Genomic DNA, 57671 nt, shown 5'->3' with positions numbered 1-57671 from the left:
GTCGCGACAGCGGAGACGCTGAAGGTCCAATAGAGCACGGTGCGGGCGCCGATGCGGTCGGACAGCACGCCGCCATAGGCGCGGAAGATGCTTGCCGGAATTGAATAGGCGGCGCCGATCATGCCGGCCGTGGCGATGCCGAATCCGTAGACGCCGATCAGGTAGCGCGGCAGCCAGAGCGACAGCGCCACGAACGCGCCGAAGGCGAAGAAATAGTAGAAGGCGAAGCGCCAGACCTGCAGCTTCTTCAGCGGCGCGAACTCCTGCCAGAAGCTCCTCGCCGGCGCCGCCTTGCCGGCGCGGCGCGCGCGGATGACCGGATCGTCGTTGGTGGTGAACCAGAAGACGATCGCCATGACGACCAGCGCCGCGGCCCAGATCAGCGCCACCGACTGCCAGCCCCAGGCAAGCAGCACGAGCGGCGCCAGGAACTTGGTGACCGCGGCGCCGACATTGCCGACACCGAAAATGCCGAGCGCCGTGCCTTGTCTGCCAGCGGGGAAGAAGCGCGAGACATAGGCGACACCGACCGCGAAGGAGCCGCCGGCGAGCCCGACGCCGAGCGCTGCGACCAGCATCTGCTGATAGGTGTGCGCGAAGGCGAGCAGGAAGGTCGCGACCGCCGCCGCGAGCATTGTCATCGTGTAGACCAGCCGGCCGCCATAGCGGTCGGTCCATATGCCGAGCACCATGCGCACGAGCGATCCGGTTAGGATCGGAGTCCCGACCAGCAAGCCGAACTCGGTCTCGTTCAGGGCGAGCTCCTGCTTGATGCGCACGCCGATGATGGAAAAGATCGTCCACACCGCGAAGCAGACGGTGAAGGCGATGGTGGACATGACGAGCGCCTGCCGGGAACTGTTGTCCTGGCTTTGCGCGGCTGGGAGGTTTGCGGTCATGGTCGGCTCCGGTTTGCGGCGTGGAAGACACCGCGTGTTGTGTTGGTCAGAGGCGTGGCATCGGTCAGCGCGCCGGGGCTTGCGCGGTCACTTGCGGACCCTTGCCTTCTGCTTCGTGGCTGGCGGGAAACAAGAGCAGCGCGGCGATGAACAGCACCGCCGTCAGCGCGCTGCTCGCCAGGAAATCGCGGCGGGTGAAATCCCTGAGCGAAGGTCCGATCCGTCTCGTCATCGTCATCTCCGGTCCAAAACGAAAAAAGCTGCCGTCCAGGCCCCCTCGCGTCCGTACATCGGGATCGCGCGGTGACCTGAGCGGCAGCTTTGCCTGTGGCGCCCGCCATTGGACGCCCATTCTGTTGCCCCGCGAAGGGCTCGGTTACTTCAAAGCACGAAGCGTGCCAGTTTTGCGAAAACTCAGAATTTCACTTAAAATCAATTGGATAGCAGAATCGGCCGGGGGTCGACCGGTGCGGCGGCGCGGTCAAAGAATGATCAGCAGCGCAAACATGCCGCATAAATTTTGTGCAATGCACAAGAATGGCGCGCAAATGATCAGGCGCGTTTCTGGCCGGCGATGTAGGCGTCGATCCGGTCCGGATCGAAGATCTGGCCGTCGAAAAATCCATCCGGGCCGAGCACGAGGCTTGCCCCTGCCGAACCGACCGGCGTCGCAACCTTCAGCGCGCCCTCGACCTTGGCATTGGCGCCCGGCAGCGCCACGCCTAGCGGCTTCAAGGCTGAGCGGTAAAGGTCGGGCCGGTAGCAGTCGCGGGCGATGGCGAGGTTTTGCGACGTGTGCGGCAATTGCCCCCAGCGCACCATCTGCGTGTAGAACCACAGCGCATGGCTCTTCCAGGGGAAGTTCGCCGCCTTGTCGAAAGGCAGGAAGAAATCCCCGACGCTTCGCTCGACGCCACCGCCCAGTTGAAGCCGTCCGGTGAGCGCCGGCATCTGGATCGCCTCCGGCTGGCCGAGGAAGGCGGGCCTCGCCATCAGCGCGGCCAACTCGCTGCGGTTCGCCGGATCCTGGCACCAGCGGGCGGAGTTATGTAGCGCTCTCAGCAGCGCCGCCAGCGCATCCGGGTTCTCCTCCGCCCAGGCTTTGCGCACGCCGAGCACCTTTTCCGGGCTGTTGCGCCAGAGCAGCGCCTTGACGGTGACGATGCGGCCGGTGCCGGCGGCGACCGAGGCGCTGTTCCACGGCTCGCCGACGCAATAGCCGTCGATGCGGCCGGCGGAGAGCGCATCGGCCATGAAGGGCGGCGGCACGATGACGATCTCGATGTCGCGATCGGGGTCGATGCCACAGGCGGCGAGCCAGTAGCGCAGTTCGTAATTGTGCCCGGAATGCGGATGCACGACCGCAAAACGCAGCGGCTCGCGGCCGGCAGCCGAGCGCTCGCGCACAAGCGCGCCGAGGGCCGCCCCGGCACGCACCGGATCGAGGTCGGGCACGGCGCCACGGGCCGTCATGCCGCCCCAAACGGCGTTTGAGACGGTGATGCAGTTGCCGCCGAGCCCGAGCGAGAACGGCACGATGGTGTCGGAGGCAAGCGGCGTCAGCCCGAGGCTGCAGGCGAGCGGCATCGGGCCCAGCATGTGCGCGACATCGAAATGGCCGATGGCGATGCGGTCGCGGATGTTGGCCCAGGAGGTCTCGCGCTGCAGCTTGAGCTCGATGCCTTCTCGGGCGGCAAAGCCCATCTCACCGGCCACGACGAGAACGGCGCTGTCGAAGAGCGGCATGAAGCCGGCGGTGATCTGATGCGCGGCAGTCATGCTCATTCGCCCTCCAGCGGATCCAGCAACCCCGCTGCGGTCACCAGGCTCTGGGCGATATCGGCGATCTTGCGGTTCTGGTTCATGGCGGTCTTGCGCAGAAGCGTGTAGGCAGCCTCCTCGCTCAACCGCCGCGACTTCATCAATATGCCCTTGGCCCGGTCGATGACTTTGCGGTTCTCCAGCTCGCTGCGCGCCTCCTCCAATTCGCGCGCCATGCGCGAGAAGGCGTTGAAGCGGCTGATGGCCATGTCGAGGATCGGTTTGATGCGTTCCTTCTTCAGCCCGTCGACCACATAAGCGGACACGCCGGCATCGACCGCCGCCTCGATCGAGGCTTGGTCGGAGCGGTCGACGAACATCGCGATCGGCCGCTTAACGGCGCGCGACAGCTGGAACATGTTCTCCAGCATGTCGCGATTGGGATTTTCCAGGTCGATGACGATCACATCCGGCTCGATCTCGCCGATGCGCCGGGCAATGCCGGCCACGTCATGGATCACCGTGACATGGCGATGGCCTGCGTCCCGCAATCCGGCCTCGATGATCGAGGCCCGGATGCGGTTTTCATCAATAACAAGGATGGTCAACGAACCGGCAGCCATGCGCCCTATTGTGCAGCCAGACCGGAATTGTGCAATGCGGGGTGGAGTAGTGAATAGAGTAGTCTCGGCGACGCGTTGACGTAAGCCAAGTGGCGCGACCTCCCTGATCGTCCGGCGCGGTGCTTGGCTTAGGCCCCCTTCAAAGGTACGTCCTTGTTTTATTCGCAACCGTTAAGTGGCTGAGGCGAAGGGCGGTTGACTTGTGATTTTTACGAGGTGCGTGAAGCCTTTTATGCCGGGCTAGTCTAGGGTTCTTGCTGGCGTGAGAGCAGACGCCGCAGCATCGGCTCGATGCGCGAAAGCTCATCGAGATGCACGGCCGACAATTTGGCCAGGCGATCATCGGCCAGAGGGGTGAGCTGCAGCAAAACGCGCCGGTGATCGCTCTTGTCCTGATCGCGTATAATCAGGCCTGCCTCGGCAAGGCGGTTCACCAGTTCCACCGCGCTGTGGTGGCGGATGCGCAGCCGCTCGGCGAGATCGCCCACCGCCACCGGTCCACCGCCCGGAAACCCCCTGATCGCCAGCAGCGCCTGGTGCTGGCGCGGCGTGAGGCCCGCCTCATTCGCCTGGACCTGGCTGAATTCGAGAAAGCGGCGGATCAGATAACGAAACTGCGACAGCCGCTGGTAGTCGGCCTGGCTGATGGCGGGGGGTGGTTTCGCCGGAGACGTCATTTTTCGACTTATGGCTCTTTCCACTCAAAGCTCAAACTCTTTTCAAAGTTCGGAGCCTGACGCAATCGTTGTTCAAAATGACGCGGATCGATGATCGAAAACGACCTTGAAGAATTATATCGTGTTACGATATGAAGCTGGCCGAAACCGGTCGGTCTTCGCGCCGCCAGAAAGCTCGGGCTCCCCAAAATGAAATCCGCTCACGCCGGCAACGGCCATCTTCGCGACTTCACCACCGATCCGCGCGTGCTGATCATCGCGGCCATTGCCGTCGTGGTGGCGATTGCCGGGCTGTTCGCCGGCATTGTGCTCCTGCAGCTCATCAGGCTTGCCACCAACATCGCCTATTTCGGCCAGTTCTCGCTGGCCGACCTTAAGCCCGAGAATTCACCGCTTGGGCTCGCCGCGGTGCTCGTGCCGGTGATCGGCGCGCTGATCATCGGCCTGATGGCACGCTTCGGCAGCGAGAAGATCCGCGGCCACGGCATTCCCGAGGCCATCGAGGCGATCCTTCTCGGGCGCTCGCGTCTAGACGCCAAGGTGGCAGTGCTGAAGCCATTGTCGTCGGCGATCTCGATCGGCTCTGGCGGACCGTTCGGCGCCGAAGGCCCGATCATCATGACCGGCGGCGCCATCGGCTCGCTGATCGCGCAGATGCTGCCGGTCAGCGACAATGAGCGCAAGACGCTGCTGGTGGCGGGCGCGGCGGCCGGCATGACGACGGTTTTCGGCACGCCGATCGCGGCAATCATGCTTGCCGTCGAGCTGCTCCTGTTCGAGTGGACGCCGCGCAGCTTCATCCCGGTCGCGGTCGCCGCGATCGTCGCGGAAGTCGAGCGCAGCCTGCTGCACATGCCGAGCCCGATCTTTCCGTTCTCAGGCACCATGGAGGCATCGATCGCGGGGCTCGGCGGCTGGGTGGTGGTCGGCATCGCCGCCGGGCTGCTTTCAGGACTGCTGACGCAATTGGTCTATGCCTGCGAGGACGCTTTCTTGAAGCTGCCGATCCACTGGATGTGGTGGCCGATGATCGGCGGCCTGGTGGTCGGCATCGGTGGGCTGATGGAGCCGCACGCGCTTGGTGTCGGCTACGACAACATCGCCAACATGCTTGACGGCCGCACGGTCGCCGCCGCCGCGCTGCTGCTTCTGGTGGTGAAGGCCGTCATCTGGGCGGTGGCGCTGGGATCCGGAACCTCGGGCGGCGTGCTGGCGCCGCTGCTCATCATGGGCGGTGCGATGGGCACAGTGCTTTCGGGCATCCTGCCCGAGGCAAGCCCCGGCTTTTGGCCGCTGCTGGCGATGGCGGCGACCATGGGCGGCACCATGCGGGCGCCGCTGACAGCGACCTTCTTCGCCACCGAACTCACCGGCGACACGCGTGTGCTGGTGCCACTGATCGCGGCCTGCGCGACCGCGCACGCGGTCACCGTGCTGTTGATGAAGCGCTCGATCCTGACCGAGAAGGTGGCGCGGCGCGGGCACCATCTCGTGCGCGAATATCGCGTCGATCCGTTCGCCTTGACCAGGGTACGCGATGTGATGACGACCAAGGTCGAGAGCGTGCCGGCGACGATGACGCTGCATAGCGCGGCGACCTTTCTGACCGCGCCGGACACGCGGCATCCGAGCTTCCCGGTGATCGACGATAATGAGCATGTGCTCGGCGTCATCGATCCACCGGCAATCCTGCGGTGGCGGCGCGCGGGCAAGCACCGTAAGGCGACGCTCGGCGAACTGCTCGGCGGCGGCAAGATCACGCTCGCTTATCCGGATGAATATCTGGAAGCGCTTTCCGACAAGCTGCTCACCGCCAATGTCTCGCATCTGCCGGTGGTCTCGCGCGAGGATGAACGGCTCATCGGCTATATCGGCTGGAAAGACATGATGCGGGTAAGGTCGAAAAAGCAGGCGGAGGAGCGCGATCGCACCGCCTTGCTGAGCTTCGGCGCCAAGCGCAAGGCGCAACAAAGCGTCAGCGACAGCGCGGTCTAGATGAAGACTTCGCTCGTCATCTGTGCGTTGGGGCATCGCTCTACCCTTCGCCTTGGTAGGATCGGCTTGGGTTCGGCTGCGCTGCCACTGCTCTATCGGCTGTTGGTCACTGAGGATAAGCTCCAGCCTGGCTGATAGCCCGGCCTGCAAATCCTGTGTCACCTAGATAAGCAGGCCGGGCTATTCAGGCATGTTGACGATCTTCCCAGAGCCAGCGCGTCTTCTAGCGCGCGGCTTCTTGCTTCCGCCGTTGGAAGGCATGCCTCGCTCAGAGTTTCTGGGATAAACAAGCACTGCCGAACGGCCGATCGCGATAGCGCAGGACACCGTCATTACCCTGAAGCGGCATTCGGAACCACTCTCGGTAAGCGCACGTTTACCTTCTAGGATAATTATCTCATGGAGGTAGTTCCGATGAATATCAAGATGTTCACAATGGGCGCCCTTGCGCTCGCAATGACCAGCGGTGCAGCAATGGCTGGGTCTACGTCTGCGCTCGATGACCCGGCCAAGATGTCGCCGTTCTTCACCGATGCCGGGATGAAGACCCTGAGATCGGAAGCCGATTTCAAAACGGCTTGGATGGCGATGAAACCTGACGAACGAACTGCGGTGCTGAAAGACTGCGGCGACGCCACGCTCAACAAGGCGCATGCCGATTTCTGCGCTATGGCCAAGAAGATGGGTGGCTAACTGGTTCTGACAGAAAGGCGGACCATGGTCCGCCTTTCTGTTACCATCCCAGAGCCAAGGAGCCGCAGCGGCAACCTGTCAATTCAGCGTTGGTTCACCCATCATCTCGATGAGAAAGGATGCGGCGATTAGATCGTCCCTTCAGGGTGTAGCCAGTTAACGAAGGCCCGTCGCTTACGCTCATTAGCTGCGACGGGCTTTTTCCATTTCACGGGATGTGCGGTATAATTCCTCCCACGCGGGGAATGGTCTTCGCCCCCGTCTGGGAGGGGAACATGGCGAATTCAAAATCCTTGTGACGGGGGCTTCCGTCAAACATCGCGAGCCAATGGAACATTCGGGATGGCAAACCGTTGGCGGCCCATGGCTAAGCAACCGACCAAGGATAGCGGCTCGTACTTCGAATTCGATGTTATGCGCGCGGCGTTCCAGCGCGGGTGGACGAGGACCACGCACCCGAAGACCAGTGGCGACCGCGTGCGACTAAGCTAGTCCGCATCATGACCGGCGACGATTACGTTGACCCGAACATGGTCGAATGGATCGTACGTAAAAAGCCCCAGCGCTGAGGGGGATCGGCGCTAGGGCTTTTAGGCATGTACGCTGTACTAGCATGACCTTGTGTGAGCCTGCGCTAATATTGTGAAAGAACGGTGAATAGCGCGCATCTCGCCTCCGCCTTTGGCCCGGCAGTTCGGCGATCTGTTGGGGTAGCGTTGGGTTGAACCGCCGGGCCTAGCAGACTCCCAGGCGTGGGAGAGTCGGCCGATGAAGAGGTTACATTAGCAAGTCTGCATGAATATCACGGTTGGTTACATTCCACCGATTCTCGATCCCAATGCTGTGCAGCCAGGCGGCCCGGCGCGAAGCGGGGTAGGCTCCATGGGCCGGGCCTGACCGGCGGGGACCAGGTCCCTGCACTGGTCGACCATGAGGCGATTTCCGCTCTGGGTCACAGAACCGGGCGTGTTGGCTTCCTCGGTTCCGGCAAGCTGTTACACGGATTTGCGGCCAACGCTGCTAAGCGCCAGTCCCTCTGGCACATCTCCCTTGCCAGTAACTCATTGCGATCATCATCAGCGGTCGCTCGACCTTTCTTCGCGGCAAGCAGATAGTCCGCTCTATTCGTGCGGTAGTCTTCTTCTTTGGCAATCATGGTTTCCTCCCGGATTCCGCAGGCATTGCCCTCCTTCTGGCCTGACGGGGGAACACACTAGCTGCCGATAAATCGCGCGAGTCCACCAATTGAGGATTGTGTAGAACGATATATCCGGGCAGCGGGCTGCCGAACTCTAGGCGGTGTAGACAGCGGGGCGACCGCAGCATGCGAGCTCTTAACATTTGTAGGCGCGCCCGGCCGGCTGTGAGCCCATGATTACTTTCTTGGCCCACGTGCCGGGCCGAGACCCCACTTCACCCGCTGGCTTCGGCCGGCGGGGTTTTTTGCGCGACTCCTCTTGGTCGAGACGGTTCGGCCAGAGAGACAAGCGGCCCGGTCGGAGATCGCGGAACGTTCAAAGATCACCTCTTGAAACGGAATTTAGACGCCCCTAACTCATTTTTTGCCTGATGCCGCTATCGGGTCCTGGCACGGGAACAACGGTCCTGTCATGGATCGAGTTCGGTTCATGTCGCTCGCTCGGAGGATGTGTTCCGGCGTTTGCCGAACCTCTCTCCTCGCGTTTGCGAGTCAACTCTTGGCCGGCTCGGTCTCTGCCTAACCGCCTCCCGATTGCCTTCGATCCAGTTCGCTTCCGGTGCACTCTTGCTTCGCGCGTTGCGCCGCCTGGTCGTAAAGCGAAGGAGGATAGCCATGCTCTTATCGGATTTGGGCCGCGTCAGATTCGATCCGTTTCTGGAAATGCGGCGCATGCAACAGGAAGTGTATCAGCGTTTGGCCGGCCTGACGGCCAGTGCGTCCGAGGAGTTTCCCCCGGTCAATCTTTGGGTCGGCAGGATAGCGTAGCGCTGACGGCCGAACTGCCTGGGATTGCGCCCGACTGAACGGACCCGCTCGCGACCCGTATTCGTGCCGCGCGCCGATATCTATGAGACGCAGGACAATGTCGTCCTTCTCATCGATATACCCGGCGTCGGCTCGGATGGAGTGGATATCACCCTCGAGAAACGGACACTGGCGATCCGTGGCTACGCGGCAGATCAACAGCATCAGAATTATCGTCGCCGAATATAGCGCCGGCGATTATGAGCGCGTCTTCACTCTATCCGAGGACATCGACCGCGATGGCAGCGAGGCGTCGCACAAGAACGGCGTCCTGCGTCTAGTGCTGCCGAAGGCGGCGCCGGCCAAAGCCCGCAAAATTCAACTCAAGACGGCTTAGCAGTGGGGGCTAGAGGAGGTTAACGATGGGGATCAAAGACCTGATCCCAACGTGCTCGACCTGCCGAAACCGGCAACCGAGTGAGCTCGGGCTGCTGGGCGCGATCGCAGCCCTGCGTAAGCGGGCCTGGGTGCCGGGTCGCGATATTTTTGTCAGGGACAACACTGGTCTGAACAAGTATTTGGCCGTGGCCTTGCTCGCGCATCTTCCGAAACCGGGCGGCTGGCGGGGGACGCGCTCCTTCGCCAGATCGATGATCAAGGATCGCCTCCGACACGGATTGTCATGCCACGGCATTCGAGCGATACAGCGAATGAGCATGCCTCGGGGCAGGATGTGTTTCAGCTCTTTGATCATGGAATGTCGGCCTTTGTGCTTCGCATAAAAGGCAGTTCGGAATGTCTCGAATTTCGACTTCCAAGAAATGAGCTTCAAAGGAGCGTTATCTTAGAGCAGCGAACAACAATTCTATCCTGCCGGAAGAGGCGCTCCAGGTCGGCCCGCCGGCGCTGCCAATCTGAAACGTCCACCTTTGGCGTCATCACCTCGAAGACGACAATTTGGTCGCTGTTTGTTTCTCCGCCCTCCTTCCAAAGACCCTGCGCAGGTGCCTGGAGAACTTGAAGCGAGCCGCTAGCTCTTCTTTCAAAGGTCGAATTCTCTCCCGGGAAGGGTTGACCCTGGTTGTCTGAAAAGCGGCAAGAGGATTTGGACGCGATACATAGCAATGGCCGCCGTGCTGCGGGTCTCAGGTGAATCTACTTGCGACGGGTGTGATCTGCGGATCGGCTCGATAAAGGAAACGGGCGACGCTCGCCCGTTGTTGTCACACTTAGCGATGTCGGGGTCCAAAATACGTCGTTCCGCCGTTGGACCGAGCCGCTACCTATTCAACTCCCTAGGCGCGTTTCACTCCCTCGCGTGAGTCAAAATGCGGAATAGCACCCACTGAGAGATCGCTTCGCGCAACCTGGTGAAAAGGTTGCCTTCTTTGTCGATGGCGGACCGAACTTGAACAGCAGCCCATCCGGCTTTCATCGTCCCGCCGACATGGCAATGGCAGACGATAGCGTGCAGCTGCCAGTCCGAGAGCTCGAAGAAGCGCTTGGCTTCGCCATAGGTGTCGTTTTTCAGTCCTTCAGCGCGCAACGTCGGATCGGCGAAAGCGATGCTGAGCGCGGAGCCCCTTGACTGGGCCTTGTTGCGCACATCCAAGGTCATGTATTCCGTGCCGGGGAAAGCGGCGAGGCACTGTTCGGGATTTTGCTCAAGCAGCCTTGCCCAATGTTCCAGGCGCTGATTGCGTGTCATAGCCTGAAGCGATATCGCGACCTGCGCGACCTCATGCAGTTCTTCGATTGTTTGATGTTTCATGGCCGTCTCCTCTTGGCGAGGCGCTCTGCCTGCACAATGCACAGGTCGGAATGGCCTCAGTCGTCCCTATGCATGCGAACCTGCAATGGGTCGGGAAGTTCCGTGGCCGGAAAAATTTGACGCCACCCTGCATTGCCCCCGATGTCTCGGCGGCTGAGACCATCATGCAACGAGCTAGTGGGATGCTTGGACTAGTCGTTGGAGCAAGGGGTAGTCCTTCAAATCTTTGTAAGGGGTGATATCCAGATCCCCTGGTACGCGGCGCAGCTGTTCCTCATCGATCGCTTTCTAGTGCCCCTTGATGACGCTTTGATAGTGCCGCCAGGTCAGGCCAGCCCCTCTGACGGCGTCTCTTTCGACGCGCGAGGCGATTTGGTGGGCATGCAGATAATGCAGCCGCAACTCGTCCAATAGCGCTTTTTCAACAATTTCGTGGCGCACCAAGAAGGGTTCCAGGCGGACGTCCTTACCTCTCCATCTGATGGTGCGCGGCAGGTGGCGATCGATATAAACCGTCGCTGCATCCCTGCTGTACCCAGCGATGTAGGGTATGTCGAACTCGTGGCTGACCTTCACCCCTCGTCGGCGAGCGCGACCTCCGCCTCGATGTTGCATTGCGCCCATTCCGCCGGCGCGTTCATCGCCGGCTCGAGCTTGATCGACTTCTCGGTGCGGCAATAGGCGATTGTGCCCGACGCTTCGTCATCGATGCGCTCGACTAGCCCCAACGCTTCCATCTCCTTAAGCCGCCTCGACAAGAGGGCGGACGAAATGTTGCCTTCTCCTTTGCGAATGTGGTTGAAGCGGGTCGAGCCGTTCCAAAGCTCCGTCAGGATCTGGGTCGTCCAGCGCGGCTCCAGGAACTTGCAGGCGCGCGAGATCGGGCAGAGCAATCCGTAAGGCCGTCGCGTCATGGCTCATCGATCGCTTCCGACAGTCTTGTCCAGATGTCAGTTTGGCCATTGAGGATATCCCGCGTGAACAATGCCTGACGGCCGTATGCCGGCGGCGCCTCGACATCGTCATTGCGCCGGAGATCGGCCCCGTCACGTCGTGCCGCACTGAAATCCTGTGGCAGGAGCGTGTCTTCGTTCTATTGCCTGCCGGTCATCCGCTTGCCGAAAAGCAGGTGGTCACATGGACGGATCTTGCGGGAATGCAACTGCTCGTGCGGGTCGCAGCGAGCGGACCGTTGCTGCACTTCGCTGTGCTGGAAAGCATGGTCGCCGACGGGTGCCGCCCAGCTGTCAAGTTGGGCCAAGCCGGCCTAGCGAGCATCGTCTTCAATCCAAGGCATTGCTCTGGCTGGAGAAAGCTTCGCGCGAACCGTCGCAATCGGTGCGACGGCATGGAAACCTCTTGAAGGCCCCAACAACGTCTATTCGGTCAGAGCTTGGCTTGAAACGAATCCAAAACGCGCCGTTTTGCGGTTGATGGGCCTTGCCAGAAAAATGGCGAATACGACCCATAGTCCGGGAATCTCGCAAAGCGCATGCTCTCGTTAGGGCCTTCCAGCGGCTCGCCCATAGATTTCGGTCCGGAGTAACATCGCATTAGACACGTCCCGCGCGGAGCGCTTCCGTCAATGGCGGAGCGAGCGGAAACGCAGTTATGTCACCCAGCAACAACGGGTTGCTTTGCTGTCCGCCGCGATCGCGGCGTCGCCAACAGCTCGAAGGCGTCATGCCGAAAGCCCGCGCTGATTCCCCTCAGCGCTGGGGCCTTTTCGTATGATCCATTCGACAATTTCTGGGTCAGCGATCTTCGAACGGGTATCGGTGCGGACAAACTGCTTGGCTATTTCTCGCCACTAGCCTTCCGGGATTTTCCCGTCGCCGACCTGTGGTCGAAAAGCCGACCTGAGATATCGGCATCCATCGCCGACAGGTGTGATTCCGCCATCGAAATGCCCTGAAAAGCGCTGGGCGAAAACACTACAGCGCAATTCTACCGGGCACGGCCCTCCGCTACGAGTCCGAGATGAAAAGGCTGTCGCGACTAATAAGCGTGAGCGGCTGGCTCCTTCAAACTAGATACACCCCTGAAGGATCGACCATTCAAACCCGGAGCGGGAGTTTCGTGATTGAGATTCTGCCCGAGGCGTAATTTTGGAACCAAATCTCCGATGGCGCGTTGGGCGGCTTGCCGGGCGGTGTATCTTCGCCCGCGCAAGGGGCGCATTCCATCGGGCACACGTAATTCGGTCAACTACTGGGTTGGGGAGTAGGTCTGTGAGCGTGCAGGCATCAAGAGCGCAACTCGACCGTCGTCAAATTCTAAATTCATTGAAGGCCTTTCGGCGAGGCGATTTTTCGGTTCGCATCGACAATGTCTATGACGGAATTGATTCCGATATTGCCGACGCCTTCAACCAAATCGTCGAACTCAATGACCAGGTGACGAGGGAGTTCGAGCGGCTAAGCAGGGTGGTTGGCAAGGACGGAAGGATCGGTGAGAGAGGCCACGTCCGCAATGCTACCGGCAGCTGGGAATCGAGTGTCAGGTCGGTCAACGATCTCATCGAGGACATGGTTCAGCCGACAGCCGAAGTAGCTCGCGTCATTGGTGCCGTCGCAAAAGGCGACCTTTCCCAGACGATGATGGTCGAAATCGACGGCCGCCCGTTGCGCGGCGAGTTCCTCCGCATCGGCAAGATCGTCAACACGATGGTGGGGCAATTGGCTTCTTTTGCCTCCGAGGTCACGCGCGTGGCGCGGGAGGTCGGGACGGAAGGAAAGCTCGGCGGCCAAGCGAAAGTGAAGGGTGTAGCTGGGACGTGGAAAGATCTGACCGACAACGTCAATGCTATGGCCACCAATCTTACGGGTCAGGTGCGCAACATCGCCGAAGTCACCACGGCGGTCGCTTCCGGGGATCTGTCGAAGAAGATCACGGTCGATGTGAAGGGCGAGATCCTCGAGCTCAAGAACACCATAAATACGATGGTGGATCAGCTCAATTCGTTCGCTTCGGAGGTGACGCGCGTTGCACGCGAGGTCGGTACCGAGGGCAAACTTGGTGGCCAGGCACGAGTCGAGGGCGTCGGCGGCACCTGGAAGGACCTGACCGACAATGTCAACTCAATGGCCGAAAACCTTACCGGCCAAGTGCGTAACATCGCAGAAGTTACCACGGCGGTCGCACTGGGCGACCTGTCAAAGAAGATCACGGTCGATGTGAAGGGCGAAATCCTCGAGCTCAAGAACACCATAAATACGATGGTCGATCAGCTAAACTCCTTCGCTTCGGAAGTCACGCGCGTTGCACGCGAAGTCGGCACCGAAGGAAAGCTCGGAGGCCAGGCGCAAGTTCGTGGCGTCGCCGGTACGTGGAAGGACCTGACCGACAACGTCAATTCGATGGCCGAGAATCTGACCGGTCAGGTGCGTAACATCGCCGAGGTTACGACGGCGGTTGCCTCAGGCGACCTGTCGAAAAAGATTACTGTCGCTGTGCAGGGCGAAATCCTGGAGCTCAAAGACACCATCAACACAATGGTGGATCAGCTGAACTCATTCGCCTCGGAGGTTACCCGCGTGGCGCGCGAAGTGGGCACGGAAGGCAAGCTTGGCGGCCAGGCCGAGGTGAGGGGTGTGGGCGGCACCTGGAAAGACCTGACCGACAACGTCAACCTGATGGCTGCCAACCTGACTGGCCAGGTTCGAAATATCGCGGAGGTGACGACAGCGGTCGCCCGCGGCGACCTTTCCAAGAAGATCACCGTCGACGTCAAGGGCGAAATCCTGGAACTCAAGGACACCGTCAACACGATGGTCGACCAGCTGAACTCCTTCGCCTCCGAAGTCACGCGCGTTGCTCGCGAAGTGGGATCGGAGGGCAAGCTCGGCGGCCAGGCTCATGTGGAAGGCGTCGGCGGCACGTGGAAAGACCTGACGGACAATGTCAACGCCATGGCCGGCAATCTGACTGTCCAGCTGCGTGACGTGTCCAAAGTGGCGACCGCGATCGCCACCGGCGACCTTACGCAAAAAATCACCGTCGATGCCTTGGGAGAAATCCTGCAGATTAAGGATGTGATCAACACGATGGTTGATCAGCTGAACTCCTTTGCTTCGGAAGTCACGCGCGTCGCGCGCGAAGTTGGTTCGGATGGCAAGCTTGGCGGCCAGGCCCAGGTCCGTGGCGTGGCCGGCACCTGGAAGGACCTGACCGACAATGTAAACGCGATGGCGGCCAACCTTACAGGTCAGGTGCGCAACATTGCAGAAGTGACGACCGCTGTCGCGCTCGGCGACCTTTCCAAGAAGATCACCGTCGACGTGAAGGGCGAAATCCTCGAGCTCAAGTCGACCATCAACACCATGGTCGATCAGCTGAATTCCTTCGCAGGCGAGGTGACGCGTGTGGCGCGCGAAGTTGGCACCGAGGGAAAGCTCGGCGGTCAGGCTCAGGTGCGAGGGGTCGCCGGCACCTGGAAGGACCTGACAGACAATGTGAACTCAATGGCCGAGAACCTTACCGGCCAAGTTCGCAATATCGCCGAGGTGACGACTGCGGTCGCGCGAGGTGATCTGTCGAAGAAAATCACTGTGGACGTGAAGGGTGAAATTCTCGAGCTCAAGTCGACCATCAACACCATGGTCGACCAGTTGAATTCCTTCGCGGGCGAGGTCACGCGCGTGGCGCGCGAAGTCGGCACCGAAGGAAAGCTCGGCGGTCAGGCCGAGGTGCGAGGCGTGGCAGGTACCTGGAAGGATTTGACCGACAACGTCAACCTGATGGCTACGAATCTCACCAACCAGGTGCGCGGCATTGCCGATGTGGTGACTGCTGTCGCGCAAGGCAATCTCAAGCGAAAGCTGACAGTGGACGCCAAGGGCGAAATCGCCTCCCTCGCGGATACCATCAATGGCATGATCGAAACGCTTGCCACCTTTGCCGACCAGGTCACCAATGTTGCGCGCGAGGTCGGCATCGAGGGCAAGCTAGGCGGCCAAGCACGCGTGCCGGGCGCAGCCGGTCTCTGGCGCGACTTGACGGACAACGTCAATCAGCTCGCCGCGAATTTGACCACCCAGGTCCGCGCCATCGCCGAGGTCTCGACGGCGGTCACCAAAGGCGATCTGACGCGCTCTATCAGCGTCGAAGCCTCCGGCGAGGTGGCCGCGCTGAAGGACAACATCAACGAGATGATCCGCAACCTCAAGGATCAAACACTGAAGAACGCCGAGCAGGACTGGCTGAAGACCAATCTCGCGCGCTTCTCGCGAATGCTTCAGGGGGAGAGGGATCTGGCCACAGTGTCACGCCTGATCATGTCCGAACTCGCACCGCTCGTGAACGCTCAGTACGGCGTGTTCTATGTAACCAATCGTGACGAGGACGAGTCTTACCTGGAGTTGGCCGCTTCTTACGGCGCCGAGAGCAGGGCGTCGATCAAGCAACGCTTGGATCTGCGCGAAGGACTCGTGGGCCAAAGTGCTGCCGACAAGCGCGCCATCTTGCTCGATAATGTTCCGCCAGACTTCCTGCGTGTGACGTCCGGTCTTGGCAGCGCGTCGCCTGCGAACGTCATCATTCTTCCGGCCTTGTTTGAAGATGAGGTGAAGGCCGTCATCGAGCTAGCATCCTTCAGCGAGTTCCGCGACACGCACCAGTCATTTCTTAATCAGCTGATGGAATCCGTCGGCATCGTCCTCAACACCATCGCTGCAACGATGAGGACGGAGGGACTGCTCAAGCAGTCCCAGTTGCTGACATCCGAACTGCAGGCCCGCCAGACCGAACTGACCAAAAAGCAGGAAGAACTGCACGCCACCAATGAGGAACTCCAGGAAAAAGCTCAGCTTCTGGAAAACGAGAAGAAACAGGTCGAAAACAAAAATCTCGAGATCGAAATGGCACGCAGGGCGCTGGAGGAGAAAGCCGAGCAGCTTGCGCTCACGTCAAAGTACAAATCCGAGTTCCTTGCCAATATGAGCCACGAGCTCAGGACCCCGCTCAATTCGCTGCTCATCCTGTCGAACCTGCTTGCGACCAACCAGCAAGGCAATCTCAACGACAAACAGGTCGAGTTTGCGCGCACCATCAATTCGGCGGGGACCGACCTACTCAGCCTCATCAACGACATTCTCGATCTGTCCAAGATCGAGTCCGGTACCGTCTCGATCGACATCAACGACATGCCAGTTGCGCATCTTCGTCAGCACATGGAGCGGACGTTCCGCCAACTGGCGGCAGACAAAGGACTTGGCTTTACCATCAATATCGATCCCGCCCTTCCGGAGACTGTCCGAACGGACGAGAAGCGCCTTCAGCAAATTGTCCTGAACCTCCTATCGAACGCCTTCAAGTTCACATCTGAAGGTCAGGTCAGCCTCAACTTTCGTGTTGAGAAGACCGCGCGTCGCAGCGGCACTAAGCAGCCAATGAAGGCGTTGGCCATTGCCGTGACTGACACCGGGATCGGGATTCCGGAAGACAAGCAGAAACTGATCTTCGAGGCGTTTCAGCAGGCTGATGGCACGACCAGCCGCAAGTATGGGGGGACTGGTCTCGGTCTTTCGATAAGTCGCGAGATCGCACGCCTGCTTGGCGGCGAGTTGAGAGTTGAAAGCATACCTGGAAAGGGATCGACATTTACGCTTGTCATTCCCTTGGATGGTCCAAGCGCTGCTGCGGCGACCCAACCGGAACTGCTTCCATCCAGCGAAGCAATCGCCGCCACTGTAGCAACGACTGGTTTGCCTTCAGCGGAATTGCTGGACGATCGGGATGTCATAGCGGCGGAAGACCGGGTCGTATTGATTGTTGAGGACGACCCGACTTTTGGCGGCCTCCTTCTGGGCTTGGCTCGATCAGCTGGATTGAAAGGCGTACTGTCGACTGCAGGCTCGGGAACTTTGGCGTTGGCGCGCAAGCTGGTTCCCGATGCGATCACTCTGGACCTTGGTCTTGCCGACATCGACGGGTGGGTACTCTTCGACCTACTGCGACACGATCCGAAGACGACAGGCATTCCAATTCACGTGATTTCGGGCGCGGAGGACCTTGAGGATTTATCGCGCAAAGGCGCGGCAAGCATCTCGACCAAGCCCGTATCGTCCGATGAGCTGATGAAGGTGTTTCAGGAAATTCATTCGAGAAAGCTTCGCATCCAGCGACGGGTGCTCGTAGCCGATGCCGATTCCGAGCGGCGCCTTTCCTTGGTTGAAACTATCCGAGACGGCGTCACCTCCGTGACGGCGGTAAGTCGTGCGGCTGCCGCTGACGACATAGAGCTCGCTTCATTTGACGCGATAGTCCTCGGCCTCGGAAGGTCAGCCAAAGACAATGCGCAGGCGCTCGATGAGCTTGCCGACCAGTTTTCCAATGGTCTGCCTCCGCTTCTCTTGTTCGCGCCGCACTCGGACGCGATTGAGCAGGTGGTGGCGTTGAATCCGGTTTGGAATGATGTGCCACGGGCAGAGAACTTCGCGCAATTGGCTTTGCATATTTCTGCGACGCTGCCCGGCGGATTACGTGAGGACAACTGGGCGTCGGACGGGCGCACCGATGAAAGGTCCAGTCTCGCGGGCGCCAAAGTCCTGATCGTCGATGACGATATCCGCAATATCTATTCTTTGACGAGTGTCCTTGAAACGTACGATATCGAAGTCCTCCACGCCGAGCGCGGCCGCGACGGCATTGCCCTGCTGGAAGAGAACCCCGACATAGACGCAGCGTTGATCGACATCATGATGCCGGAGATGGACGGCTATGAGACGATGCGAAGGATTCGCAACACGCCTGCCATCGCTCACATCCCGCTGATTTCGGTGACGGCCAAGGCAATGAAAGGTGATCGGCAGAAGTGCTTGCAGGCCGGCGCTTCCGACTACATCGCCAAACCCGTTGATCTCGACCTGTTGCTGGCGCTGCTGCGAGTCTGGATCGGTCGCTCCCGGGCCCGAGCCGAGACGCCCCAAGATTTGCTGATGTCCGCAAATTGACGGGGGTCCCGATGCAAAAGCAATCGCGGAGTCGTCCGAGAAAATTCGAAGTCGTGGAGCTGGCGAACACACCGGCAAAGGCACGTATTCTGGCGGTCGATGATGACGAACGGAATTTGCTAGCGATCAATGAGGTTCTGAGCCCGGTCGCGGAGGTGGTTACGGTGCAATCTGGCGAGGAGGCGCTGCGCCGCCTCCTGAAAGAGGATTTCGCTGTTATTTTGCTGGATGTGCTGATGCCGGGTCTCGACGGCTACGAGACGGCTGCTTTGATCCGTCAGCGAGAACAGTCCAAACGAACGCCTCTCATTTTTCTCACCGCGATTAACAAAGAGGAAGCTCACATGCTGCGCGGCTACGACGCTGGCGCGGTGGACTACGTGTTTAAGCCTTTCGATCCGACCATGTTGCGATCCAAAGTGGCTGTATTCGTCGAGTTGCACGAAAAGACGCTCGAGATCCAGCACCAGGCGATCGCGCAGCAGGCATTGTTGGCGAAATCTTTGCAGGCCGAAAGACAAAAGCTTGAGGCAGAGCGGTCGTTGCGGATGGCCGAGGAGCGGCAGGAAGCCATTCTTAGGTCCTTGCCAGTATGCTTTCACGCGAGGGCAGCCGACCCGCCTTTTGCTGCCCGCTTTGTGACCAGGGGCGTCGAACGCCTCACCGGATTTCCGCCGGAGCGACTCACATCCGATCCGCGGTTTGGCCTGAGCCGGGTACATCCTGAGGATCTATCGAAAGTAAGGGAAGCGCTGCTGGGAGTGAAGGTATCAGGCTCCTATACGTGCGAATTCCGCTGGCAGTGCGCCGATGGCCAATATCGTATCTTCCTAGACCAAGGAATTCTGTCGAAGGGTAGCGACGGGCGCCGGCCAGAAATCCTGGGAACACTGCTAGACATCACCGAGCGGCGTGCACTTGAGGACCAACTGCTCCAATCACAGCGCCTCGACGCAGTCGGAAAACTCACGGGAGGGCTAGCACACGACTTCAACAACCTACTCGCGACTGTTCTGAGCGGACTGGGCTTGCTTGAGCGCAACCCTGCGCTCGACGAGCAGGCAAGGAAGGTGGTTGAGCTGATGCGCCACTCCGCGAAACAGGGCGTCGAACTTGTCACCCGCATGCTCGCCTTTTCGCGGCGCCAAAATCTTAAGCCGGCTTCGGTGCGTTTGGCAGCGCTCGAAGATACGATGAGCGGTTTGGTCGCACCGGTGTTGGGGGGATTGGTTCGCTTCGAGTGGCTGGTCGACAACTCCGTTTGGTCCGCGCACATAGATGTTGGCCAATTGGAACTGGCGCTGATGAACCTTGTTTTCAACGCGCGTGACGCGATGCCGTCAGGTGGAACAATTTCGGTAAGTGCTCGAAATCGCACGATTGGCACAGCGCCCGAAGATCTGGCCCCCGGAGACTATGTCGTCGTTACCGTCAGGGATACGGGCGCGGGCATTCCGCACGACATCATAGACAAGGTCGTTGAGCCCTTCTTCACCACAAAGCCGGTTGGAAAAGGCACAGGATTAGGTCTCAGCACAGTATACGGATTCATGAAGCAGTCGGGCGGAGCGCTCCGTATCCATAGCGATGTCGGTCGCGGTACCGCGATGGAGCTTTGGTTGCCTCGGTCGGTGGAGCAGTCAGAAGCATGCCCGGCTGATTCCAATGGAGAGCGTATTCTGTTCGAGGCCGCAGGGAAGGCTCTCCCGTCCCTTCTATTGGTCGATGACAGCAACGGGCTGCGACAACTGACTGCCGAAACGCTCCGGCACCACGGATTCATAGTGACTTGTGCGGCCGGAGGTGCCGAAGCGCTGACCATCATCGAAGGTGCGCCGCATAAATGCGATGTTATTGTCACAGATTTCGCCATGCCGCTTGTATCAGGACTCGACGTAATTCGATTCGCACGTAACCTGCGCTCCCATTGGCCGGCAGTGATAATAACCGGATATGCCGACATCGATGCAATTGCCAACCGTCCACCAGACGTACCGTTGGTCAACAAGCCAATCCGGGAGTCGGAGCTCATCGAGAGCATTCTGCGCGCCAACGCAGGCGCAGCTGCCGCCTCGGGCTGATCGCTCGCATGTCGCTCGCGATACGGCGCCTAGGCTCCGCCAACGATGCATTCCCGTTCCCATGAGCGATGGAAACTCTTGGCAAATTGGTAATTCGCTCCTCGAATGCGAATATCGGCGTCGGCCCCAAGGCTGCTGGACGGCTATGCGCCTCATGTTGGACGTTAAGCTACGCTTTGTTGCGCCCAAAACGGGACATGACATTGCCCGGCAAAGTCGGGCTTCCAGACCGGGTCAGATGTGCAGTGCGCACTGAGCGACGCTCCTTACCAAGCCAAGAGCCACCGCAAACGAAGGAAGACCGTCTGCAAAGGGAGCGTAGCTTGTCGAAGCCAGAAGCAGCGGACTTAGTAAATCGCCGCGGCGCTTGGACCTACATCAGGCCGCAAGCTTTGGGCTGGCTAGCGGCTTCAGCACCATCCAAGTCCGGATTGCGCTGCTCCAATTCGCGGACCTCAATGGTCACCCGTGCGTTCACGGACCGCTTAACATAGGATTAACCCCCTGCTTGCGTTCGGCGAAGGTGTGGCCATCCAAAATTCAACCTGAACCTGGGATTGGCCATGATTGATCAACCTCGAAAACGAACAGTCCCACGTCGATCATCTCGCTTTTGAAACCGGCTTCGCAATAGGCGAGGTAATATTCCCACAAGCGGCGGAAACGGTGGTCGAAACCGAGGGCCAGAACGGCAGCCGAGTTCTGTCGAAAGCGACTGCGCCATTCAGCAAGCGTGCGTGCATAGCTCTCCCCGAAAAATTCTGACGATGCGAGTTTCAAGCCCGCGGACTGAGCGTGCGCGACGATCAGCGCCTTGGTGGGCAGCATGCCGCCCGGAAAGATATAGCGCTGAATGAAGTCGGGGTTCCTGCGATACCTCTCGAAGCGGCTGTCGTCGATGCTGATCACCTGCAGCACCGCCTTGCCGTCGGGTTTCAGCAAACGCCGCAGCTTCTCGAAATAGACCGGCCAGTACTGCTCTCCCACCGCTTCCAGCATCTCGATGGAGACGATGCCGTCGAATACGCCGCCGCAATCGCGGTAGTCCTGCAGCTCCAACTTGACTTGGTCGCGAACGCCGCTCTTCTCAGCGACGTCCCTGGCACAGGCAAGTTGCTCTGTTGAGAGGGTGATGCCCTTGACGCTGGCGCCCGCCTTGGCGAGCCGCGCGGCAAGCGCACCCCAGCCGCATCCGATCTCAAGGATCTCTGCGCCCGCAGGCGCCGCCAGTAGCTCGGCGACACGGTCGAGCTTATTCTCCTGCGCCTCTTCCAGCGTGTCGGTGTTGGCCAGGTATAGGGCCGATGAATAGGTCATGCTCGGATCGAGCCACATGCGGTAGAATTCGTTGCCGAGGTCGTAGTGAAAGGTGATGTTGCGCCGACTGCCACGACGGCTGTTGGCTCGGAGAAGATGACGTGCGCGGTTGAACAGGCGGACGGGCAGCAGGCCGGTGATGGCATGCTCGATCTCGGCTATGTTGACCGCGGCGAGTTCTAGGAGCGCCGTCAGGTCAGGGCTCGACCAGTCGCCGACCATGTAAGCCTCGGCAAAGGCGATATCGCCGCCCGCCAGCAGACGTCGCAATGCCCGCCAGCGATAGAGCACGACCGTCGCTTCAGGGCCGGGCCCGCCTGTCTGATGGTCGAGCGTCGCGCCGTTCGGCATGCGCACGGTGATCTTACCGACCTTTAGGCAGCCGAGCAGCCTTTTGAGGATCGGGCCAACGAATATGCCGGACCACGGATCGGCTTTCGCCCTGCCTTCAGTATCCAGCGACATCAGGCTCGGTCTCTCTCGGTATAAGGGAAGGCGACATGGGTAACGGGATGACGAGGCGGGGCAGGGCGCTGTTGGAGCCGTACGCCCTTTGCCCAAAGCAGCAGCGCCTCCCAATGGATGCCGGCAACCACTTTCAGCGTCAGCAGCGGATGCGACAGGAACGCCCGCATGAGCACGGCATCGCTTAGGTCACGGCGCTTTCCGGAAAAGCTGGCCACGATCAGCGGCCCTTCGCCATCGCTGCCTGTGATGTGGATGGCGGCGCTCTCCCCCGGCAGGCCGATCCGGAAGCGATAGCCCATTCCCATTGCCATGAAAGGCGAAACGTAGAAGCTTTTGTCGCAACGCTGCCTGACGGTGCCGTCATGCGCCTCGCCGACGGGGATGAGGTAGCTGTGGCGTTGGCCGAAGGTGTTGTTGACCTCGTAGAGAATCGCCTGCAGGTCGCCGTGCCGGTTGTGACAGAAATAAAGGCTGAGCGGATTGAAGGCGTAGCCGAGCATGCGCGGCATGGAGAGCAACTGGATCGCACCGCCACTCTCGATGCCCGCCGCCTCAAGCTGACGTTCGACGTAAGCCTTCAGCGATCCGCCGGCCCCGTCGCCGTGATCCGCATCGGCAAAGCCGAACAGATTGAACCGGTTGTGCGACAACAGGTGAAGGCTCTTGCTCAAAACGTCGATCTCGTCGAGGTCGAGCAGAAGGAAGAACATGCGATAGGACAGCCGATGCCGCCGCGGCTTCAGCCGCTGGTGCATGACCTTGCCGGCATAGAGAGCTGACCGCAGTTTCGGCATCACGCTGCCGCGAGGTTGCGCCGCATTGCGACGTCACTGATGTGGATACGGCCCGATTCATTGGTCACGCTCCAGGGTCGGCGCACGCCGCCCAGCGCCTCGGCAACGGCAAGGCCGGCCTGCAGGCCGTCCTCGTGAAAACCAGCGCCGAAGTAGGCGCCGCAGAACCAGGTCTTGCGGCTACCCTGCAGGGACCACAGCTTCTGCTGTGCCCGGGTCGCGGCGACATCGAAGATCGGGTGTTCGTAGATTTCGCGATGCCGAACCATATTGACCTCCGGTTCCACGACGGGATTGAGGGTAACGAAGAGCTGTTCGTCGTCGGGCAGGGATTGCAGCCTGTTCATCCAGTACGTAACCGATAGCTTTCGGGTTTCACCTTGGGTTTCGGTCAAATAGTTCCAGCTCGACCAGGCGCGCTTGCGGCGCGGCATCAGGCGCGGGTCCGCATGCAGCACCGCTTCGTTGCGGCTGTATCCGAAACTGCCCAGCAGCCGCACTTCATCGTGGCTCGGGTCGGACAGCATGCGCAGCGCCTGGTCGGCATGCGTGGCGACCACGACATGGTCGAAACGCTGCTCGACGCCCTCACTGTCGGTGAGCCACACCGCGTCGCCGCGCCTGGTGATTGAGCGCACGCCACGCCCGGCAAAAGCGCGACCGGCAAGGCTCTTGGCCAGCCGCTCGACATATTTGCGGCTGCCGCCGTCGACCGTGCGCCATATCGGCCGTCCTGCCATTTTCAACAGGCCATGGTTCTCGCAGAAGCGGATGAAGGCCGCGGCCGGATAGTTCCCGATCTCCAGCGCCGGCGTCGACCATATCGCCGCCGCCATCGGGTAGAGGTGATCTTCGCGAAATGCCACGCCATAACCCTTGGCGTCGAGATATTCTGTCAGGCTGATCTCGCCAATGCGAGCGATGTCGTAAGGCGCCTCGCGATAAAAGCGCAGCAGCTCTTTCAGCATTTGCCAGAAGCGCAGCCGGCCGACATTGGACGGTTGCGCGAGCAGCCCGCCAAGCCCGCTTCCTGAATATTCCAGGCGCCCGCCGTCGAGCGAGACGGCAAAGGACATGTCGGAGGCCTTGCTTTGTACGCCGAGATGATCGAACAAAGCCGTCAGATTGGGGTAGGTGACTTCGTTATAGACGATGAAGCCGGTATCGACGGGTGTGCCTCCGGCGTGGACGGTATTGCTGTGGCCGCCAAGCCGTCGATCCGCCTCGAACAGCGAGACCCTGTGGCGGGTCGAAAGCAGCCATGCCGCGGACAGCCCGGAAATGCCGCTGCCGACGACCGCAATGTCCATCGGCTTGTCCGCTTCGATATGCATGCCCTCGGCCCTCAGATTCGCTATGGAAGGGGTCGCCTTCCTCCCCTAATTTCGATTTCTACGCAGCTGTCCGAGTTGTGGATCACTGACTTCGGCAATCGTTGCGCGGCTGGTGATCCGAGAACGTTTGCCGCGCGTAACAGGACGTATGAATGCATCGGGACATTATTTCATTGCCGACAAAGCCGTTCTCGCCTTCGATCCTGCGAAGACCGGATTGGCGGTGACCATGCGCGCGGATCAAGAAGTTCTGTCGCCGCTGGAAGCGAGCCGTTTGCTGATGGCAGTTGCGGCAAAGCGCGACCGCGCAGCCTTCGCGGTTTTGTTCGCCTTCTATGCGCCGCGGCTGAAGGCCTTCCTCAGGCGCAGCGGAATGACGGCGTCTGTCGCCGAGGACGTTGCGCAGGAAACCATGCTGCTGGTCTGGAAGAAGGCGTCCTACTTCGATCCTGCGCGTGCTGGCGCGTCTACCTGGATATTCACCATCGCCCGCAATGCGCGGATCGACCGGCTGCGCCGTGACGGTCGGCCGGCCGCGATCGCCGAGGCTCTTGATCCATCCGACCAACCGGACGAGCCGGTTTCGGGCGAGCAGGCGATGATCGCTGCCGAGCGGGAGGAGCGGGTGCGGACCGCAATTGCGCTGCTGCCGCCCGAGCAGGCCGACATCTTGAAGAAATCCTTCTTCGGCGAGGAAACCCAATCCGAGATCGCTTACACCACCGGCATCCCACTCGGCACTGTCAAATCGCGCGTGAGGCTGGCCCTTGGCCGCCTGCGCCAAATCCTGGACGACCTCAAATGATCAAGCATCATCCAAGCGATGAGACGCTGTTCCGATACGCCAACGGCTCGCTGGAGCCGGGTCCGCGTATCGTCGTGGCGGTCCATGTCGGCGGCTGCGCGACCTGCGCCTCCCGGATCGGCGAGTTCGAGGCCTTGGGCGGTTCGCTGCTGCACGATAGCGAGTGGGATCAGATGGATGCGGGGGCGCTTGATAGCGTCATGGCAAGGATCGACGCCGATGAGGCCGATCACACCAGGGCCGCCGCCCCGGGGAGGAGGTTGCCCCGCGCCGATGTGGGCATCCGCTTGCCGCAGGTGCTGGACGATTGCGGCATCGGCCCGTGGCGCTGGATTGGACCTGGCGTGCGCTGGAGCCGCGTAACCCTGCCCGACGATGACAGCGCCAACGTCATGCTCCTGAAGGTTACCGCCGGTCGCAGGCTCCCGGAACACACCCATGTTGGCTTGGAATACACCCACGTGCTCAAAGGGGCTTTCCACGATGCACGCGGCCGCTACGGCCCGGGGGACCTTGACGAAGCAGATGACGAGGTCCAGCACCAGCCTATCGTCGACAAGGAAGGCGAATGCATCTGCATTGCCGCGGTCGAGGGCCGCACGAAGCTGCGTGGTCTCTTTGGCAGGCTGGTCCAGCCGTTGTTCGGCGGTTGAACGTCTTCGATGGGCATCGTCGCAGCCATCGTCGTTGCCGCGGTCGGTCTTGCCCTGACCATGGCTGCTGCGTGGCTGATCGCGATCCGCACCGGCAGGTCTGGTTGGGTCGATGCGATCTGGTCGTTCGCGGTCGGAATCTACGGCGCCTATGCGGCGCTCTTCGCCACCGCTGAAGCCGACAATGAGTGGCGTCAATGGCTTGTCGCCATCCTGGCGCTCGCTTGGTCGCTCCGGCTTGGCCTCCATATTGCGATGCGCACCATTGGCGATGGCCGTGACGACCCGCGTTATAGTCAACTCAGGCATGAGTGGGGTGCTGCCTTTGCATCGCGGCTGTTCTGGTTTGTCCAGATTCAGGCGGCAGCCGCAATCCTGCTGGTGATGGCGATCATGGCCGCGGCCCACAATCCGGCGCCGGAACTTCGTTTCAGCGACCTGACCGGCCTTGTGATCATACTGGTGGCTGTCGGCGGCGAGGCGCTCGCGGATCGTCAACTGAAGAACTTTCGCACCGATCCGGCTAACAAGGGGAAGGTCTGCGCTATCGGCCTGTGGGGCCTGTCCAGGCATCCGAACTACTTCTTCGAATGGCTGGGCTGGACCGCTTACGCCGCAATCGCGCTCGGTACCCAGCCAGTCTATCCCTGGGGCTTTGCCGCGCTTGCCGGGCCGGTGCTGATGTACTGGCTTCTGGTCCATGTCTCGGGCATCCCGCCGCTCGAAGCGCATATGCTGCGCTCGCGCGGCGATCCGTTCCGGCGCTACCAGGCGCGCGTCAACGCCTTCTGGCCGGGCGCGCCGAAAGCGGCAACCATCAAGGCGGGGAGACGACCGTGAGCCTGATCTCAACCGCCATCCGCGCCGTCGAGCGCGCGCCGATCCCGGATACCGCCACGCGTTACGCCATCGGCGTGTTGGTGGGAAAGACGCGCCGGCGGCTGGCAAGGGCAGGTGCTCTCGAGGAGAAACGCTTTGCAAGCGACATGGTGCGCTATTCCATCGCCGAACATACGGTGGCCGCTAACGAGCAGCACTATGAACTTCCGCCCGAATTCTTTGCGCTGACGCTCGGCCCCAACCGCAAATATTCCTGCTGCCTCTACCTGAGCGGAAGCGAGAGCTTGGCCGAGGCCGAGATCGCCGCGCTGGAGCAGACCGTCGAGCATGCCGAACTTCGCGACGGGCAGTCCATTCTCGAGCTGGGCTGCGGCTGGGGCTCGCTGACGCTCTTCATGGCGCAGCGTTTTCCGGCGGCCCGTATCGTCGCGGTATCCAATTCCGCGCCGCAGCGCCTGTACATCGAGCGCGAAGCTTCTGCGCGTGGCCTGAGCAACGTCAAAGTCATAACTGCCGACATGAACGCCTTCGAACCGCAAGGCCGGTTCGACCGGGTGGTGTCGGTCGAGATGTTCGAGCATATGTCCAACTGGCGCGACCTGCTGGCGCGCATCCGCGGCTGGCTGGAACCGGAAGGCAGGCTTTTTGTCCACGTCTTCAGCCACCGCCACAGTCCCTACCGTTTCGACCATCGCGATGACGCGGACTGGATCGCGCAGCATTTCTTCACTGGCGGCATCATGCCGAGTCACGGGTTGATCGGGCATTTTCCTGACTGCTTTAGCGTAGAGCGCGACTGGCGCTGGAACGGCGTGCACTATGCGCGCACGGCGCGGCAATGGCTGGAGCGCTTTGACGACAACCTTGGGCGCATCGACCAAATCCTCGCCGATGTCTACGGACCGGACGCAGTGCTATGGCGCCGGCGCTGGCGGCTGTTCTATCTAGCTACCGAAGGCCTATTCGGCCATGCTGACGGCAAGGAATGGGGCGTCAGCCACTATCTGCTGCGGCCGGCCGGCTGACATGGATGGCCTTCGCCGACTGTGGCGCCGGCTCGCCGCTTATACGGCGCATGACGATCCTATGGCCAGCGCCGCCAACTGGATCGCGCTGGTCGTCGCCTGGAACCAGCCCTTCTACCCACTGTATCTCTGGGGAGCTGTCGGGACGGACAAGATCGCGCCGTCTTTTCTCACCTTCTTCTCTACGCCCTTCTTCCTCGCCGTTCCGGCCGTCGCAAAACGCCATCCGCTCGCCGCGCGCGTCATGCTAGCTTTGACAGGCGTTGCAAACGGCATCGTAAGCACCAAGGCGTTCGGTGTCGGCTCGGGCGTGGAGATCTTCCTACTTCCATGCGCGCTGATCGGCGCCGCGCTGTTCAGGCCCTCGGAGCGGGCGATCGGGCTCGTTGTCATAGCGCTGAGCGCCGCGGCCCATTTCATCCCGGCCCGCTTCTTCGGCGAGCCGCTGGCCGGCTACACCGCGGCCGACAACAGCGCCATGATCGGCGTCAATGCCGTGAGCGCCGCGACCCTGACCGTGTTCATCGGTCTGTTGCTGTCCGGTGCGTTGGCGAATTCGGAGCAGCGTGGCGGTCAGGCACCGCGCAGGAAGTAGCGGGTCAGCAGGAAGCCAACGGTGGCGGCGACCGCACTGAGCAGCGAACCCCAGCAGATATCAGCCACCGTGATGATCGTCGGCCAGCCGCGGATCGTGGCTTGATTGGTGAGGTCGTAAGTGGCGTAGGCGAAGAACCCGTAGAGCGCTCCATTGAGCGCGGCGGTTGTCCATTTCCCGGTCGAGAACGCCGGCGCGGTGGCGAAGATGATGATCCCCGCGATGTAGATCAGGTAGAACAGTGCCGCGGGCGGAGGATTGAAGCTCTCGACGAGTATGTCGCCGAGATAGCGGCGGTAGAGGCGCTGCGACATGGTCATCAACCAAACCGCATCGACGGCCAGGAACGTGACAAGGGTGGTCACGTAAGCTACGGCGTACGGCATCACGAAGCCTTCCTGTCGCCGGTCGAAACTCTGACCGCATCCTTTATGGACTGATAGAGGATCAACGCCCTGTCTCGTGCCGCGCCGTGGTCCACGACGGGCGTTGGGTAGGTCTTGCCGAGCTCGATGTTGCCCTCTTTCAGCAGCGCTGCCGGAGCTTCCCATGGCCGATGGATATAGCGGTCGGGCAACGCGCCGATTTCCGGGATGTGGCGACGGACATATTCGCCCCGAGGGTCGAATTTTTCGCCCTGCAGGACGGGGTTGAAAATGCGAAAATAGGGCGCGGCATCGGCTCCGGATCCGGCCACCCACTGCCAGCTTGCCGGGTTGTTGGCGGCATCCGCATCGACCAGCGTGTCCCAGAACCACTTTTCACCTTGCCGCCAGTCGATCATCAAATCCTTGATGAGAAAGGACGCTACGATCATGCGCACACGGTTGTGCATCCAGCCCATGTGCCACAACTCGCGCATGCCGGCATCAACAATCGGGTAGCCCGTTAGGCCGCGCTGCCAACTCCGAAGCATCCGCTTGTCGTCTCGCCAAGGCATCGCATCGAATTCCGGCCGGAAATTGGATTTGGCAAGATCGGCATTGTGAAACAGCAGATGATAGGAGAATTCTCTCCAGCCGATCTCCGAGCGGAACTTCGAAGCGCCCGAGCTCTTCGACCTGCGCAGGTGGGCCAAGATCTGAAATGGCGTAATCTCGCCGAATGCCAGGTGCGGAGATAACCGAGATGTTGATAGCTGGCTCGGAAAGTCGCGTTGGCGCTCATAGTGGGCCAGACCATACTCGATGAACTCGCGAAGCCTGGCATGTGCGCCTTCTTCCCCGGGCCTCCAGGTTTCGCGCAAACCATGTGCCCAGTCGGGATTGGTCGGCAGCAGCTCAAGCGCGTTCAATCGCAGATTGTCCAGTTTCCCTCGCCATCCGTCGATCGATCCCGGAGGATCGATGGGATCGCGAACATGCGGCTTGTCCACCATCGCCTTCCAGAATGGAGTATAGACTTTGTAGAACCCGCCTGAACCGGTCTTGAGAAGCGAAGGTTCATGCAACAGCGCGCCGTCGAAGCTCTGCGCCGTCAGGCCTTTTTTGCGTAGTTCCGCCTTCAGTCCGGCATCGACCGCCGCGTCTGCCGGGTCGTACCGCCGGTTCCAGAACACGCAATCCGCGCCGCTCGCGGCAATCGCCTTGGCGACAACCTCGCAGGTCGGTCCGCGGGTCAGGTAGAGCCTGGCGCCAGCGTGCCCAAGCCGATGGCCGAGAGCTGCGAGCGAATGATGTAGCCACCAGCGGCTGGCCGCACCCATAGCCCGGGTATCGTGGGCTTCCTCGTCGAGGACATAGAGCGCCACGACCGGGGCGCCGCGATCGGCCGCTGCTGCGAGCGCGGCGTTGTCATCAACGCGAAGATCGCGTCGGAACAACACAATGGTGGGCTCGGAGGCTTCTCCGCTCATTGCCTCTCGCCGGTCATTTCGCCGGCGTCCAGCGCACGTTTCTGCAAATCAGGCCGGCGCCTATGCAGCCCCGCGTGATCAGGCCGCCATTCGTCACCTTCAACGTCATCGAATAGGTGCTGTTTCGTTTAGGGTCGTAAGCTTTGCCTGCCAACGTGCCCTGTGACGTCGGTTTCAGCGTCATGATGAGCTTGTCGCCGGGCTGCTCGCCCTTGCTGGTGTCGCGGATCCACAAATTGGTTGCGCACAATTGTTGTCCGCATGGCGCGATCGAGACCTTGGCATTGCCGTCGTCGCGCATCCATACGCCGCGGCTGTCCGAAAACGAATCGGCTCGAGCAGCCGATGCCACTAACATGGCACATAGGAATGCGACAGTTCCTTGCATCGTCCCGTTTTCCGCTTTCTCCTAGCTCTGTTGGTTATACGGCACGGAGGAAGATCTGGATCATCGCGGCGCAAAGCCGGGCGAGACAGGGAGGTGGCGTCAGTATGGAACGTTACCGCTTGATACGTAAGAGATCGAAGAAGCCGGTGCGGCAATAGACGTCTATGAAGTTGACACCGATCGCCGTGTGGCGGATCCGCACCTCGTCGGGCGCCGGCGGGGGCAAGGCGATTTCCTTCAGCTGCAGCACATGCGGTCCGCCATAGCGCTCGACGAGGATGACGTGTGTCGTTTCTCCCGTGTCTAGGGACGGTGCTCGGATCGACGGCGCGGGGATCGAACGGGGGTGCGACCTGGTCGCCTTCGATCCGCTGAATGCGGTATATCGGTCTGTGTGGTCTGCCTTCGTCCAACGGACGGGCAACGGGCCTCGCCTGGTGTGGGCACAATAAGCTTCCCCAATCGTGCGCGAGCAGTCCAGGCCTTGCGATTACATGTCTTAGGCTGACAAAGAAAAAGCCCGTCGCCAATGACACAAAGCGACGGGCAATGAGGGGACTGAGCGGTAACGGGGGAGGCAACCGCTCCCCACTAAAATACGGCCGCGCCCAACATGTTCCCGTCCATTTTCGATTTCGCTAATAAGCCCGTGGCCACCACAGCCCGCCTTGGCCAGCGACGCGTCAGTGCATCACCAAGGCGCCGTCGACTGCCATCGGGAAAGTGAGCACCCGCCTACAACAGCAAAGCCGAAAGCACGGCCAGGCCGACCGACACTGGCACAGCGATGAACAAGCAGGCTTCTACGATCAGGGTTTCTTTATCGCTAAACATGGACGGACAAATGCTTTTTTCGCGTTTAGGTTCCACGCGGCGGGCGAACCGAAGAAAAACCCGCCGACCTAAGCCGACGGCGATCGCTGCTATCATGACGCAGCCGAATGCTAGTGAAGCCACGACAGCCACCCAGGTGCCCACACCCCAGAGCGACGACGCAACAGGCGTGAGCCACAGGAAACTTCCGGCAAGCACGCCTAAGACAAGAGTGACGGCACCGGCCCGCCAGCCGCCGAATAGGGCTGCGATTAAGACTGCACGGTAGAAGGTAAGGAATGCCAGCCCGCTTACCCACGGCGCCAGACACGCTCGAACCAGGAAATGCAAAAAGCCACCAGCCCTATGGTGAGCGACCGTTTGACGGAAATCCGGCCGCACGGAAGATACGCAAAGGCAAAATCCCGAAGCGCTTCATCGAGCTTCATGCCATCCTCGCGTTGCAGCTCCGCCTGCCAACCCATGGTTAATGTTGCCGACGCGTGCTGGGGTGGTCAAGGGCGGCGGCGAGCACATGACTTTTCCGTGAGCGGCGATCTTGCCAAGTCAACGAGCCGGCTTAGCTTATTTAAGCTTCGTCTTATTTTGTTGATGGGCGGTGGGGATGCAGGCAGCGGAGACGGATCGAACAGCGGTCTCACAGAGGCCGGCGGATAGCGTCACTGAAATTGTCTTTCGGCTTACCGATCGACTGTATCGCGCGACGTCGAAGGACGAGGTTTTCGAGGCGGCGCTCGAGGCGATCTGCGAGGCGCTGGGTTGCACGTCCGCGTCGATTCTCCAGTTCGACGGCGAGCAAGTGATGCGCTTCGTGGCGTGGCGTGGCTTGTCCAGCGGCTATCGCAACGCGGTGGATGGGCATAGTCCGTGGAAAGCCGGTCAGCGCGGGGCCTCGCCCATCTACGTCACGGACATCCTTCAAACCGAAGAGCCTGCTTGGCTCAAAGAAGTCATTACGAAGGAAGGCATCCGGAGCCTGGCTTTCGTGCCGATTGAGGCACACGGCCAGATCGTTGGCAAATTCATGAGTTATTTCGGCTCTCCGCATTCCTGGAACGAGCGGGAGAACGAAATTGCCGTGACCATAGCGCGTCAGGTCGGATTTGCGGTGGAGCGGTGGCGTGCTGAAGAAGCCAGGGTGGTCGTTGAACGTGAGTTGCGGCTGTCGGAAGAGCGTTTTCGGCTGATGTCCGAGGATGCGCCCGTCATGATTTGGACGTCGGATGCCAACGGACATTGCAGACATCTCAACCGGCTGTTGAGGGAGTTCTGGGGCGTCACGGAGTCGGAGATCAGCACCTTCCGCTGGGATGAAACGATACTTCCCGAAGACGCGCCGCATGTAGCCGCGACGATGGCGCAAGCCTTGGAGAGCAGATCGCCTGTTGGGCTCAAGGCGCGATACCGCAAGGCCGGGGGTGGTTATCGTATCTTGCAGACCGAAGCTCGCCCCAACTATGCACCAGATGGCACTTTCATGGGCATGATCGGGGTCAACCTCGATATCACCGAAAAGGAAGACGCCGAACGAGCTATGCGTGAAAGCGAAGCTCGTTTCCGGGCCATGGCGGACGCGATGCCGCAGTTGGTCTGGACGGCCGACAGACTGGGCCGCCTCGATTATTGGAACACCAGAATCTCCGAATACGCCGAGGGGTCGACGAATCCGCAAGGCGACTTTGATTGGACCGCGTTGATTTTCCCCGACGATCTGGCAGCAACCAAGGCGGTTTGGGAACAGGCACTGGAGACAGGGCAGCCCTATCAGATAGCCCACCGCCTGCTAATGCGCGATGGAAGTGCTCGTTGGCATCTTAGTCGCGCCACGCCGATCAGCGATCGCGGGGAGGTTCAAAGATGGTTCGGAACGGCAACCGATATTGATGATCTCAGGCTGGCGGAGGAGAGGCTGAAGGAGAGCCTGCAACGGCAGCTGATCGCGGTCGAGGGCGCCGGTCTTGGCGTGTTCGAGTGGGATATCAGGACCGATAGAACGATCTGGGAGAACCGGCGGATGTATGACATCTTCGGGGTCGCGCCTGATGAACCCAGCCCCGGCAAGGACGAGTTCGCTCAATTTTACCTTCATCCGGACGATGCCCCACTTCTGGAGGAGGCGCTCCGCAAGGTCGACCATCAGGATCCGTCATATCGAATGGTGGCCCGAATTTTACGCAAGTCGGACCGTGAGTTGCGCTGGCTGGAAGTCAGCGGGCGCTTTGAATTTGACGGATCGGGACAGCCAGTCAGATTAATCGGCGTCGCCGCCGACATCACCGAGCGCAAGCAGCTCGAAGAACATCAGCAGCTCCTGATCAACGAGCTGAACCACCGAGTGAAAAACACGTTGAGTGTCGTTCAATCTCTGGCCAAGCAGACCTTCAAGGGAGGCGATCCCGCTGCCTTTACTGCGCTTGACGGACGCTTGAAGGCGCTCGGTCAGGTGCATAACCTGCTTGCCGAGCGGAGTTGGGAGAGCGCTTCGCTAGCGGAGGTCGCCGAACGCTGCATCTCGTTTCAGGGAGCGGACCAACTCCGCGTTCACATGGAAGGGCCGGAAGTACAGCTCACCGCGCGACAAGCTCTGACTATGGCCATGGTGCTACACGAGCTCAACACCAACGCCTGCAAATACGGCGCCCTGTCGCAAATGACCGGCGCCGTTAACCTGAGCTGGCAAAGCTCTAGCGATCAGCTGATCGTCACCTGGGCCGAGGAGGGCGGCCCACCTTGCCTCGCCCCGACCAAGCGGGGGTTCGGTTCCGTGCTGATAGAGCAGGCGGCCAGGGCAGATCTGCAGGCGAAAGTAGAACGGGACTTCCGGCCTGAGGGGCTTGTTTGCAGGATCTCTATTCCAGAGCAGCGGGTGATTTCATGAACGCGACTTCGCTCCAGGATCGAGCGATCCTCATCGTCGAGGACGAGTTCCTCATTGCGCTCGAAGCCAGCGAAATACTCGAAGCCTCCGGAGCTACGGTGATAGGGCCGGCATACCGCCTTGACGAGGCCATGACGCTGGTTGAATCGAACCGGGTCGATCTTGCCTTGCTGGACGTCAACTTGAACGGTGAGCTTAGCGACCCCGTCGTCGCCGCATTGCAGTTGAAGGGAGTTCCGGTCGCATTGACGACCGGCTACGGAAATAAGTTGCCGTTCACCTTTTTGGGGCCGGTTCTGACGAAACCCTACACTCCCGATGAGCTGGTCGCGGTTATGGGTGCACTATGACGCATGTCTACTTCCGCGACCTGGTGCCAAGCTCTGCCTCCCGCTCACATGCCCATTACGTCCTGGACACCTTGTCAGCACGGTAGGATATTCGCCAAACGGGTCGGCAGTAGGTTCTCGAACTGCTTGGCGATGGCGTCGCCACGAGCTTTGGGGAAGAACTCAAGCGATGCGTCACGCATGAAACTACGTTCTGACTCCTGACCCCTCGTGATCAGCGCGCCGGGCCCCCGCCAGTTGCCACCTTTGTCGGTGCGGTCGTCATTGAGTACCGGCGATTCCAGGTAGCTGCGATGACGTTTCCCGAGTATCGCCTATGGCCGGTCAGATGCCGGGAATGATTGCTATCGAGAACAGGGCGAACGGCACGAGGAGAGTGCTGCATCCGCCGACCCGGACTTGATGTCGGGCGCCATAGAAGGACCACCTGTGCCTCGTGGCCCAGACTCGGCAGCGTCCTAACCAAGGCGGCCAAGAGATCATCGACCTGATCAACGCGTCCGGCTTTGCCGCTTCGTTCGGCGGGATCACGTTCTCCGACCCGGTTCATATCACATCCGCATGGAGGAGACCGCGTCGTCCACTCATGACAAGAGACTGTTTGGTGCTGGCGACAGAGGCAGGTCTACCGGCGCTGGCTGGTGTCGAGCCGCTGGCAGCCGCTGCCGTTACATGTTCATCGGTACGAAGAAGCATCGAACATCCCGTTTGGGACCGTGGCCATGCAAGCCGCCAGGGTTGAAGCAGGCCCAGTACTGACTATCGTAACTCGGCATGGCGCGACCCCTTGGCACGAAGAATTTGCGGTCGACGACGTAACCTTCCTTAGTTTCCACAACGCGTGTCTCGTCGAGTGGGGAGCAGTCATGTTCGTTGCAACACCACGCGCCCGAGTAGGGATCACGGAACTTGTGACGGGATATCCAGCTGTCGTGCCCCGAGGCTGCAGTGGGACATACTAGAATGGCTGAGAACATGACCCCCAGCAGTCGGCTGCGCATTTGTCGAAGCGAAGCCGGTCTGCTATCAACCCGCGAGCAGTTAACGAGGCCCTTGCCAGCATAGCGCTCCTTCAAATGAACCGCCCACACTTTCATCGCCAAGCGAAGGGAGGATGGTGGTAACGGCAGCATTGTTTGCTCTCAAGATGTGGACTACGCCAGAGCCTACGGGAGCCACCGTTAGGCGAGCGTTTGTTGGTTCCATTGGCCTAGCGCCGGGATTATCCCCCGTAAGTTTTCGAGTGAATGAAGGGGGCCAATCGTGTACTCCTGACTCCACGACATTGCAGGCTTAGTGGAGCAAATGGGCCGGGAACCGCGCACCTTGCATCTTGAAACCCTTGGTGGTTTCCGACTGCGAGACGCGGCATCTGGCAATGAGGTCACGGTCGTCGGTCGAAAGGCCCAGGCCCTTCTGACTTTTCTTGCACTCCATAATGGTCAACGCCTACCACGCGAACGCATTGCCGCCCTTCTTTGGGGTGACATGGACGACGCACATGCCCGCGGCAATCTTCGACTGTGTTTGCATGGCTTGCGCCGAAACCTTGGCGATTTCGCCGACATTTTGCACGCCGATCGGAACGAACTGAGCCTGGATGCAACCAGAATAAGTGTCGATGTCGTCGCCATTCGCCGGGGGCAGGAAGGCCACAACCCCGCCGACTGGGACCAATCGCTTTCCCGCTATCGAGGGCCGTTTCTTGATGGTCTGATTACGGATAGCAGCGGGTTCGATGACTGGGTTAGGGAAACGCGGGAGCACTTTCTTGGCGCCGCAATCGATCTCCATAACCGTCTCCTACGTCTAGAAACAGGAGAGGCCCGCATCCGAAGGGCACGGCAGCTTCTCGATCTGGACCGCCTGCGCGAAAACTCCCACGCGGCCCTTATCCAGGCTCTCGCTGCGCACGGTGAGCGGGAAGCCGCCCTCCGCCAATACCAGCTGTGTCGCGATTTGTTGAAGTCTGAATTGGACGTTGAACCCTCGGAAGATCTCAATCGGCTGATAGATTCCATTGGTGACAATGGAAACTTGCCAGCGTGCTGGCTCGTCGGTCGATCTTTGCTTGAGATGTCAGCGAACTTCCCAGCGACGGAATGGAATATCAATCCAGACACAGCCATCGCGGTGATGCCGTTCGAAAGTTTTGCTAAAGAGGACGCGACTGCGATCTTTGCGAACGTCCTCGCTGATCAGCTGATTTCCGCGCTGTCACGCTGCCGGGAACTGTATGTCGTCGCCCGCGTTCTGAGCGCTGCATATATTGGCGGCTCCACACGAAATGATACGATCGCTCGTGAGCTGGGCGTGCGCTACCTCCTGACCGGCAGCGTCCACGCGAATGCTCACACTTTCCTGATAATTGCGCAATTAGTCGACACGGTCTCGCGGACGTGCATCTGGTCAGAAAAGTTTTCTTGCTATCAAGCCGGAACAATTGCGCCATATAACGAGACCGTCCGAAGCATCACGACGTGCGTCGATACGCAGATCAAACTGGCGGCTTGGCGCGGTAAAAGATCGGACAAGCAAGAGCATATCGAGCCGACCGAACTCGCTAGGCGAGCAGTTGGACGTTTGTACGATATGACTTCACAAGGAAATGCGGACGCGGAGAAACTCGTCGAGCGCGCCCTGTTCGAAGATCCTGACTGCGCCATGGCTCACAGGGTTCGCGGCACTGTCTTTGTTTCGCGTCTCGCCGCAAACGAAATTCCCCATGACGCGATCTCGGTCGAAAAGGCGCTGAATCTTTGCCGATACGCAATTGAGCTTGCGCCATATGACGAGTGCGCTCACTGGACATTGGCGTTTGCGTTGGCGGAGGCCGGTCGGCTGGAGGAGGCCCTGTACGCGTGCGATGCTGGAATGTCGCTTAACCCCAACAATTCACTGCTCTTGGCCGACAAGGGAGACTATCTCGGTGCGCTCGGGCGAACGAAGGAGGCTATTGAGACATGCGGTCTCGCCCTTCAGCTCGACCCGCGCTACCCGGTCAACTACTGGTGGGAGAACAGCATCGCGAGCGCCCGATTCCTCAGAGGCGAGCATGCGGAAGCACTAAGCCTTGCCAAAACTGTAGCATTGAAGAAGCCAGCTCACGTGCGTGCGGGCATCGTCTGGGCTGCATCCGCAGCAGCTTCCCGAAATGCGAAGGAAGCCAAGCAGGCTGTTCAACATTTAGCTGTGGTCGCACCCGATCTGAATCTGAACAATGTGATGCCCGACTACACGCTCGCGCTTTGTGAACCCAAGGACGCCCACAAACTAATGGACTGCCTAGCGCTTGCCGGTCTGAAGGCATGACCGACGATGGCCCAAACCCAGAGTGTCGCTCGATATTGCTTCCGAAACCAACCTCCTCCGCTGAACGGCGTTGCGAATTGAAGCCGGCGCACTTCCCCCAAGTCGAATAGGAGCTTTGCGCCTTGAAGCGGTCGTTGAAACGGCCAAGGCCGACGCTGGCGGCGGCTCTTCATGGTTCAAAGGCTCTGCTCTTGCTCAGCAATGCCTTGTCGGGATGCCAGCGAATTGCAGATCAGCACGAGCTTGCCCTTGACGCCTCCCTGACCGAGCAGTTCCTGGGCGCGACGAGCCTCGGTCAATGGCATCCGCATGGCCACCATCGGCTTGATTTTGCCGTCGCGAAGCAGCTTCAGCAGGGCGCTGAGATCTTCGCGGAACCAGGCGGGCCTCCACCGCTTCAAATATTGTATGCTGTAGGGGAGTATGCGTCGTCGGCCTGGTGAGACGAAAGCGCGGACCGCGTACCACAGAGGTCGCAATATCCCGCGTAGGCGATAGCGTAAGCCTCCTGCCAATCGGCCCTTCTGCAGAAATGAAGTGAAGCCGTAGGCTATGACGCGGCCACCGGGCCTCAGAGCCCGAAACGACCGCCAGACATTGGCTTCCCCGACCCCGTCGAAGACGACATCCGCGCCACCGTTTGTCAGGCGATGGACCTCTTTGACGAAGTCGGCCCGTTCGTAGTCGATCGGCCTGGCCCCGAGATCAGACACGATCTGATGATCTGAAAGAGAGGCAGTCCCATACATCTCTAAACCTGCCAGCCCGCCGAGTTGCAGCAGAGCCGTGCCCACTCCGCCGGCCGCGCCATGGATGAGAACCCGTTGACCCGGTGACGGATGCCCAAGGCGATGCATCATCTGATAGGCCGTGACGTAGTTCAGCACGAGGCTAACTGCCTCGACCGGATCAACGCCAGTCGGAACCGAAGTGAGCTCATCTTGAGGGAGGCAGATGAACTGGGCGTAGCCACCGTGAATGGGCAGTGCCGCAACCAGTTTACCGAGCATTGCATGGGACGCACCCTCTCCGGCTTCGTCTACGATGCCCACGATGTCCCATCCTGGCGTGAATGGCAGGGTCGTTTTTTCTGGATGGATCCCCTCCCGCATCAATAGCTCTGCGAAGGAGACGCCAGCGGCGATTATTTGCACCCGCAACTCACCCGATGCCGGATGGGGCGCGTCTTCTTCCACGAGCTCCAGAACTTCAGGTCCGCCATGGTGGCGAACAACGACGCGCAGAGACTTCATAGCAAGCTCGGTCCGGATTGGACTCCTCCGCTGAGGCAAACTCAGGCGAAAGGATAGCGCGCGCGTGTGTGAAACGACTTGCTCCAGATCAAACCCTCCAGAATCGGTCGCCACCCACGAATCGCGGCTTATTTGCGCGGAATGACATTGGGACGCAGCCTCAACCGTGGCTGGATCAGCTGCCATTGGGCGTATGTGGAAACAAATGACCGTTCTGGCTCACGACCCCAACCTGGCAGGTTTGAACGTCTGATTTCTTCGTTGTGAGCCGGAAAGCCGTGAGTCCGCTTCCGGCCCCAAGCTGCCGGTCAGCAACGCACCATATGTCGGTCAGCTTTGCCACCTCCGACGGCTGGTAGTACTCCATGAGTGTGATGGCGCGGCTTGCAGTTCTTCCGGAGGACTGATCCGAAAGCAGAACCGAGCGCCCACTCATTGCTCCCTGTCGATATCCCGGCGCAGCACAATCAGCGTCGTCAGGTCCTGCACCGCTGGGCCGTTGGCGATATTGTCTCGCAGATTATTCAGCCGGTCGATCGACGGCACCTCGACCTCGACGACGAGGTCGAGCTGGCCGCTGATCGAGGAGACGCGTCGGACTTCGGCGTAACCGGCGAGCTTGTCGAGGATGCTCATCGACGGCGTGCGTGCCAGCGTCACCAGCAGGAAGGCCCGGATAACATCCCGGTCCATCTGGCCAATATCGGCCCGGTAGCCGCGGATCACGCCGGCACGCTCGAGTTGCGCCACCCGCTCGCTGGCGGCGCTGCGCGAAAGGCCGACCCGCGCCGCCAGCGCTTTCAGCGGGATTCGCGCCTCCTTCGACAGGATGGCGAGGATTTCCTGGTCTTTTGCATCCGGCTGCTTCACCGCTGGCTCCATGGCGCGCCGGCAATATGCCGGCCGATCGCGTCAGACTGACGGCCAGGCCGGCGCTTTGCCGGATGTCTGATTTGCACGCGCATGCAAAACTATCCACCGATTTTCTCGACCAGCCAATTTTCCGACAACCGGCGGACCCGATGACCGATCTTCACCACCCCGCACCCGCTTTCCCGCTCGACCAGGCCGCTCTGCTGGCCAGGGAGCATTTCGGCCTGGAGGGCGAGTTCAGTCCTCTCGACAGCGAGCGCGACCAGAATTTCAGGCTGGCTTCGGGCACCGGAACCTGGACATTCAAGATCATCAACGCCAGCGAACCCGGTCTGGAGAGCGCTTTCCAGGTCGCCCTGCTCGACCATCTGGCGACTGTCGCGCCGGAGCTTTCGCTACCGCGGTTGCGCAAGGCAGCGTCGGGCACGGCGCTGGCGTCCGCTCTGGCACCCACAGGGGAGCGCCATTCTCTGCGCATGGTATCGTGGCTTCCAGGCAGGCCCCTGGCCGAAAGTGAACGCAGCCCCGCGCTTCTCAATTCGCTCGGCCAGATGCTGGGCCGCATGGATCGCACCCTGCAGGGCTTCATCCACCCGGGCGCGCTGCGGGAGCTGGACTGGGACATCCGTCGGACCGGGGAGGCCCGCGCGCGCCTCGCCCACGTCGCCGATGCCGGCGACCGAGACCTGCTCAAGCGCTTCCTCGACCGTTTCGACGCCGAGGTGGCTCCCCGATTGCCCACGCTGCGCGCCCAGGTGATCCACAACGATGCCAATGACTGGAACGTTCTGGTTGACCCGGATCAGCCTGGAAACGTCGCCGGCATGATCGATTTCGGCGACGCCTTGCATACTGTCCTGATCGCCGAGGTGGCGGTGGCCTGCGCCTATGCGATTCTCGATCAGGCGGATCCGATCGGCGCTGCGGCCGAACTGACCGCCGGTTTCCATGCCCGCTATCCGTTGCGCGAGGATGAACTCGACCTGTTGTTCGACCTCATTATGGCGCGGCTGGTCATCAGCGTGACGCTTTCGGCCGTGCGCAGCAGCCGCATCGGCGACAACCCCTACCTGGCCATCAGCGAGGCGCCCGCCTGGCGCATGCTGCGGCGCCTGAGTGCGATGAATCCGCGTTTTGCCACGGCGATCCTGCGCCATTCCTGCGGTTTCGATGCGATGCCCGGCGCAACCGCCATCGCGGCCTGGATCGATCGTAATGCCAAGACCATGGCACCGGTCGTCAACCCGCACCCGGCCACTCTGGCCAAGGCGCTGGTGCCCTATGGCGATGCTGCCAATCCGATGACGGTGGCCTCGGCCGCGGCCGACCCCGAAAAGGCGTCCGCCTGGTGGGACGCCCATGCAGAGGAAACCGGCGTCGCGCTCGGCATCGGACCATGGGGCGAGGCGCGCACCGTCTACTCCGGTGACATGTTCAAGTCGCGCTTCATCGAAGGCGGACGGCGCGACCGCCATCTCGGCCTCGACCTCTTCATGCCGGCGGGCACCAGCGTCCATACGCCACTCGCCGCAACGGTTCACAGCGTCGAGGTCGAGGAGGACCCGCTCGGCTATGGCGGCCTCGTGGCGCTGCTGCACGAGCCCGAGGGCTGCCCACCGTTCGTCACTCTGTGGGGGCACCTCGCCCATGAGGTGGTGGCGCGGCTGAAACCCGGCCAGCAACTTGCCGCAGGCGCGCTCGTCGGCGAGATGGGCGGGCATCGGGAAAACGGCGGCTGGGCGCCGCATCTGCATCTGCAGATTTCGGCCGATACCGGCTTGTCGGCACGCGCGATACTGGGTGTCGGCGAGGCGCGCTACCTCGAAATATGGCGCGAACTGTTCCCCGACGCGGCGGCGCTGGCCGGCATCCCGCCCGAGACTTTCTCCCAGACCGGCCGCAGCCGGGCCGAAATCGTGGCGGCGCGCAAGGCCACGATGCTCCCCAACCTGTCGATCTCCTATTCGGAGCCGATCAAGTTCGTGCGCGGCGAGGGCGTCTGGCTGATCGACGACCGCGGCCGCGCCTATCTCGACTGTTTCAACAATGTCTGCCATCTCGGCCACGCGCATCCGCATGTCGTGGAGGCCATTGCCCGGCAGGCCGCCAAGCTCAACACCAACACGCGCTACCTGCACGACAACATCGTCGCCTATGCCGAGCGCCTGACGGCGACCCTACCGCCGGAGCTCTGCGTGGCGTCCTTCGCCTGCTCGGGCAGCGAGGCCAACAGCCTGATGCTGCGCATGGCGCGCACTCACACCGGCCGCGAGGAAGCCATCGTGCTCGACTGGGCCTATCACGGCACGACCCAGGAACTGATCGATCTCAGCCCCTACAAATACAAGCGCAAGGGCGGCAAGGGGCGCAAGCCGCACGTCTTCGAGGCGGTCATCCCCGACAGCTATCGCGCGCCTCGGGATTGGCCGGTGGAAGAACATGCCAGCCGCTTTGCCGCCAGCGTCGCCGAACAGATCGACGCCATGCGCAGCCAGGGTCGCGCCCCGGCACTGTTCATGGCGGAATCCATCCCCAGCGTCGCCGGCCAGGTCTTCCTGCCGGAAGGCTATCTCGAGGAAGTCTACGCCATGGTGCGCGAAGCCGGCGGGCTGTGCGTGGCCGATGAGGTTCAGGTCGGCTTCGGCCGCGTCGGCAGCCATTGGTGGGCGTTCGAGACGCAAGGCGTCGTGCCCGACATAGTCACCATGGGCAAGCCGATCGGCAACGCCCATCCGATGGCGGCGCTGGTGACGACGCGTGAGGTCGCGGCGTCCTTCAACAACGGCATGGAGTATTTCAACACGTTCGGCGGCAATCCGGTGTCCTGCGCCGCCGGGCTGGCGGTGCTCGACGTGATCGAACAAGGCGACCTTCGCCGCAACGCGCTCGAAATCGGCAACTACCTGATCCAGCGTTTCCGGGACATGCAGGCCCGCCACGAGGCGATCGGCGACGTGCGTGGCATGGGGCTGTTCCTCGGCATCGAGCTGGTCACCGACCGCCGCAGCAAGGAACCGGCAACCGCATTGGCCAAGAAGATATGCGACGGCGTCCGGGCGCGAGGCGTGCTGATGGGCACGGAAGGGCCGTTCGACAACGTGCTGAAGATGCGGCCGCCGATGATCTTCACCCGAGCCAACGCCGACCACCTCCTGTCTGTCCTGGAAGATGCCTTCCAAGCCGAGTTGTCCGGCGCGCGATAAGCACCGGCCACCGCAAATCGCGTTCGCTTCGTAGTAAAAACGTTTTTATTTTCCTTGAAAACGTTTTTATTTGCCGGTAAATCGTTCTTGGGAGGAGACTAGGCGCAATGGCAGAGGGCAGCACCGCGGCGAGCCAGCTTTCGCCGACCATCAAGACGCTGGCGGCGCATACAGGCTTTTCCATAGGGACGATCTCGAAGGCGCTGCGCGGCTCGCCGGTGGTCACCGAGCAGACCCGCGGGGCGATCCTCGCCGCTGCCAAGGAACTGGGCTACCAGGCCAATGCGCGCGGCATGGCGCTGCGCACCGGCAAGACCTATCAGGCGACAGTGCTGATGCCGCTCACCTCGGCCGCCGGCTACGAATGGGACGGCGTCGAATACACGCAGATCCTGAGCGGCATCAGCCAGGCGCTCGACGGCAGTGATTACCAGCTTTCGGTCCATGGCTATCGCTCTTTCGACGATGCCTGTGCGATCGCCCGCCGCGTCGCCGATCAGAAGCTCGCCGACGGGCTGATCTTCTCGGGCGTGTTGGCTGAAGACGCGCGCATTGCAATGCTCACGCAATCTGGCTTCCCCTTCGTCTCGCTCGGTCGCTGCCGAGAACCGCTCGTTTACGCCCATGTCGACGTCGACAACGAATGGGCCGCCCATGCCGCCACGGCGCGGCTGATTGCCGGCGGCCACCGCCGCGTCGCACTGATCAACGCCGACCAGCGCTTCTCCTATGCGCTGGACAGGATCGACGGTTTTGTCCGGGCTTTTCGCGAGGCGGGGGTCGACCCGTCGCTCGATCTGATTGCCGGTGGCGATCTGTCCACGCGCTTCGGCCGCGACAGCACGCTTGCGCTGCGCGGCCTGCCGCAGCCGCCCACGGCGCTGGTCTGCGTTAACGAATCCACCACGCTCGGCGTGCTGTCGGCCCTTGACGCGCTTGGCTTAGGGGTCGGCGAGGATGTCGACGTCATCGCCTATGACGACATCAACGTCAGTGCCTATTTCACCCCTCCCGTTACCACGCTCTATCAGCCCATCGAAGTGCTCGGCCGCCGACTGGGCGAGTTCCTGCTGCGGCTGATGGCCGGCGACAATGCCGCGCAACTCACCGAGGTCTTCCGCCCGCAACTGATCGCGCGGCAGGCCGACAATCTCGGCGGCCGCTTGAGCCGCTCTCATCCTTGAAAAATGGAGGAAACAGCATGAAGAAAATCCTGTTTGGCCTGACGCTGGCTTTGCTGGCGTCCGGCACCGCGCAGGCCGCCGATCTTGGCGGCAAGCTCATGAAGGTGGGTTCCGACACCACCTCGCCGCCGATGGAGAGCGTCGACACCGCGACCGGGCAGATCGTCGGCTTCGACGTCGATGTGGTCAACGCGGTCTGCGCCAAGATCAACTGCAAGGCGGAATTCGTCACCACCGGCTGGGACGGCATCTTCGCGGCGCTCGATCAGGGCAATTTCGACTTTGTCGCCTCCGGTGTCTCGATCACCGACGAGCGCAAGAAGGCCATGGATTTTTCCGAGCCCTACATCGTCAACAGCCAGGCGATCCTGATGCGTGTCGCGGACGAAGGCTTGGGCGTCGACGACTTCAAATCGAAGGGCAAGAAGCTCTCGGCCCAGGCCAACACCACCGACGCGCAGGTCGCCGAAGGCATCGTCGGCAAGGACAATGTCGTCGCCTATGACAGCTTCAGCGCCTCCGTCATCGCGCTCAAGAACAAGGATGTCGACGGCGTCGTCATCAACGGCGCCAACGCCGCCGCCTACGAGAAGGAGTTCGCGGGCGAGCTGGTGGTTCCGGTCCGCAATCTCCAGTCGGATCCGCTAGGCCTCGTCTTCCGCAAGGGCGACGAGAACGTCGCCGCCTTCAACGAAGGCATTGAGGCCATCAAGAAGGATGGCACGCTGGACGCGCTGATCAGCAAGTACTGGGGCGTCAAGTAATCGTGGTCGACAGCCCCGGCGCGCCGCCGCGCCGGGGCCTTTTTGTTGGAGGGCGGTCACCGATGCAGCTCCTGATGCGCCTTCGGCCGAGCAATCTCATCATTGCCGCCGCCCTGCCGTTCATCGTCTATCTCTTCGCCTCTTCGGCCGACTACCAGCGTTCGCTGCGCGCCATTCTCGGCGTTGAGCACGGCTCGTCCGCGTTCGTGCCCGGCTTCGCCATACTGGCCGTCGCCTTCGCCGCCGGCGTCGGCGCCGTCGTCTTCAGCCGAGCCAGGGCGCCGAAACCGCGCCTTGCACTGTTGTGCGCGGCAATCAATCTCGTGTCCGCGCTGGTCGCGGCGACGACCGGCCTCGTCTATCCCTATGCGTCGTCGGTCGTTGCAAACGCTGTCGATCCCTTTACCTCCAAGCTGGTCGTGCAGGGCGTGACGCCCCGTCAGTTGACCGGCGAGGCGCAGGCGATGGTGCAGGGCCATGTCTCGGTGCTTTTGTGGATCTACCTCGCCATGACCGTTGTCGCTCTCGCCCTGTTTCTAGTCGGCGCCCGGCGAGGCAATGGCGACGCCGCGCGGCGGGCCGGACGAATGTCCCTCTGCCTAGTCAACGGCGCAGGGCTGGTCTTCATCCTGCTCCTGGCGCCGATGGCCTTCGCGGCCGGCGTCGCCACCACCATCCGCGCCGCGGTGGCAGCCTATATCCTTGCGGCGCTGCTCGGCCTCATTTGGGTAGGTCTGCTCAAGCTCGAATACAGCAGGCGAGCCGATCTCTCCTGCATCGCCATCACGGTGTTGCTGGCCTGCGCGGCCGCATGGTTCCTGGCGCAGCCGCGCCAGGCCTACACTTTGGCCGGAAGCCTTCAAGGCAAGGTGGCCGTCATATCGGGTACGCCAGCCGGTATGATCGGCGCCGTGCGCTTCGGCCAGTTTCCATCCGGCCCGGGAGACGATGTGCCGCTGCGCACTTTCCAGGGCGCGCCGGAAGCGCTCGCCGCGCTGGCCAAGAAGGATGTCAGCGCTGCCCTGCTGCCCTCCGCCTCGGCGCCTGCCGGCTTTCCGGTGCTTTGGCAGACCCAGACACTGAGCGACCGCGACAAGGCATCCGGCATCACGATTGCGGTGCTTGCCATTGTGCTCGGCCTGCTGACGTTCGGCGGCCATATCCATCGCCGGCATCCGCTCTCGATCGGCTCTGAATTCATCGTCGACACCATCCGCGGCATTCCGATGCTGGTCATCGTGCTCTATGTCGGCCTGCCGCTGGCCGGCGCGCTGAAGGACGCCACGCAGGGCGTCTTCGACCCGCCGAACCTTGCCCGCGGCATCGCCGCCATGGCGCTCGCCTATTCGGCCTATCTGGCCGAGATCTTCCGCTCTGGCATCAACGCCATCCCGCGCGGCCAGCTCGAGGCGGCGCGCAGCCTCGGCCTCAACGGCTGGCAGACGGCGCGGCTGGTTATCCTGCCCCAGGCCTTTCGCATAATCATCCCGCCGCTCGGCAACGAACTGATCGCCATCCTGAAGGACACATCGCTGCTGTCGATCCTGTCGATCCGCGACATCACCCAGCGCATGCGGGAATTCCAGTCGGCAAGCTTCCTACCGTTCGCTCCCTACAATTCCGCCGCCATCTTCTACATCCTGCTGACGCTGGCGGCCAGCCTCGTCAGCACCGTCGAGAGAAAATATGACATCAAGCATAGATAAAGCGCGCCGAGACCTCGAAGCGCGAGCCGCTTCCCTTGTGATGCCGAAAGGCTTCGTCTTTGGCGCGGCCACCGCGTCCTATCAGATCGAGGGCGCGCCGGCCGCCGACGGTAAGGGCGAGAGCATATGGGACCGGTTCTGCAAGGTGCCGGGCGTAATTAACGACGGCTCCAGCGGTGACGTCGCCTGTGACAGCTACCATCGCTGGGGCGACGACATCACAGTGCTCAAGACGCTGGGGCTCGGCGCCTATCGCTTTTCGCTCGCATGGACACGGCTTCTTCCCGAGGGACGGGGCGCGCCCAACGCCAAGGGCATCGCCCATTACGACCGGCTGATTGACGGCCTGCTGGAAGCCGGCATCGAACCCTATCTCACGCTCTACCACTGGGATCTGCCCCAGGCGCTGCAGGAGCGCGGCGGCTGGTATAGCCGCGACACCGCCGACGCGCTGGCCGAGTACGCGGCACTTGCCGCGCGCAGCTTCGGCGATCGTGTCAAGAAATGGACCACGCTCAACGAACCCTGGACCTTCTGCTGGTCGGGCCACGCTTCGGGTGAGGACGCCCCGGGCCTTCGCGACGGGACGAAAGGCGGCGTCGCCGCGAGCCATCATGCGCTGCTCGGCCACGGCAAGGCTGTGCCGGCCATCCGCGCCGAGGTGCCCGACGCTTCTGTGGGCATCGTCTTCGACCTCAATGTCGCTGAGCCGGCAAGCACCGACCCGCGCGACCTTGCCGCAGCGCGGCGCTTCGACGGCGCGCAGAACCGCTGGTTCCTGGACGCCGTGTTCAAGGGCGCCTACCCACGGGATATGCTCGACCTCTACGGCGACCTGCTGCCGGAGATCCACGCAGACGACAACCGGCTGATCGCCGCGCCGGTGGATTATCTCGGGGTCAACATCTACCGCCGTTCGGTGATCGCGGCAGGCACCGATCTCGCCCCCCTCAACTACCGGCGCGTCCAGCCGGAAGGCCTTTATTCGGCGGTGGGTTACGAGATCTGGCCGCGCGCGATGTACGACATCCTGCGCTATGTGAACGACCGTTACGGGCCCAAGGCGATCTACATTTCCGAAAACGGCGTTGCCACACGGCCCGAACAGGTCGGCGCCGACGGCCATGTCTGGGACGATTTGCGCGCCGCATACTATGTCGACCATCTCGAGCAGGTGGCAAAGGCCGCGGCCGAGGGCGTGCCCGTCAAGGGCTATTTCGCCTGGACATTGATGGACAATTTCGAATGGGCCTATGGTTACACCACCCCTTTCGGCATCACCCATGTCGACTACGAAACGCAGGAGCGGCGCATCAAATATTCCGGCGAGATCTACGCCGCGATCGCAAGGCAGCAAGGCCTGGTGCCGGCACGGAGGGCCGGACTTGGCCGCTAAGCTCGAATCGGCCGGCACGGTCCTCATCACCGGTGCCAGGCGCGGGCTCGGCCGCGAGCTCGTTCGTCAGTACGCGGCGGCCGACTGGCGGGTCATCGCTTGCGGCCGTGCGTTTCCGACCGTCGGCTTTGAGGAAAACGTGCAATTCCAGCCGCTGGACGTGACCGATCCCGTGTCGATCCATGCTCTTGCCGGGCGGCTGGTCGGCCGCTCTATCGATGTTCTGGTCAACAACGCTGCCGTCCGCAGTCCAGCGCCCGGACTTGAAGCTCTGGAGGCTGCGACGTTTCTCGACGTCATCAGCGCCAATACGTTGGCACCGATCCTCATGACCAAGGCCCTGCTCCCGAACCTTCGGCTGGCGGCCAGAGCCATTGTCGCCAATATCAGCAGCCGAGCCGGCTCGATGACCGAAGGGCTGCTCGACGATGAGGATGACGACTATGCGTATCGCTGCTCAAAGGCCGCGCTCAACATGGCCACCGTGCAGCTTGCGCGTGATCTGAAGGCGGAGCGCATCGCGGTGCTGGCTCTCCATCCGGGTTGGGTGAGGACCGACATGGGAGGCCCCGAAGCGGTCTTGCCAGCCGCGCGCAGCGCCCGCGGCCTTTGCGGTATAATCGACCGCGCGTCGATCAAGGACAGCGGTTCGTTCCTCACTTTCGATGGCAAGCCAGTCGGCTGGTAGGTTTGCAGCCTATCAGAAATGTGGGGCGCAGGCGGATCTTGCGGAGACTGATTTTCGATCCGGCGATCAAGCCTCGAACACTGATCGATCGCCATCGGATATGGCAATAGGTCCGCGGCCCCTGCGACGCGCTTATTGCCGGATAGGGCAGCCTGTTCTCAAAGTATTGATATGGAAGCGTGGTCATAGTCAGCTCAGAGCCGCCTTTCGCTGGCGACGGAAAACAGTGATGCCTTCGCCATGTCGAAACGCAGGCCTACTTCTTTCCGCATGGATCGCGCCGCCTCGACGCCAAGCCGGACGCTGAAACGCTTTCCAAGGCAGTCGAACCAGGCGAGTGCGTCCGCGCCCAGCAGTTCCGTGAAGGCCAACATCGCCGGGATAGTCTGCGGCGTGCCTCGCTCAACGATGGATATGTTCTCGCAGCGAACGCCAAGCACGGCCTCGCGCGCGAGTGGCGGTCCCTCGAAGGCGTAGGCGCTGGTATCGATGGAAACATCGCCGGTCACGAAACGCCCCAAGCCGTCAAGGTTGCCTTCGAGGAAGTTCATCGCCGGCGAGCCAACGAAGCCGGCGACGAACAGACTTGCTGGTTTCTCGTAGACCGATTGGGGATGAGCGAATTGCTCGACCTTGCCCTTGTGCATGACGGCGACACGGTCGGCCATGGTCATGGCCTCGATCTGGTCATGCGTGACGTAGATCATCGTCGAGCCCAGCGTCTCATGCAGTTGCTTGAGCTCGACGCGCGTTTCGGCGCGGAGCTTCGCGTCGAGGTTCGACAGGGGTTCGTCGAACAGGCAGATGCTGGAGGAGCGCACAAGCGCGCGGCCGATCGCCACGCGCTGACGCTGGCCGCCGGAAAGCTGGCCGGGCTTGCGATCGAGCAGGGCTTCGATCTGCAGGAGCTTTGCGACCCAGGCCACTTTCTCGGCCACCGTTGCCTTCGGCGTCCCGGCAATCTCCATGCCGAAGGAGAGATTACGGCGCACGGTCATGGCCGGGAATAGCGCATAGGACTGGAACACCATCGCCAGACCCCGCTCGCTCGGCTCAAGTCCGCTCACGTCTTTTCCCTCGATAACGATCTGGCCCTCGTCGCATTCCTCGAGCCCGGCGATCACATTCAGTAGAGTGGATTTGCCGCAACCCGAGGGGCCGAGGATGACGACGAACTCTCCCTTCTCGATCTCCATGTCGACCGAATGGAGGATGGTGAGGGCGGCAAAGGACTTCTTGATGCGACGCACAGAAATGCTGGACATGGTTCAACCCTTGACGGCGCCGGCGGCGATGCCGCGCACGAAATAGCGGCCGGAGAGAAAGTAGACGACGAGCGTCGGAATGGCTGTGATCAGCGCCGCCGCCATGTTCACGTTGGGATTTGCGGCGCCGCGCGCGTTGCTAACGATGTTGGTGAGCTGCACGGTCATCGGCAGATTGTCGTTGCCGGCAAAGATCAGGCCGAGAAGGTAGTCGTTCCAGATGCCGGTGAATTGCAGGATGGCAACCACCACCAGGATGTTTGTGGAGATCGGCAGTATGATCGACCAGAATGTTCTCAGGAAGCTTGCTCCTTCCATCCGCGCCGCGCGGCTGATCTCGTCGGGTACGCCGACATAGAAGTTGCGAAAGAGCAGCGTCGTGTAGGGCAGGCCATAGATGACGTGCACGAAGACGATGCCAAGGTATGTGCGGAACAGCCCGACATTGCTGAGGATCTTCACGGTAGGGTACAGCATCGCCTGGTAGGGGACGAACAGGCCGACAGTTACGAGCAGCATGATCATGTTGGCGTGCCGCGACTTCCACTGCGCCAGCGCATAGCCATTGAGCGCACCGGCCAGGGTGGAGATGACCACGCTCGGCACAGTGATCTTGATGGAGTTCCACAGGCCAGGGCGGATGCCCGCACATTCGAGACCGGTGCAGGCGCTCTGCCAGGCACTCACCCAGGCGTCGAAGTTGGGATTGATCGGCAGCGCGAGCAGATTGCCCTGACGGATTTCCTCCATCGGCTTCAGCGAGTTCATGATCACCAGCAGAAGCGGCAGCAGGAAGAAGACGGCGGAGACGACGAGGAAGGCATAGAGCCCGACGCGTGCGGTCCGTGGTCCGAATGCCGGTTCTCTGCGGATGGCGGCAGATGTCATATGCGCCTCCGGAACTCGCTGTAGAAGTAAGGGGTGAGCAGAAGCAGTGACAGCAGGAGCATCATCATCGACGCGGCCGAGGCCAGGCCGAGATTGACGCGGGTGAAATAGAAATCCACCGCGAACTTCGCGGGCATTTCAGTCGCGATGCCCGGTCCTCCCTTGGTCATGGCGATGATCAGGTCATAGCCCCGGATCACCTCGGACATGAGTAGCACCACGCAGGACGCGATAACCGGCCGCATGCCGGGAAAGATGACCTGGAGATACGCCCGCCACAGTGGAATGCCCTCCATCCGGATGGCTTTCCACAGGTCGCTGTCGATGCCGCGCAGGCCGGCGAGAACGATCACCATTACCAGGCCGGCGGAGTGCCAGATGCTGGCGATGACCAGGGTGTAGATGGCGCGGTCAGGGCGCGTGAGCCAGTCGAAGGTGAAGCTTTCCCAGCCCATGCCGCGCACCAGCGCTTGCAGGCCGCTGGTAGGATCCAAAAGCCAGCGCCAGGAAAGGCCGGTAATGATCAAAGAGACCGCAAGTGGATAGAGGAAGATCGTGCGGAAGAAGGATTCGGCCTTGATGCGCCGGTCGGCTAGCACAGCAAGCAGGATGCCGAACGCCAGCGTACCCACCATGTAGAACACGCCGAAAATCACCATGTTGAGGCAGGACACGAGCCAGCGCTGGTTGGTGAAAAGGTCGACATACTGAACGAGGCCGACGACCTCATATTTGGGGATCAGCGTCGAGCGCGTCAGGGACATATAGGAGGTCCACAGGATCGAGCCATAGAAGAAGACCGCCACGACGGCGAAGAAGATCGCCACCGTGATGTTCGGCTTGAAACCCTGCCGCTTGAGCCAGGTCGTCATTCCAATCCTCCCATAGGCAAACCCCTCCCGCATCCAAAGCGAGCGACCGGCAACACCTGTCGAGACCTTGCTCCAGGAGGGTGTTGCCGGAACCGGGTTTCGCCTATTCCCGACCCCAAAGCCCTATTTGCTCTGGAGGATGTCTGCCAGGCCCTTTACGCCAGCTTCGACCGTCATCGAGGGATCGGTCCAGAACTGCGTCGCAAGATCCGTCATTCGGCCGTTCAGGTCGCCGGGAAGGGCGTCGTAGGTGGACGATACCGTGACGCCAGGTGTTGCGAGCGCCTTCACGCCCTTGGCGGCGCAAAGGTCCAGTGTGCTTGTGTCGACGTCGAGGCGTGAGGGCACGGATCCCTTTACCGCCGCTAGCTTTGCTTCGACAGCCGGATCCATGACGGTTTCGGCGAGGAGGGTCTGGCCCTTGATCCGGTCTTCGTCCTTGTTGACTGGAAACGCGAAGATGTCGACGACGATGGCGTAGGCCGGCTTGTCGGTCGGGGCGAGGAAACACCCGAATTCCTTGCCGGCGACCTGACCTGCGGCGAGGAATTCGCCGCGCGCCCAGTCGCCCATGAACTGCATGCCTGCCTTGCCCGTCACTACCATGTTCGTGGTCTCGTTCCAGGAGCGGCCAGGGCTTGCCGGATCGGTGTAGGTCGAAACCTTGCGGAACAATTCGAAGGCCCGCGGCAGGAGAGGCGACTTCAGCGCCTCGGGGTCGCGCTTGATGAAAAGCTCGTTCCAGTATTCGGGGCCGCCGAGCGCGATGATCATGGAGGTAAGGATGGACACCTCCTGCCAGGGCTCGCCACCGACGGCGAAGGCGGTGTGGCCAGCGGCCTTCAGTTTGTCGGCGGCGGCGAACATCTCGTCGAGCGTCTTCGGCTCATCGATCCCCGCCGCCTGGAAGAGGGACTTGGAGTACCAGATCCAGTTGTCGGCATGGATGCCCACCGGCAGGCCGACGAGATGCTTGTCGACATTCAGCTTGTCCCAGACGATGGGCGCGATCGCCTTCTGCCAGCCATTCTTTGCGGCAAGGTCGTCGAAATCGCGCAACTGTCCGGAAGCGAGGTCGCGCATTGCCGCGTTCGGGTTCATCAGCACTGCCGAAGGCGGTTCACCGCCGGCAATGCGGCTAGTGGCCGCCGCGATGGCGGAGTCAAAGTCGGCCGAAGGGCTGTCGATCCACTTGCCGCCGCGGGCCTTGTAGGCATCAGCGATCGTGTTCATCGCTTTCGATTCGCTGGCGCTGTTCCAATATTGCTGCACATCGACGGTCTGGCCAAAGGCAGAGGTGGAGGCCGCAAGGAGGCCGAACAAGGCCATTGCGGAAGAGCAGTATCTTAGGTTCACGTTGGTTCCCTTCCCGAAGTTGTTGTTGTTGATTGAATTTGCGTTCCGCCCTTGCCGAGCAGCGAAGGGCGAGCAACCGTCAGGCAGCCTTTCCGATTGCCCTGCCCATTTCCTTGTTCAGGCCATCCAGGAAGGCGGCCATGACATCCTTCGAAATCTTGTCTCCGGCGACCCAGGCGACGGTGTTGTAGATTCCGAGGAAGGAGCCGCCGCAATATTCCAGCAGCTTGTCGGTTTCTTCCTCGTCGAGATCGAGTTGTTCCTTGAGGAACAAGCCGAAGCGCTTGCGCGCGTATTCCTGCTCCAGCACCGTGGAAGGCTGGCTTTCGACGGTCAGAATGCTGGACGGTAGTGCCGGAGCTTCGACATCGATGGATCTTTCCAGCCGGATGTCGCGCGAGGAGGCAGCTACCTCGATGGTCAGCTTGCCCGCGTCGAGCAGCCAGGTTCGGTAGTCGTTGTCGTAGTAGCGCAGGTCGCGCGCCTCAATCGTGATATCGACGCGCCTGGTTTCTCCCGGCTGCAATTCGACCTTGGCGAAGCCCTTTAGCTCGCGGATCGGGCGTATGAGGCGCGGGTTGTGCGGCCGAGCGTAAACCTGCACGATTTCCTTGCCGGCGCGCGCGCCGGTGTTCGTCACGTCGAAGGACACTTTGAGGTTGCTGGTCGCCGTGATGCTCGCGGCATCGGTTTCGACGTTGGAGTAGTCAAAGGTCGTGTAGCTTAGGCCGAAGCCGAACGGAAACAGCGGAGCAAGCTTGCGCTTGTCGTAGGAGCGGTATCCGACGTGGATGCCTTCGCTATAGACATGCCTGTTGTTCTCGCCGGGGTAGGTGAGGAAGCCCGGGGTGTCCTCGAGACGCACCGGGAAGGTGACGGTTAGCTTGCCACACGGGTTGTGCACGCCGAACAGTAGTTCGGCCACGGCGCGGCCCGCGCCTTGGCCACCGAAAAACATTGCCAGTACGGCGGCCGTCTGGTCCACCCAAGGCATGGCCACGGCGTCGGGCGTGGCAAGGATAGCGACGAATCTGCGGTTCCGCTTCGAAAGCCGGTTGATCAAATCGTCCTGGCCGTCATGGAGGTTGAGGTCCGTACGGTCGGAGCCCTCGCCGTCATAGCCCACTTCCGTATTCCCGAAGAACAGCACGACATCGGCCGCATCCACATCGGCGAGAGCGGCCTGCTCGATGGCGGCGCCGGCCGCGAAGTCGGATGCCGAATTGAAGGTGACGGTTGAGCCGGGCGCCAGTCGCCGGATCTCGTCGAGCGGAATATCGACCTCGGTCGGCCGGGTCGTGGCGCAGCCCGATCCCTGGATGACCGGCTCGCGCGCAGCGGCGCCAACCACGGCGATCTTGCGCGGCTTGGAGCCGTCGAGCGGCAGAAGGTTTCCCTCGTTCTTCAACAGCACGATGGATTCGAGCGCCATACGCTGCGCTAGGGCGTGATGTTTCTTGAAGTCGACGGCCACATTCCTGCGGGCGCCGTTGCGTGCCGTCCGAATAAGCTTGAGGATACGCAGGCATGACAGGTCCAGCACCGTCGTCGAGACACGACCGTCTCCCACGGCCTCGAGCAATTCCTGCCTGCGCGCCGCGCTTTCCGGCATGTCGAGATCGTTGCCGGCGTTCATCGAAGCGACACGGTCCTTGATGCCGTGCCAGTCGGAGACAACGACGCCATCATAACCCCATTCGTCGCGCAGCACCTGGGTCAGCAGCCAATGGTTCTCGGCCGCTTGGACGTCGTTCAGCCGATTGTAGGAACTCATGACGGTCCAGGGGTTGCTCTTGCGGATCGCTCTTTCGAATCCGGCGAGGTAGATCTCGCGCAGCGCGCGCTCCTCGACGACCGAGCTCATCGTGGTCCGCTGCACTTCGGAATTGTTGCAGGCGAAATGCTTGAGCGACGCGCCGACCCCGTTCTTCTGCATGCCGTTGATGACCGCGGCGGCGATCTCGCCGGTCAGAACCGGGTCTTCGGAGTAGTATTCGTAGCTGCGCCCGGCGAGCGGCGTACGACGAATATTGATACCGGGACCTAGCAGAAGATTGACGCCGAAGGCCTGACATTCGTCGGCCAGGGCCTCGCCGAGCGCGTGGGCGAGATCCACGTCCCATGAGCAGGCGAAGGATGATCCGTTGGGGAAGCAGGTTGCCGGGCGGGTCGAGCCGAAGGCTCCTTCGACGCCGCGCGACAGGTCCGCATTGACAACACTGAGGAAGGCCGCGAGCTGGCTGTCACTGTCCTGCGGCCCGTCGATCTGTTCGATCGAGTAGCGCACGCCATAGGTCCCGTCGGTCATCAAAAGCTCGGGAATGTTGAGCCTGTAGTTGGCCGCGGTGCGCCAAAGGCCGCTGCCTGTCACCAGCGTTACCTTTTCCTCGGGAGTCATCTGGTCCACCAGGGCGCCCAGTTCCTTGTCGGAAATATTCCATGCCATCAGACTTTCCACCTCATTGTGCCCGGGTGTCGGTTTCCCGAAATTCCGTGGCCATTTCCGCCTTGGCGAACCTGTCGTTCGCAGTGGAGCAGGCAAACGATGACACAGCGTAAGCCAGTCATCTAGCCGTGGAAGTTGCGCTGGAAATACGACAGTTTTTGATATCTAATCGGCAAAATTCGGGAGGAATGGGATGAACGTCGCTTATCTGAGACCAGAACCTGGGCGTGAGAAGCCTGGTTGCGATTTCGAGGACCACGGCCCTTCGGCGGAGGCCCATTGTCGGGCCTTCGTGCACGGCTATGCCGATGTGCCTTACCACTGGCACCGCGAGATGGAGATACTTTTCGTGCTGCGTGGGCGGTTCCGCCTCGTGGTGGACGGGCAGATCTGCGAGATGGACCGGGACGACGCGATCATCATAAATGCCGACGTGCCGCACAATTCGACGTCCATTTCGCGAGACACGTTGGTCTGCGGCGTGCATCTCGACACGACGTATTTCGAGCGTCTGGGCCTGCCTGGGTTCGCCTCCCGGCAATATCTTTGCCGCACCTTCCTGCACAGTCCGTCCTTCATGCATCGGATTGTACCAATCAAGGCGTTGATGGCGCGCATGGTCCTAGATCAGAGCAATCACGCCGAAGAGGTCATGGTGCACCAGACGATCGCCAATCTGCTGGCTTGCTACGTCTACCGCTGGATTCCCTATGAGGAGGCCGACCCCGCCGGAGCGCAACTGCGATCAGACAGCCGCGACCGCATCCTGCGGATCATGGATACCTTGAGCGAGCGGGACGAGGCCCAGCATCTCGGCCAGATCGCCGAAGCAGAAGGACTGACGCTCAGCCATCTCTCCCGCCTTTTCAAACGGCACCTCGGAATAGGTTATCGCGACTACTCGCAGAACCTGCGGCTCGACAGTGCCGCGGAGGCGCTGCGAACGACCGACCAGACGGTCGGCATGATCATGGAGCGTAGCGGCTTCGGCAATCCGGCCGTCTTCTACAACAAGTTTCGGGGCCGTTTCGGCTGCAGCCCAGCCGAATTCCGCCGCGGTCATCGGTCCTTGAAACCGCGGAGCTTGTTGACCGTTGAGGATGCCGCGGAGGTTCAGAGGCTTCTCGTTGCGCAAGCGGCCAGTGTGGGAAAGGCGGCGGAACTGGCGGTGGGGCTTGCGCCGGGCGGCAGGCGACAGATCGTCCTCAGCGCACCGCATAACTCCAGTCCTGAACTGAGGTCCGGGAACGCAGACCGCCTTCTGGCAATGCCAGCCGTTCGGGCCAGGTAATGCCAATCGCATGGCTTCAAGGCTGACCGGAACTCAAAAGAATCTGGAGTGTGGCAAACATACGATTTGCGTCTCGCTTGAATGTTTGCCGCAGATAGGCAGCTTGGCGAGCGACTGCCCTTGGATCCAAGGAAGGTTTAGCAATTCCGCTGCTCGACGTCTGCCTTGCACCCAATATCAGCCACACAGTTTTCGTCTGCCACTCCCGAAAGCCGACAGGCCACTTGAACCTCTTTGCCGACATAAGACCGCGGCAGATCTTCTTGATGTCGGCCGGGCGCAGGCGGCGGCGCTCGTGCTAAGCCCGCTATCGTCCCAACCTATCGGACTCCCGCAACAATTGCTCGCGCCAGTGCTTCGGCGGCGCGGGATGGCCGTTCCCGCGGATAGGCGATGTGGAAAGGATCCTCGAAGGTCATGCGCGCCGGTGCCAGGACGCGTAACTGGCCCTTGTTTACAAATTCTTCCGCATAGTGATCCGGCAGGAAGCCGATATAGACGCCGGACAGCAGCAGGAGCAGCGTACCCTCCATATGCGGCGTGGCGGCGGACCAGGAAAACGTGACGCCGCAGATCGTCTCGTCGGTCATGTATGTGCGCCCAGCGAAAGGCTGTGCCTTCAGGCGCGCATCAGTAATCCG

Annotated in this window: 48 protein-coding genes (2 of these 48 cut by a window edge); 23 read left to right on the top strand and 25 right to left on the bottom strand. The window is 61.3% G+C overall.

The window, feature by feature from the left end; translation table 11 throughout:
- The 5 genes from DPM35_RS29070 to DPM35_RS29050 form a co-directional block, all read right to left on the bottom strand.
- Window positions 1-899, bottom strand: partial view of an MFS transporter gene (locus tag DPM35_RS29070; protein WP_112130827.1) — the 5' portion only. The gene continues 403 nt to the left of window position 1, outside the view; the window shows 899 of its 1302 coding nt (coding positions 1-899); the start codon lies at window positions 897-899; its stop codon lies beyond the left edge, outside the window.
- 64 nt (window positions 900-963) lie between these two features.
- Window positions 964-1131 carry a twin-arginine translocation signal domain-containing protein gene (locus tag DPM35_RS29065; RefSeq protein WP_112130993.1) on the bottom strand — a complete coding sequence of 56 codons (168 nt, stop codon included), beginning with the start codon at window positions 1129-1131 and terminating at the stop codon, window positions 964-966.
- A 320-nt stretch (window positions 1132-1451) separates the two neighbouring features.
- Window positions 1452-2678 (bottom strand): CmpA/NrtA family ABC transporter substrate-binding protein, encoded by a 1227-nt coding sequence (locus DPM35_RS29060; RefSeq protein ID WP_181592214.1) that lies wholly within the window; start codon window positions 2676-2678, stop codon window positions 1452-1454.
- Between the two features lie 2 nt (window positions 2679-2680).
- Complete coding sequence (locus DPM35_RS29055; RefSeq protein ID WP_112130823.1) at window positions 2681-3283, bottom strand: ANTAR domain-containing response regulator; 603 nt, start codon at window positions 3281-3283, stop codon at window positions 2681-2683.
- A gap of 245 nt (window positions 3284-3528) precedes the next feature.
- On the bottom strand, window positions 3529-3960 hold the full coding sequence (locus DPM35_RS29050) for a MarR family winged helix-turn-helix transcriptional regulator (RefSeq protein WP_112130821.1): 432 nt from the start codon (window positions 3958-3960) through the stop codon (window positions 3529-3531).
- Window positions 3961-4149: 189 nt separating this feature from the next.
- Between DPM35_RS29050 and DPM35_RS29045 the strand changes: the two genes are divergently transcribed.
- Together DPM35_RS29045 and DPM35_RS29040 are read left to right on the top strand one after the other, a co-directional pair.
- Entirely contained in the window at window positions 4150-5955 is a 1806-nt protein-coding gene (locus tag DPM35_RS29045; RefSeq protein WP_112130819.1) for a chloride channel protein, read from the top strand.
- Window positions 5956-6369: 414 nt separating this feature from the next.
- Window positions 6370-6648, top strand: a complete 279-nt coding sequence (locus DPM35_RS29040; protein ID WP_112130991.1) for a hypothetical protein — start codon at window positions 6370-6372, stop codon at window positions 6646-6648.
- Window positions 6649-7600: 952 nt separating this feature from the next.
- Here the strand turns inward: DPM35_RS29040 and DPM35_RS29035 are convergent.
- A complete protein-coding gene (locus tag DPM35_RS29035) occupies window positions 7601-7804 on the bottom strand; it encodes a hypothetical protein (RefSeq protein WP_112130818.1) in 204 nt (67 codons plus the stop codon).
- Between the two features lie 657 nt (window positions 7805-8461).
- Here DPM35_RS29035 and DPM35_RS32635 point away from each other — a divergent pair.
- Entirely contained in the window at window positions 8462-8614 is a 153-nt protein-coding gene (locus tag DPM35_RS32635; protein WP_181592205.1) for a hypothetical protein, read from the top strand.
- Window positions 8615-8792: 178 nt separating this feature from the next.
- Window positions 8793-8990, top strand: coding sequence for an Hsp20/alpha crystallin family protein (locus DPM35_RS32710; RefSeq protein WP_198419736.1), 198 nt, complete (start codon window positions 8793-8795; stop codon window positions 8988-8990).
- A 909-nt stretch (window positions 8991-9899) separates the two neighbouring features.
- Here DPM35_RS32710 and DPM35_RS29015 read toward each other — a convergent pair.
- From DPM35_RS29015 to DPM35_RS29005, 3 genes are all read right to left on the bottom strand, one after another.
- Window positions 9900-10364: a hypothetical protein gene (locus tag DPM35_RS29015; RefSeq protein WP_112130813.1), complete on the bottom strand. Its 465-nt coding sequence runs from the start codon at window positions 10362-10364 to the stop codon at window positions 9900-9902.
- A gap of 288 nt (window positions 10365-10652) precedes the next feature.
- Window positions 10653-10940, bottom strand: coding sequence for a hypothetical protein (locus DPM35_RS29010; RefSeq protein WP_181592204.1), 288 nt, complete (start codon window positions 10938-10940; stop codon window positions 10653-10655).
- On the bottom strand, window positions 10937-11278 hold the full coding sequence (locus tag DPM35_RS29005) for a winged helix-turn-helix transcriptional regulator (RefSeq protein WP_112130811.1): 342 nt from the start codon (window positions 11276-11278) through the stop codon (window positions 10937-10939). The genes DPM35_RS29010 and DPM35_RS29005 overlap by 4 nt, the downstream gene beginning before the upstream one ends.
- Here DPM35_RS29005 and DPM35_RS29000 point away from each other — a divergent pair.
- From DPM35_RS29000 to DPM35_RS28990, 4 genes are all read left to right on the top strand, one after another.
- A complete protein-coding gene (locus DPM35_RS29000) occupies window positions 11257-11727 on the top strand; it encodes a LysR substrate-binding domain-containing protein (protein ID WP_112130809.1) in 471 nt (156 codons plus the stop codon). The genes DPM35_RS29005 and DPM35_RS29000 overlap by 22 nt on opposite strands.
- A gap of 222 nt (window positions 11728-11949) precedes the next feature.
- Window positions 11950-12279, top strand: coding sequence for a hypothetical protein (locus tag DPM35_RS32275; RefSeq protein ID WP_146768010.1), 330 nt, complete (start codon window positions 11950-11952; stop codon window positions 12277-12279).
- Window positions 12280-12601: 322 nt separating this feature from the next.
- Window positions 12602-18316, top strand: coding sequence for a HAMP domain-containing protein (locus tag DPM35_RS28995; protein ID WP_112130990.1), 5715 nt, complete (start codon window positions 12602-12604; stop codon window positions 18314-18316).
- An 11-nt stretch (window positions 18317-18327) separates the two neighbouring features.
- Window positions 18328-20397, top strand: a complete 2070-nt coding sequence (locus DPM35_RS28990; RefSeq protein WP_112130807.1) for a response regulator — start codon at window positions 18328-18330, stop codon at window positions 20395-20397.
- 540 nt (window positions 20398-20937) lie between these two features.
- On the opposite strand, the gene DPM35_RS28985 is transcribed toward DPM35_RS28990, so the two are convergent.
- The 3 genes from DPM35_RS28985 to DPM35_RS28975 are packed head-to-tail and all read right to left on the bottom strand — an operon-like array spanning window position 20938 to window position 24310.
- The gene (locus DPM35_RS28985) at window positions 20938-22179 is read right to left on the bottom strand and encodes an SAM-dependent methyltransferase (RefSeq protein ID WP_112130805.1); all 1242 of its coding nucleotides are present in this window, start codon (window positions 22177-22179) and stop codon (window positions 20938-20940) included.
- Window positions 22179-22979, bottom strand: a complete 801-nt coding sequence (locus DPM35_RS28980; RefSeq protein ID WP_425373426.1) for a DUF1365 domain-containing protein — start codon at window positions 22977-22979, stop codon at window positions 22179-22181. The genes DPM35_RS28985 and DPM35_RS28980 overlap by 1 nt, the downstream gene beginning before the upstream one ends.
- Window positions 22976-24310 carry an NAD(P)/FAD-dependent oxidoreductase gene (locus DPM35_RS28975; RefSeq protein WP_112130800.1) on the bottom strand — a complete coding sequence of 445 codons (1335 nt, stop codon included), beginning with the start codon at window positions 24308-24310 and terminating at the stop codon, window positions 22976-22978. Before DPM35_RS28975 ends, DPM35_RS28980 begins: the two co-directional genes overlap by 4 nt.
- Window positions 24311-24539: 229 nt before the next feature.
- Between DPM35_RS28975 and DPM35_RS28970 the strand changes: the two genes are divergently transcribed.
- The 5 genes from DPM35_RS28970 to DPM35_RS28950 all read left to right on the top strand — a co-directional run bounded on the left by DPM35_RS28970 (window position 24540) and on the right by DPM35_RS28950 (window position 28228).
- Window positions 24540-25115: a sigma-70 family RNA polymerase sigma factor gene (locus DPM35_RS28970; RefSeq protein WP_245431692.1), complete on the top strand. Its 576-nt coding sequence runs from the start codon at window positions 24540-24542 to the stop codon at window positions 25113-25115.
- Window positions 25112-25768, top strand: a complete 657-nt coding sequence (locus DPM35_RS28965; protein WP_112130796.1) for a ChrR family anti-sigma-E factor — start codon at window positions 25112-25114, stop codon at window positions 25766-25768. The genes DPM35_RS28970 and DPM35_RS28965 overlap by 4 nt, the downstream gene beginning before the upstream one ends.
- Before the next feature lie 9 nt (window positions 25769-25777).
- A complete protein-coding gene (locus DPM35_RS28960; protein ID WP_112130794.1) occupies window positions 25778-26608 on the top strand; it encodes a DUF1295 domain-containing protein in 831 nt (276 codons plus the stop codon).
- Window positions 26605-27633, top strand: a complete 1029-nt coding sequence (locus DPM35_RS28955) for an SAM-dependent methyltransferase (protein ID WP_112130792.1) — start codon at window positions 26605-26607, stop codon at window positions 27631-27633. The genes DPM35_RS28960 and DPM35_RS28955 overlap by 4 nt, the downstream gene beginning before the upstream one ends.
- 61 nt (window positions 27634-27694) lie before the next feature.
- Window positions 27695-28228: a hypothetical protein gene (locus DPM35_RS28950; RefSeq protein WP_245431691.1), complete on the top strand. Its 534-nt coding sequence runs from the start codon at window positions 27695-27697 to the stop codon at window positions 28226-28228.
- Here the strand turns inward: DPM35_RS28950 and DPM35_RS28945 are convergent.
- From DPM35_RS28945 to DPM35_RS32270, 5 genes are all read right to left on the bottom strand, one after another.
- Window positions 28207-28617, bottom strand: coding sequence for a DUF2177 family protein (locus DPM35_RS28945; RefSeq protein ID WP_245431690.1), 411 nt, complete (start codon window positions 28615-28617; stop codon window positions 28207-28209). The genes DPM35_RS28950 and DPM35_RS28945 overlap by 22 nt on opposite strands.
- Window positions 28614-30083, bottom strand: coding sequence for a cryptochrome/photolyase family protein (locus tag DPM35_RS28940; protein WP_112130786.1), 1470 nt, complete (start codon window positions 30081-30083; stop codon window positions 28614-28616). Before DPM35_RS28940 ends, DPM35_RS28945 begins: the two co-directional genes overlap by 4 nt.
- Before the next feature lie 13 nt (window positions 30084-30096).
- Window positions 30097-30384, bottom strand: coding sequence for a DUF2147 domain-containing protein (locus DPM35_RS28935; protein ID WP_245431689.1), 288 nt, complete (start codon window positions 30382-30384; stop codon window positions 30097-30099).
- Window positions 30385-30583: 199 nt separating this feature from the next.
- Entirely contained in the window at window positions 30584-30721 is a 138-nt protein-coding gene (locus DPM35_RS32630; protein ID WP_181592202.1) for a hypothetical protein, read from the bottom strand.
- 485 nt (window positions 30722-31206) lie between these two features.
- Complete coding sequence (locus tag DPM35_RS32270) at window positions 31207-31635, bottom strand: hypothetical protein (RefSeq protein WP_146768009.1); 429 nt, start codon at window positions 31633-31635, stop codon at window positions 31207-31209.
- Between the two features lie 274 nt (window positions 31636-31909).
- On the opposite strand from DPM35_RS32270, the gene DPM35_RS28925 reads away from it, so the two are divergent.
- The 3 genes from DPM35_RS28925 to DPM35_RS28915 all read left to right on the top strand — a co-directional run bounded on the left by DPM35_RS28925 (window position 31910) and on the right by DPM35_RS28915 (window position 37845).
- Window positions 31910-34183 (top strand): PAS domain S-box protein, encoded by a 2274-nt coding sequence (locus DPM35_RS28925; RefSeq protein ID WP_112130780.1) that lies wholly within the window; start codon window positions 31910-31912, stop codon window positions 34181-34183.
- Window positions 34180-34533 (top strand): response regulator, encoded by a 354-nt coding sequence (locus DPM35_RS28920; RefSeq protein ID WP_112130778.1) that lies wholly within the window; start codon window positions 34180-34182, stop codon window positions 34531-34533. Before DPM35_RS28925 ends, DPM35_RS28920 begins: the two co-directional genes overlap by 4 nt.
- A 1305-nt stretch (window positions 34534-35838) precedes the next feature.
- Complete coding sequence (locus DPM35_RS28915) at window positions 35839-37845, top strand: BTAD domain-containing putative transcriptional regulator (RefSeq protein WP_112130776.1); 2007 nt, start codon at window positions 35839-35841, stop codon at window positions 37843-37845.
- 176 nt (window positions 37846-38021) lie between these two features.
- Here the strand turns inward: DPM35_RS28915 and DPM35_RS28910 are convergent, their stop codons facing one another.
- Both DPM35_RS28910 and DPM35_RS28900 read right to left on the bottom strand, forming a co-directional pair.
- On the bottom strand, window positions 38022-39098 hold the full coding sequence (locus DPM35_RS28910) for a medium chain dehydrogenase/reductase family protein (RefSeq protein WP_112130773.1): 1077 nt from the start codon (window positions 39096-39098) through the stop codon (window positions 38022-38024).
- A 432-nt stretch (window positions 39099-39530) separates the two neighbouring features.
- On the bottom strand, window positions 39531-39980 hold the full coding sequence (locus DPM35_RS28900) for an Lrp/AsnC family transcriptional regulator (RefSeq protein WP_425373425.1): 450 nt from the start codon (window positions 39978-39980) through the stop codon (window positions 39531-39533).
- 140 nt (window positions 39981-40120) lie between these two features.
- On the opposite strand from DPM35_RS28900, the gene DPM35_RS28895 reads away from it, so the two are divergent.
- From DPM35_RS28895 to DPM35_RS28870, 6 genes are all read left to right on the top strand, one after another.
- Window positions 40121-43174 carry an aminotransferase class III-fold pyridoxal phosphate-dependent enzyme gene (locus DPM35_RS28895; protein ID WP_112130769.1) on the top strand — a complete coding sequence of 1018 codons (3054 nt, stop codon included), beginning with the start codon at window positions 40121-40123 and terminating at the stop codon, window positions 43172-43174.
- A gap of 107 nt (window positions 43175-43281) precedes the next feature.
- Window positions 43282-44358, top strand: a complete 1077-nt coding sequence (locus DPM35_RS28890) for a LacI family DNA-binding transcriptional regulator (RefSeq protein ID WP_112130767.1) — start codon at window positions 43282-43284, stop codon at window positions 44356-44358.
- 17 nt (window positions 44359-44375) lie between these two features.
- The gene (locus DPM35_RS28885) at window positions 44376-45122 is read left to right on the top strand and encodes a transporter substrate-binding domain-containing protein (RefSeq protein WP_112130765.1); all 747 of its coding nucleotides are present in this window, start codon (window positions 44376-44378) and stop codon (window positions 45120-45122) included.
- Between the two features lie 62 nt (window positions 45123-45184).
- A complete protein-coding gene (locus tag DPM35_RS28880) occupies window positions 45185-46828 on the top strand; it encodes an amino acid ABC transporter permease (RefSeq protein ID WP_112130763.1) in 1644 nt (547 codons plus the stop codon).
- The gene (locus DPM35_RS28875) at window positions 46809-48224 is read left to right on the top strand and encodes a GH1 family beta-glucosidase (RefSeq protein WP_112130762.1); all 1416 of its coding nucleotides are present in this window, start codon (window positions 46809-46811) and stop codon (window positions 48222-48224) included. The genes DPM35_RS28880 and DPM35_RS28875 overlap by 20 nt, the downstream gene beginning before the upstream one ends.
- Window positions 48214-48912 carry an SDR family oxidoreductase gene (locus DPM35_RS28870; RefSeq protein ID WP_245431688.1) on the top strand — a complete coding sequence of 233 codons (699 nt, stop codon included), beginning with the start codon at window positions 48214-48216 and terminating at the stop codon, window positions 48910-48912. Before DPM35_RS28875 ends, DPM35_RS28870 begins: the two co-directional genes overlap by 11 nt.
- A 194-nt stretch (window positions 48913-49106) precedes the next feature.
- Here the strand turns inward: DPM35_RS28870 and DPM35_RS28865 are convergent, their stop codons facing one another.
- The 5 genes from DPM35_RS28865 to DPM35_RS28845 form a co-directional block, all read right to left on the bottom strand.
- Window positions 49107-50177, bottom strand: coding sequence for an ABC transporter ATP-binding protein (locus DPM35_RS28865; protein ID WP_112130758.1), 1071 nt, complete (start codon window positions 50175-50177; stop codon window positions 49107-49109).
- Window positions 50178-50180: 3 nt separating this feature from the next.
- A complete protein-coding gene (locus tag DPM35_RS28860; RefSeq protein WP_425373427.1) occupies window positions 50181-51050 on the bottom strand; it encodes a carbohydrate ABC transporter permease in 870 nt (289 codons plus the stop codon).
- Window positions 51051-51061: 11 nt separating this feature from the next.
- Entirely contained in the window at window positions 51062-51937 is an 876-nt protein-coding gene (locus DPM35_RS28855) for a carbohydrate ABC transporter permease (RefSeq protein ID WP_112130755.1), read from the bottom strand.
- Window positions 51938-52060: 123 nt separating this feature from the next.
- A complete protein-coding gene (locus DPM35_RS28850) occupies window positions 52061-53266 on the bottom strand; it encodes an ABC transporter substrate-binding protein (protein ID WP_112130753.1) in 1206 nt (401 codons plus the stop codon).
- 106 nt (window positions 53267-53372) lie between these two features.
- A complete protein-coding gene (locus DPM35_RS28845; RefSeq protein WP_112130986.1) occupies window positions 53373-55739 on the bottom strand; it encodes a beta-glucosidase in 2367 nt (788 codons plus the stop codon).
- A gap of 193 nt (window positions 55740-55932) precedes the next feature.
- Here DPM35_RS28845 and DPM35_RS28840 point away from each other — a divergent pair, with 193 nt between their 5' ends.
- Window positions 55933-57030 carry a helix-turn-helix transcriptional regulator gene (locus DPM35_RS28840; protein WP_112130751.1) on the top strand — a complete coding sequence of 366 codons (1098 nt, stop codon included), beginning with the start codon at window positions 55933-55935 and terminating at the stop codon, window positions 57028-57030.
- Window positions 57031-57350: 320 nt separating this feature from the next.
- Here the strand turns inward: DPM35_RS28840 and DPM35_RS28835 are convergent, their stop codons facing one another.
- A protein-coding gene (locus tag DPM35_RS28835; RefSeq protein ID WP_245431687.1) for a LysR family transcriptional regulator crosses the window boundary here: on the bottom strand, window positions 57351-57671 show its end. It continues 549 nt past the right edge of the window; only the last 321 of its 870 coding nucleotides appear in the window; its start codon lies off the right edge, out of view — the gene reads right to left on this strand; the stop codon is at window positions 57351-57353.

This window comes from Mesorhizobium atlanticum (genome assembly GCF_003289965.1).
Classification (GTDB): Bacteria; Pseudomonadota; Alphaproteobacteria; order Rhizobiales; family Rhizobiaceae; genus Mesorhizobium; species Mesorhizobium atlanticum.
Note: the sequence above shows the minus strand (reverse complement) of the source record. Positions and strands in the feature narration are given on the sequence as shown.

What these genes read in the sequence shown, in the direction of transcription:
- DPM35_RS29065 (WP_112130993.1), bottom strand. Translation starts at nt 1,131, where the DNA reads ATGACGAGACGGATCGGACCTTCGCTCAGGGATTTCACCCGCCGCGAT.
- DPM35_RS29060 (WP_181592214.1), bottom strand. Translation starts at nt 2,678, where the DNA reads ATGACTGCCGCGCATCAGATCACCGCCGGCTTCATGCCGCTCTTCGAC.
- DPM35_RS29055 (WP_112130823.1), bottom strand. Translation starts at nt 3,283, where the DNA reads ATGGCTGCCGGTTCGTTGACCATCCTTGTTATTGATGAAAACCGCATC.
- DPM35_RS29050 (WP_112130821.1), bottom strand. Translation starts at nt 3,960, where the DNA reads ATGACGTCTCCGGCGAAACCACCCCCCGCCATCAGCCAGGCCGACTAC.
- DPM35_RS29045 (WP_112130819.1), top strand. Translation starts at nt 4,150, where the DNA reads ATGAAATCCGCTCACGCCGGCAACGGCCATCTTCGCGACTTCACCACC.
- DPM35_RS29040 (WP_112130991.1), top strand. Translation starts at nt 6,370, where the DNA reads ATGAATATCAAGATGTTCACAATGGGCGCCCTTGCGCTCGCAATGACC.
- DPM35_RS29035 (WP_112130818.1), bottom strand. Translation starts at nt 7,804, where the DNA reads ATGATTGCCAAAGAAGAAGACTACCGCACGAATAGAGCGGACTATCTG.
- DPM35_RS32635 (WP_181592205.1), top strand. Translation starts at nt 8,462, where the DNA reads ATGCTCTTATCGGATTTGGGCCGCGTCAGATTCGATCCGTTTCTGGAA.
- DPM35_RS29015 (WP_112130813.1), bottom strand. Translation starts at nt 10,364, where the DNA reads ATGAAACATCAAACAATCGAAGAACTGCATGAGGTCGCGCAGGTCGCG.
- DPM35_RS29005 (WP_112130811.1), bottom strand. Translation starts at nt 11,278, where the DNA reads ATGACGCGACGGCCTTACGGATTGCTCTGCCCGATCTCGCGCGCCTGC.
- DPM35_RS32275 (WP_146768010.1), top strand. Translation starts at nt 11,950, where the DNA reads ATGGCGGAGCGAGCGGAAACGCAGTTATGTCACCCAGCAACAACGGGT.
- DPM35_RS28990 (WP_112130807.1), top strand. Translation starts at nt 18,328, where the DNA reads ATGCAAAAGCAATCGCGGAGTCGTCCGAGAAAATTCGAAGTCGTGGAG.
- DPM35_RS28985 (WP_112130805.1), bottom strand. Translation starts at nt 22,179, where the DNA reads ATGTCGCTGGATACTGAAGGCAGGGCGAAAGCCGATCCGTGGTCCGGC.
- DPM35_RS28975 (WP_112130800.1), bottom strand. Translation starts at nt 24,310, where the DNA reads ATGCATATCGAAGCGGACAAGCCGATGGACATTGCGGTCGTCGGCAGC.
- DPM35_RS28970 (WP_245431692.1), top strand. Translation starts at nt 24,540, where the DNA reads ATGCGCGCGGATCAAGAAGTTCTGTCGCCGCTGGAAGCGAGCCGTTTG.
- DPM35_RS28965 (WP_112130796.1), top strand. Translation starts at nt 25,112, where the DNA reads ATGATCAAGCATCATCCAAGCGATGAGACGCTGTTCCGATACGCCAAC.
- DPM35_RS28960 (WP_112130794.1), top strand. Translation starts at nt 25,778, where the DNA reads ATGGGCATCGTCGCAGCCATCGTCGTTGCCGCGGTCGGTCTTGCCCTG.
- DPM35_RS28950 (WP_245431691.1), top strand. Translation starts at nt 27,695, where the DNA reads ATGGCCAGCGCCGCCAACTGGATCGCGCTGGTCGTCGCCTGGAACCAG.
- DPM35_RS28940 (WP_112130786.1), bottom strand. Translation starts at nt 30,083, where the DNA reads ATGAGCGGAGAAGCCTCCGAGCCCACCATTGTGTTGTTCCGACGCGAT.
- DPM35_RS28935 (WP_245431689.1), bottom strand. Translation starts at nt 30,384, where the DNA reads ATGCGCGACGACGGCAATGCCAAGGTCTCGATCGCGCCATGCGGACAA.
- DPM35_RS28925 (WP_112130780.1), top strand. Translation starts at nt 31,910, where the DNA reads ATGCAGGCAGCGGAGACGGATCGAACAGCGGTCTCACAGAGGCCGGCG.
- DPM35_RS28920 (WP_112130778.1), top strand. Translation starts at nt 34,180, where the DNA reads ATGAACGCGACTTCGCTCCAGGATCGAGCGATCCTCATCGTCGAGGAC.
- DPM35_RS28915 (WP_112130776.1), top strand. Translation starts at nt 35,839, where the DNA reads ATGGGCCGGGAACCGCGCACCTTGCATCTTGAAACCCTTGGTGGTTTC.
- DPM35_RS28910 (WP_112130773.1), bottom strand. Translation starts at nt 39,098, where the DNA reads ATGAAGTCTCTGCGCGTCGTTGTTCGCCACCATGGCGGACCTGAAGTT.
- DPM35_RS28900 (WP_425373425.1), bottom strand. Translation starts at nt 39,980, where the DNA reads ATGGAGCCAGCGGTGAAGCAGCCGGATGCAAAAGACCAGGAAATCCTC.
- DPM35_RS28895 (WP_112130769.1), top strand. Translation starts at nt 40,121, where the DNA reads ATGACCGATCTTCACCACCCCGCACCCGCTTTCCCGCTCGACCAGGCC.
- DPM35_RS28890 (WP_112130767.1), top strand. Translation starts at nt 43,282, where the DNA reads ATGGCAGAGGGCAGCACCGCGGCGAGCCAGCTTTCGCCGACCATCAAG.
- DPM35_RS28885 (WP_112130765.1), top strand. Translation starts at nt 44,376, where the DNA reads ATGAAGAAAATCCTGTTTGGCCTGACGCTGGCTTTGCTGGCGTCCGGC.
- DPM35_RS28880 (WP_112130763.1), top strand. Translation starts at nt 45,185, where the DNA reads ATGCAGCTCCTGATGCGCCTTCGGCCGAGCAATCTCATCATTGCCGCC.
- DPM35_RS28875 (WP_112130762.1), top strand. Translation starts at nt 46,809, where the DNA reads ATGACATCAAGCATAGATAAAGCGCGCCGAGACCTCGAAGCGCGAGCC.
- DPM35_RS28865 (WP_112130758.1), bottom strand. Translation starts at nt 50,177, where the DNA reads ATGTCCAGCATTTCTGTGCGTCGCATCAAGAAGTCCTTTGCCGCCCTC.
- DPM35_RS28855 (WP_112130755.1), bottom strand. Translation starts at nt 51,937, where the DNA reads ATGACGACCTGGCTCAAGCGGCAGGGTTTCAAGCCGAACATCACGGTG.
- DPM35_RS28850 (WP_112130753.1), bottom strand. Translation starts at nt 53,266, where the DNA reads ATGGCCTTGTTCGGCCTCCTTGCGGCCTCCACCTCTGCCTTTGGCCAG.
- DPM35_RS28845 (WP_112130986.1), bottom strand. Translation starts at nt 55,739, where the DNA reads ATGGCATGGAATATTTCCGACAAGGAACTGGGCGCCCTGGTGGACCAG.
- DPM35_RS28840 (WP_112130751.1), top strand. Translation starts at nt 55,933, where the DNA reads ATGAACGTCGCTTATCTGAGACCAGAACCTGGGCGTGAGAAGCCTGGT.